Below are 56,779 nucleotides of genomic sequence, written 5' to 3' on the forward strand. Positions count from 1 at the left end.
TTAGCCGCCCCGCGCCATGGATGGCGCGTGGCGGCGGCCCACGGATTCAAGCCTGCGTTCGGGCACACCGAGCCTAGGCGAGGTGCCGAGTGTTGGGGCGAGAGCGCTTTGGTTACTTTGCCGCTTTTGCAAAGTGACCCGCTGTAAGAGCGGAACCCTAAGTGGCCGTTACCTAAATAACGGATATGTACACCGGCCCAAAAGCCTCAGCTCCCACATTCAATCGCATTTCAACTCAGGTTTTTTGGCGCTTGCAGGTGTGTGGTAGGGAACGCCCTGGCATACACCTGACAAACCCGCAAAACCGTGTCATCGGCAAACCGCGCGCCCACCACATGCAAGCCCACCGGCAAACCATTCGCTGCCAGCCCGCACGGCACCGAGGCCGCTGGCTGTTGGGTCAGGTTGAAGGGATAGGTAAACGGCGTCCACTCCGTCCATTCCTGCAAACCCGAGCCCGGTGGTACGTCGTGCCCAGCGGCGAACGCGGTAATCGGCATCATCGGCGACACCAGCACATCGTAATGCTCATGGAACGCCGCCATCCGCGCCACCAGTGCCGCCCGCGCTTCGAGGGCCGCGCTGAAATCGTCCAGGCTCAAGCGCTCGCCGCGTTGCGCAATGCGCAGCAGGCCGGGGTCCAGCAGTTGTTTTTGCGCGTCGCTCATCGGCCCGGTCAAGCGTGCGGCACCCGCGGCCCACAGGGTGCTGAACACCTCCAGCGGGTCGCTGAAACCGGGGTCGATCTGCTCGACATGGGCACCCAATTGCACCAAACCTTCCACCGCCTGGGCCACCACCTTGGCCACCTGCGGGTCCACATCCACATAACCAAACGTGGGGCTGTAGGCCACGCGCAAACCCTTTAAGTCCTTACCCGGCGTCAACCATGGCGTAGTTCGCGGCGCACCGCTCAGGCCATCGCGTGCGTCCGGTTGGGCGATGGTGTGCAGCATCAAGACGCTGTCTTCGACGGTGCGCGTCATTGGCCCCAGGTGCGACAGGATCGTCATGGAACTCGCCGGCCACTGCGGCACATAACCAAAGGTCGGCTTGATCCCGAACGTACCGGTAAATGCACAGGGGATACGAATCGAACCACCGGCGTCGCTGCCCTGGTGCAACACCCCGAGGTTCAATGCCGCCGCTGCGCCCGCGCCGCCGGACGAGCCGCCCGCTGTGGTGTGGGTGTCCCACGGGTTGCGCGTGATGCCGTACAGCGGGTTGTCGGTGACGCCTTTCCAGCCGAATTCCGGGGTGGTGGTCTTGCCCAGCAGCACCGCGCCGGCCTTGCGCATAAAGGCGGGGAAGGGCGCGTCTACGTCCCATGGCCCGTCGGCGGATGAGGTGCGCGAGCCCTTGCGGGTGGGCATGCCGATGGTCAGCGTAAGGTCTTTGATGGACGCCGGCACGCCGTCCAGGGCGCCGCAGGGCTGGCCTTTGAGCCAGCGCAGTTCCGAGGCCCGCGCAGCGTCCAGCGCACCTTGTGGGTCGACATGGCAGTAGGCGTTCACCACCGGGTTGTAGCGTTCGATGCGCAGCAAGGCGTCTTCGGTGACCTCCACCGGCGACAGGGTCTTGTCGCGAAAATGCTGCAGCAATTGCACCGCCGTCAGTTGCCCGATCTCACTCATGTCAGGTCCCCTTGCGCCGCATTGACCATGGCCCGCAGCAACACTGCGCAGCCCGCCGCCAGGTCATCCGGCGCAGCGTTTTCGATTTCGTTGTGGCTGATGCCGCCTTCGCACGGCACAAAGATCATCCCGGCCGGGCCGAGTTCGGCGACGAAAATCGCGTCATGCCCGGCACCGCTGACAATGTCCATATGGCTCAAGCCCAGGCTGCTTGCGCCATCACGCACGGCGTTGACGCAGGCCGGGGCAAAGTCCAGCGGCGGGAAGTCCGCCGTGGGCGTCAGCTCAAAACTCAGGCCGTGTCGCTCGGCAGTGGCTTCGATCACGCCGCGCACTTCATCGACCATGGCTTGCAGCTTGTCGGCATGCAGGTGGCGCAGATCGATGGTCATATGCACTTGGCCAGGAATCACATTGCGCGAACCCGGGTGCAGGCTCAGGCAACCCACCGTGCCGCAGGCGTGGGGTTGTTGTTGATGGGCGATGCGGTTGACCGCGCTGACCACCTCGGCAGCGCCCACCAGGGCATCCTTGCGCAGGTGCATCGGCGTCGGCCCGGCGTGGGCTTCGACGCCGGTGAAGGTCAGGTCGAACCACTTCTGGCCCAGGCAGCCCATGACCACGCCGATGGTGGTGGCGCGGTCTTCCAGCACCGGGCCTTGTTCGATATGGGCTTCGAAATACGCGCCCACCGGGTGGCCCAGCACCGCGCGGGAACCGGCATAGCCGATGCGCTGCAATTCGGCGCCCACCGACAGGCCCTGGTCGTCGACTTTGTCGAGGGTGTCCTGCAAGTCGAATTTCCCGGCAAACACCCCGGAACCCATCATGCACGGCGGAAAGCGCGAGCCTTCTTCGTTGGTCCACACCACCACTTCAATCGGCGCTTCGGTTTCGATGTTCAAATCGTTCAGGGTGCGGATCACTTCCAGGCCGGCCATCACGCCATAGCAGCCATCAAACTTGCCCCCCGTGGGTTGGGTGTCGATATGGCTGCCGGTCATCACCGGGGGCAGGGCCGGATTGCGCCCGGCGCGGCGCGCAAAGATATTGCCGATGGCATCCACGCTGACGCTGCACCCGGCTGCTTCGCACCACTGCACGAACAGGTCGCGGGCCTGGCGGTCGAGGTCGGTGAGGGCCAGGCGGCACACGCCGCCTTTGACGGTGGCGCCCAACTGGGCCAGGTCCATCAGCGATTGCCACAGGCGGTCGCGGTTGATCAGTTGGGCGTTGCTGTTGAGCGGTTGCGCAAAACTATTCATCTGCAGTCTCCGGTCAGGCACTCAGGGCCAAATAGCGGTTCTTGATCGTCGGGTCGGCGCGGAAGGCGGCGGCGCTGCCTTCGTAGACCACGCGGCCTTGTTCGAGCACGTAATGGCGGTCGGCGAGCTTGTCGCAGACCATCAGGTTCTGTTCCACCAGCAGCACCGGCAGGCCGTCGTCCTTGATCTTGCGCAGGATCTTCACCAGTTCGTCGACGATCACCGGCGCCAGGCCTTCGGTGGGTTCATCGAGGATCAGCAGCTTGGGGTCATTGAGCAGGGCGCGGGCGATGGCGAGCATTTGTTGTTCGCCGCCGGACAACGCATGGCCGGCGTTTTTGCGCCGCTCCTTGAGGCGCGGGAACATGCCGTACACATCCTCCAACTGCCAGCGGCTGGTCTTGCGCGCGGCAATGCGCAGGTTTTCCTCAACCGTGAGCAAGCGGAAAATGCCACGGTTCTCCGGCACCAATGCCAAACCCTGGCGCGCGATTTCAAAGATCTTCTGCCCCACCAATGCCTGGCCGTTGAAGTGGATCTGGCCCTGGCGCGGGCAGATGATCCCGAGGATGCTGCGCAGCGTGGTGGTCTTGCCCGCGCCGTTACGGCCCAGCAGCGTCACCAGTTCACCGGGGTTGACGGTCAGCGACACGCCTTCCAGCACGTGGCTCTTGTCGTAGTAGGAATGGATATTCTCGACGATCAGCATCAGGCAGCCTCCCCCAGATAAGCCGTGCGCACACGTTCATCGGCGCGCACGAATTCCGGCGTGCCTTCCACCAGGATCTGCCCGTGGCTCATCACTGTGATGCGTTGGCTGATGGACATGACGATGCTCATGTTGTGTTCGATCAGCAGCACCGTGTGGTCGCGGCCGAGGTCGCTGATCAGTTGGGTCATGATCGGGATGTCATCGATGCCCATGCCCGAGGTGGGCTCGTCGAGCATCAACAGTTTGGGCTTGGAGCAGATCGACATGCCCACCTCCAGCACCCGCTGCTGGCCGTGGGACAACTCGCCGGCCAGGGTGTCGGCGCGGGCGGTGAGTTGCAGGCGTTCCAGGACCTGGTCGGCCATCTCCAGGTGCTCGCGTTTGCTGTCGACGCGGCGCCAGAAGTTCAGCGCCCGTGCACCGTCACGGCCTTGGGCGGTCAGGCGCAGGTTTTCGCGCACGCTGAGGTTCTGGAACAGGCTGGTGAGCTGGAACGAACGCGCCATGCCCAGGCCGACGCGGCCGTGGGCCGGTTTGCGCATCAGGTTCCTGCCGTCGAAGTGGATCGCCCCTGCGGTGGCCTGGCGTTCGCCGGTCAGGCAGTGGAACAGGCTGGTCTTGCCCGCGCCGTTGGGGCCGATGATGGTGTGGATGGTGCCGGCTTCGACCTTGAGGTTGACGCCGTTCACCGCATGGAACGCGCCGTAGGCCAGTTCCAGGTCCTCTGTTTCCAGCAGGATGCTCATAGCACTTCCTCCTTGGCCACGACAGCCGGCTTGCGAGCGCCGCGCACTTTTTCAAACAGCGACGCCAGGCCGCCCCACAAACCGCCGCGCATAAAGATCACCACCAGGATCAGGATCACCCCCAGCAGCATCAGCCAGCGCGGCCACAGGTCCGAGAGGAAATCCCCCAGCAGCACGATGGAACCGGCGCCCAGCAACGAACCGAACAACGAGCCGGTGCCGCCGACGATGGTCATGATCAGGATGTTCTCGGACATCGCCAGGTCGATATTCGACAGCGGCACAAAGTGCAGCAGCATGGCGTACAGCGCCCCGGCAATCCCGGTGACGGCGCCGGACAGCACAAACACGAGGATCTTGAAGTGGCGTGTGTCGTAGCCGATGGCCGAGGCGCGGGTTTCGTTTTCGCGGATCGCCATCAGCGTGCTGCCGAACGGCGAGGCGATCACTCGACGGGCACCGATAAAGATCAGCAGGAACAGCACCGCGACGAAGCCGTAGAACACACGGGCGTCGGCCAGGGACAGCAGCACCGTCTCACCGAGGCGGATTTCCGGGCGCGGCACACTGAGCAAGCCGTTGTCGCCGCCGGTCCAATCGCTCAAGGTGTAGGCGACAAAGTAGGCCATCTGGCTGAACGCCAGGGTCAGCATCACGAAGTAGATGCCGGTGCGGCGGATCGCCAGGGCGCCCACCAGCAAGGCAAGGAAACCACCGGCGATGGCGGCGCCGAGCAGGGCGGTGAACAAGCCCATTTGCAGGTGCAGCATCAGCAGCGCCGCGCAATAGGCGCCGGCACCAAAGAAGATGCCTTGGCCGAACGACAGCAGCCCGGTGTAGCCCAGCAGCAGGTTGCAGGCGAGGGCCGCCATGGCAAAGATCAGGATCTCGGTGGCCAGGGTCGCCGAGGGCAAGATCAACGGCAGGCCGATCAGCACCGCCAGCACCCACAGCAACATTGCGCGTGATTGGGTCTTGGCAAACGGCAGGGGATTTTTCTCGCTCATGTCAGGCTCTCCCGAACAGGCCGTAAGGACGTACCAGAATCACCACGGCCATGGCGCCGTAGATCATCAGGCTCGCGCCCTGGGGCCAGAGTGTGGTCATCAGGCTTTGCACCACGCCCACCAATAAACCGCCGACCAGCGCACCGCTGAACGACCCCATGCCGCCGATCACCACCACCACGAAGGCCACGCCGAGAATCTCCGGGCCGACAAAGGGCTGCGCGCCGCGCAACGGCGCGAACAGCACACCGGCGACGCCGGCCAGGGCCACGCCGAGGGCGAAGGTCATGGAGAACAAGCGGAAAATATTCGTGCCCAGCAGCGATACGGTCTCGGTGCTTTCACTGCCGGCGCGCACCAGGGCGCCGAAGCGCGTGCGTTCCAGCAGCAGCCATAGCCCCAGGCCGATCAGTGCGGAAAAACCGATCAGGAACAGGCGGTAATGCGGGTACACAAAGTCACCGACCACCAGCACCCCGCGCAGCAGTTCCGGCACGGCGACGCTTTTGCCCACCGGGCCCCAGATCATCACGCTGGCTTCCTGGATGATCAGCGCGATACCCAGTGTCACGAGGATCTGGAACATGTGCGGCAAGTGATAGATCCGCTGGATCAACAGTCGCTCGATCACCCACGCCAGCGCGGCCACCACCAACGGCGCGATCAGCAGCGCCAGCCAGAAGTTGCCGGTGAGGCTCACGGCGGTGTAGCAGATGTACGCGCCCAGCAGAAAGAATGCGCCGTGGGCAAAGTTGACGAAGTTGAGCAGGCCGAAAATGATCGTCAGCCCGACGGCGATCAGGAAGTAGATCATCCCCAATCCAAGGCCGTTGAGTATCTGGAACAGGTAAAGATTAAGCATGCAGGAACCCTCGGCAGGACGCCGCTTGCGCGGCCCTGCTCGGCAATGTTCAGGGGATCAGGCGAGCGTGCAGCCGGTGGCTTCCACGGGCGGGAACGACTGGCCGGCGCTGAGCACCTCTGCCAGGTCATCCTTGTCGGCCATCTCGCTGGCGGCTTTGCCGATCAGCAGGTAGTAGTCCTTGATCACCTGGTGGTCGCCGGCGCGGATCGATTCCTTGCCGGTCGGGCCGTCGAAACTCAGGCCCTGCATGGCCTTGGCGACGGTTGGCCCGTCGAAACTGCCGGTGGCAATGATGGTGTCGAGCATGACCTTGGTGCTGATGTAGTCGGCGGCCAGCGGGTAGGTGGGGTTGATGCCGTATTTGGCCTGGGTCAGCTTGACCAGCTCGCGGTTGAGCGGGGTATCGACCTGGTGCCAATACTGCGCGCCGAGGTACACGCCTTCGAGGATGTCGCTGCCCAGTTCCTGGAACTGGTCGAGCCCGGCGGACCACACCAGCAGCACTTTCATGCGCTCCTTGATGCCGAAGTTCACCGCCTGGCGCAGGGTGTTGGACGACTGGCTGCCGAAGTTGAGCAGCACCAGCACATCGGGTTTGGCGGCGATGGCGTTGGTCAGGTAGCCGGAGAATTCCTGTTCCTGCAACGAGTGATAGCTGTTGCCGATGTGCTCCAGGCCGCTCTCTTTGAGCACGGTCTTCGCGCCTTCCAGCAGCGCTTCGCCGAACACGTATTGCGGGGTGATGGTGTACCAGCGCTTGGCGTCCGGCAGTAGCTTGATCAGCGGCAGCATGGTTTCGCGGATCGCGCCGTAGGTGGGCACCGACCAGCGGAACGTCGCGTGGTTGCAGTCCTTGCCGGTGACTTCATCGGCGCCCACTGGGGTCATGAACACGCCGCCGACCTTGTCCACTTCCTTGGCCACCGCCAGTGCCGACGACGACAGCGTGCAACCCTGGAAGAACCGCGCGCCGTCCTGCTGGATGGCTTCCTGCACCTTGCGCACGGCCTTGCCGGCGTTGCCTTCGGTGTCGATGACCTTGTAGTTCAGCGGGCGCCCGAGAAGCGCGGGGTGTTGCTCGACTGCCAGGCGCGAACCCATGTCGGCAAATTTGCCATAGCTGGCAAAGGCGCCAGACATGGACTTGAGGCCGTAAAAGGTAAAGGGCTCGGCGGCGAATGCGTGGCGCACGCTCAGCGGGAGGCTGAGGGCGGCGGCTGCGGTGAGACTGGCTTTCAATAACGTACGACGCTGCATGGGGTGACTCCCTGGTTTAGTTATTGGCAGGAGCGGCAAGGGCGATACGGTGGAGCTTGGGCCTGTGGGCAGGCTTGTTATTGGATAACTCGGGTGTTGATTGGAATGCGGTCAAAATGTGGGAGCGGGCTTGCTCGCGAATGCGGTGTATCAGTGAAAGATTCGGTGATTGACACACCGCATTCGCGAGCAAGCCCGCTCCCACATTGGAACTGTGTTGTCTTTAAGGGCGGTGATCGAACTCCAATAGAAAATGCGGGCTGACTTCACCTTCCAGCGCCGTCATATGGTGTTCGGCATCGCACATGTGTTCATGCATCAAGCTGCGCACCGCGCTTTCATCACCGGCGCGAAAGGCGATCAGCAGTTGCTTGTGATAATCGAGGTTGGCCGCGTCGAACTGCTTGCGCTTGGGCTTGTAGGCTTTTTTCAGCACCACCAGGTCGCGCAGCAGGTCGTTGAGAAACTGCGCCATAAAGCTCAGCAACGGGTTGGGGCAGGCCTTGGCCAGCAGGTTGTGGAACTCCAGTTCCGCCAGGCGCTGCTCGCGTTGGCCAGCCTCGCTGTCTTCCGGGGCGCTGCAGAATTCCACGTTGTCCTGCAAGGCCTGGTAGTCGTCTTCGCTGAGGCGCCCGAGCACCGAGACGGCCAATTCCACTTCGATCACCTTGCGCAACTGGTAGACCTGTTCACCGTCCAGATGCTGGAAGTGCAGGTAGTTGCGCAATGCGCGGCTGGCCGGCTCGGTGCCGGCCTGGTTCAAGTACGCGCCGCCACTGGGCCCGGTGCGCGTACTCACCAAACCCTCGACTTCCAGGGCCTTGAGCGCTTCGCGGGCCGAGCCTTTGGAGCACTGGAAGCTTTCCATCAGCTCGCGTTCGGTGGGCAAACGGTCGCCGGGCTTCAAGGCGTCGGTGACGATGGAGCGCTTGACCGACTCGACAATCACGTCGGACAGCTTCTGGCGTTTGCGTTTCAACGGGCGGCTTAGCATAAGTTCGATTTATCGTATTAATGCGGATTAATAGCACTTAATAACGATTGGGCCGGAGCGTCAACGCAGGGTGTCGTTTTCCGCGGGAAGAGGTCGCAAACGGATTGTTACTCCCAATCGCCCGGGTCGAGGCAGCGTGTGGACGGTGGCGGGTGTTTGCCATAGATCAGGAAGTCGCCGACCCATTGGTTGACGCAGCCGCTGGAACCGGGTGTGACGGGTTCCCTGAGGTGCAGTTGGTCAACCAGCGGCGCACTGGTTTCACCGGGTGCGGTGTTGACCAGCACCATGCGCGCGACACGCTCGGGAAACAACGCAGCGTAGCGGCTGCCCAGGCGTGTGGCGTCGGCGCTGCCCAGGTAATGCAGTTGGGGTTCGTCGAGTTGGGCGCGGACGAACTCCATGTCCCTTGCTGCGTGTTCGAGCCCATTCTCTTGTTTGAGGTCGCGGGGCGTGAGTTCGATGACGTCGTAGCGATTGAGCAACGTGCGATAGGCCTGGGTGGCATAGGCGCCCCAACTGCCGGCCAAGAGGATCGCGAAGGTGCCGCTGTGATTGGCCTGGGGGCTGTTGCCGGGTTGGGCGAAGACCACGCCTTCACGGCTCAGCGGGTCGCGGGCGCCGACGCGGGTCAGGTACAGGCGCAGGCTGCCTTGGCGGGGCGACGCGTAGTTGCGCGGTACGGTGACGATGGCGCACTGGGTGCGCTCCAGTACGTCGGGTTGCAGGTTTGCAAGAGCGGGGAGGTGGCAGTCCAGTTGCCAGTCGATGGCAGTGGGGCGGATCAACGGCACACCGTGGGCAAGGCTTGCAGCTAGCCACAGCGCTGCGCACATCAAGGTTTTTGCGACAGTCATCAATAGGTCCCGGGCAGCCGTGAGATAGCGGCTTTTTTACCAAGGACCCGGGGTTGATGAATGTAGGTTGAGCAGACGCCAGGTGTACGAAAGTTGACTTTTGTTTATCAGATATCAGTTTGCCAACCGCCACCCAATGCCTTGTACAAGGCGATGCTGGCTTGTAGCCGAGACAGCCGCAGTTGTACGTTCAAGTCCTGGGCCGCGTACAGGGTGCGCTGGGTTTCGAGGACCGTCAGCAAGTCTTCGGCGCCCGCCTGGTAGCGGCTTTCAGCGATGCTGAAGGCGGTCTGCGCCTGTTGCAGTTCCTCGGTTTGCCATTGGCGTTGCTGGTCGAGGTGAGTGATGCTGCTGAGGGCCTTTTCCACATCGGCAAAGCCATTGATGATCGCGCCGCGATAGGTTTGCAACAGCTCATCCTGGCGTGCGCGGGCCTTGTCACGCTCGGCGCTTAAACGGCCGTTGTTGAAGATCGGTGCGACCAGGCCGGAAGTCAGGGTGTAGAACGGGCTGCGCAGGATTTCGTTGGCCTTGTAGGCGCCGCTGCCGAGGGTGGCGCCCAAGGTCACGGTGGGCAGCATGGCGGCGCGGGCGACAGTCACGTCGGCGCTTGCTGCCGCGAGTTGCGCCTCGGCCTGGGCCAGGTCGGGGCGACGGCTGAGCAACTGGCTCGGCACGCCAGGGCCGATGCTCGGCCAGCTCAGCGTGTGGAACGTTTCGCTGCCCAGGTCCACGGCCTGCACCGGCTGGCCGAGCAGGGCGGCGAGGGTGATCTGCGACTCTTCGGCCAATTGCTGGATCAGCGGCAATTGCCGCTGTTGGCTGGCCACCAGGCTTTTCTGCTGGGCCAGTTCCAGGGCGGTGGCGGAGCCGGCGTTGTAGCGGGTCTGCACGAGGTCGAGCACGTTGCGCGCATTGGCCAGGTTGAGCTCGGCGATCTGCTGGCGCTGGCGCGCGGCGAGGGTTTGCGCGTAGCGGTCGGCGACGTTGCTGAGCAGGGTCAGCTCCACCGTGGCGCGGTCGAACTCGCTGGCGCGCAGGGTGTGCACGGCGCTGTCGCGGGCGGCGGCGCGGCCGCCCCAGAAGTCCAGCTCGTAGCTGGCGGTGAGGTTGGCGTCGAAGCTGTTGACGGTGTTGTTGCTTTCGGTGGCATTGAGGTCCGAATTGCCGCTGCCGCGCAGCAGCCTTTCACGCTTGGCGGTGAGGTTGAAATTCACCTCGGGCAGCATCGGCGCACCAGCGATGACCGCGCTGGCCTGGGCCTGGCGCACGCGGGCCATGGCGGCGGCCACGTCAAAACTGTCGCGCCGCGCCTGGTCGATCAGGCGGTTGAGCTGCGGGCTGGCGAATTGCGTCCACCAACGGCTGTTGGTGGCCTGCGCCGCATCCCGTTCGGCATATTGCCAAGCGGCGGGTGCGGCGATGCCGCTGTCGGTAACGGGCGGCTGACCGGCGCAGGCGCTGAGCAACAGGCACAGGCCGGGCAGGTAAAGGGAGGATTTATTCACTGGTCAACGCCTTAACCGGATCGAGCCGGGCAGCTTTACGGGCCGGCATAAAGCCGAAGATGACACCGGTGACCAGCGCACAGCCAAACGCGCCGAGCACCGCCACCAGGGAAAACTGCACCGCCACTTCGGCCAGCACCAGCACGCCGCCCACCAGCAAGGCGAGGGCGATGCCGAACAGGCCGCCGACCACCGACAGCATCACCGCTTCGGTGAGGAACTGGCGCAGGATGTCGCGCTGGCGCGCCCCGGTGGCCATGCGGATACCGATTTCACGGGTGCGTTCGCGCACGGTCATCAGCATGATATTCATCACACCAATGCCGCCCACCAGCAGGGAAATCGCGGCAATCGAGCCGAGCATCAGCGACAGCGTGTTCTGCGTGCGCGCCTCGGCCTGGATCATTGCCGCGTTGTTGGTCAACTGGTAATCGCGCTTGCCGTTGTGCAGCTTGAGCATCAACTGGTCGATGGCCTGTTCGGCCTCGTGGACCTTGCGCGCATCGGCGGCGGCAATCGCCACGTATTCCGGGTTGTAGGTGCCGAACAGGCGCACGCTGGCGGCGGTGTAGGGGATGGCGACGCGGTCGTCGCTGTCCTTGTTGCCGGAGCTGGAGCCTTTTTCCGCGAGCACGCCGATCACCTGGAACGGCACGTTTTCGATGAGGATGTATTGGCCGATGGGCGTTGGCACATCCTTGAACAGTTTCTCGCGGATACGATGGCCGATCACCGCGACAGTGGCGCCGGCGCGTTCATCCGCCTCGGTGAAGTAGCTGCCCTCGACCACCGGCCAGTTGAAGATGTCCGGGAAGTTGATGTCGTTGCCGCCCACATACGCCAGGTAGTCGAGGTTGCCGAAGCGAATCCCGGCATCGCTGCCGTTGACCGGCATGATGCGCTTGACCTGGGGCAACGCCGCCAGCGCCGCCACATCGTTGAGGGTGACGATGCCCAGCGGTGTGCGCGGGTTGGGCGAGGAACCGCTGAGGTAAATGATGTTGGAGCCAAACGCGCCCATCTGCGCCATGACCTGGCGCTTGCTGCCTTCGCCCACCGCCAGCATCACCACCACGGAGGCCACACCGATGATGATCCCCAGCAAGGTCAGGGCGGTGCGGAACTTGTTGATCCACATCACCCGCCAGGCGGCCTGTACCGCGTCCACCAGTTCGGCTTTCCAGGCACCGTTGTGCTCGGCACCGTCGGCCAGGCGCTGGCGCAGGTCCACGGCTTGCAGGGCGTCGCTGTTGGCGATAGCCGGCACGTAGCTCTGATCGTTGGCCGAATCGCTGATGATCAAGCCGTCGCGGATCTCGATGATACGGTTGGCCCGCGCCGCCACTTCGCGGTCGTGGGTGATCAGGATGACCACGTGGCCCTGGCTCGCCAGTTCGTCGAGCAGGATCATCACCTCGGCGCCGCTGTGGCTGTCGAGGGCGCCGGTGGGTTCGTCGGCGAGGATGATATGGCCGCCGTTCATCAGCGCCCGGGCAATCGACACCCGCTGCTGCTGGCCGCCGGAGAGCTGGTGCGGACGGTTGCCCGTGCGGTCGGCCAGGCCCAGGCGCGTGAGCAGGGCCTTGGCACGGGCGTGGCGCTCAGTGGCGCTGATGCCGGCATAGATGGCCGGCATCTCGACGTTTTCCTGGGCCGAACCCGACGGGATCAGGTGGTAGCCCTGGAACACGAACCCGAACGCTTCACGGCGCAGCCAGGCCAGCGCGTCGCCGTCCAGGTGGGCGACGTTTTCCCCGGCGAACAGGTAGTCGCCCGCGGTGGGGCGGTCGAGGCAGCCGAGGATATTCATCAGCGTGGACTTGCCGGAGCCGGACGCGCCGACAATCGCGACAAACTCGCCGGCGTGGATCGACAGGTCGATGCCGCGCAACACATCGACCTGCGGGCTGTCGCCGCCGCCGTAGGATTTGCGGATGTTGTTGAGTTCGATCAGGGGCGTGGTCAACTCAGGCCCCGTTGCCGTCAGCCGGGCCGATCAGCAGGTGATCGCCTTCGTTCAAGCCCTGCAGCACTTCGACCCGCAGGCGGTCGCTGATGCCCAGGCGCACTTCACGCTCTTCGATACGGCCGTTCTTGGCGACCACGCGGGCGATCTGCGTGTCGGCGTTGTGGCTGCCTTGCAGCGCGGCCACGGGGGCGGTGAGGGCGCCCTTGACCTGGCTGGCGACAAAAAACACCTGGGCAGTCATCTCGGCCATCAGCGTGTTGTCGGTGTTGTCCACGTCCAGCAGCACGGTGTACAGCACCACGCGGCCGGTACCGGTCTTGCCGGCGCTGCTCGGGCTGCCGCTGCCTTGGGTTTCGTTCAAGGGTTTGGGCGGGATCGGCAGGATCTGCCGCACCGTGCTGGTCCAGCGCCGGTTGCCGCCGCTGAGGGTGGTGAAATACGCGGTCATACCCGGTTTGACGTGGCCGATATCGGCTTCCGAAACTTCGGCCCACACGGTCATCGGCGACAGCTTGGCGATGCGCAGAATCAGCGGGGTCTGTTGCTGGTTGTTGAGGGTCTGGCCGACACGGGCGTCCACCGCGACCACGGTGCCGTCCATGGGCGCATAGATGCGCGTGTAGCCCAACTCGGCTTCGTCGCTGCGCAGGCGGGCCTGGGCTTCGAGGATCTGCGCCTGGAACATCGCGACCCGCGCCTGGGTGGCGCTCAGTTCGGCCTTGGCGGTTTGCACGTCTTCTTCGCGGGTCGCGTTGCCGGCTTCCAGGCGTTGCTGGCGCTGGTGCTTCTGCTGCGCCAGGGCGTGCAGGGCTTTTTGTTCCTGCAACTGGGCCTTGAGGTTTTCGATGGCGTAGCGGCTGGCGTCGAGCTTGGCTTTTTGCGTGGACGGGTCGATCTCCACCAGCAACTGGCCTTCCTTGACGTGGTCGCCGGCCTCGACGTGGATCTTCTGGATCTGCCCGGATGCCTGGGCGCCCACGTCCACATAGCGGCGCGGTTGCAGGGTGCCCAGGGCGGTGACGCTGTTTTCAATGTTGCCGCGGGTCACGGTGACGGTGGCCAGGGTGTCGCGACCCGGTGGCAACACCTGCCAGGCGGCAACACCAAGTACGGGAATCAGGCACGCGATCACCAGCAGCGCGCGTCGGGCAGGTCGAGAGCGTTTCATGCTTGGGTTCCAGCCGGGGAATATCGGAGCGCAGTTGCGCAGAGCTGACAGTTAAACGAGGAAATTGCACGGGGATTTAGGCGGTTACACAAACGGTTACGCCTCCATTGCGTAAAAAAATCGTCCATTGATACGAGACTGCTTTAAAAGTAGATGAGAATTACTATAAATTGCACGCACTCAAACTGCCATCATCGTTTGGGACTCTTTCTTACAGCGCACAAGGAACGGATCCTGCCTCTCCAGGCGGTCGGGAGTCATGTTGGAAAACTACTATCGCGAGCTGGTGTGTTTCCTCAACGCCAAGCTGGGCAACCGTCAGGTGGCCGAAGATGTGGTGCATGACGCTTATGTGCGGGTGCTGGAGCGCTCCAGCGACACGCCGATCGAACAACCCCGCGCGTTTTTGTACCGCACCGCGCTGAACCTGGTGATCGACGGGCACCGTCGCAACGCGGCGCGCCAGAACGAACCGCTGGAAGTGCTGGACGCCGAAGAGCGCTTCTCCAGCTATTCACCCCATGCCAGCCATGACCACAGCCAGCGCCTGGCCATGGTCGAGCGCGCCCTGGCGGAATTGCCGGCGGCCTGCCGCGACAGTTTCCTGCTGCGCAAGCTCGATGGTCTGTCCCACCCGCAAATCGCTGATCGCCTGGGTATTTCCCGCAGCCTCGTGGAAAAGCACATCGTCAACGCGATGAAGCACTGCCGGGTACGGATGCGCGAGTGGGAAGGGCACTGATCGGCAATCAGTTAAATTTTATTTCACTGTCCTCGTTTCCTATCAACACACGACCTGTTGTGCAGGTCTTGAAAGGTATTCCCGCCCCACCGCCAAGGGGCTTATCCAGAGGACACTGGAATGACACAGGCAATTGCTTCGCCCGCGGTTCACGACCTGATCGGTATCGGTTTCGGCCCTTCGAACCTGGCGCTGGCCATCGCCCTCCAGGAGCGCGAAAAAGCCCAGGGCAAACTGGACGTGCTGTTTCTCGACAAACAAGCCGACTACCGCTGGCACGGCAATACCCTGGTGACCCAGAGTGAACTGCAGATTTCGTTCCTCAAGGACCTGGTAACCCTGCGCAACCCCACCAGCCCGTATTCCTTCGTCAATTACCTGAAAACCCACGACCGCCTGGTGGATTTCATCAACCTGGGCACCTTTTATCCGTGCCGCATGGAGTACAACGACTACCTGCGTTGGGTCGCCGGGCAGTTCCAGGCCCAGGCGCATTACGGCGAGGAAGTGCTGGCCATCGAGCCGATCCTGCATCAACAGCAGGTTGAAGCGCTGCGCGTGATCTCCCGCGATGCGCTGGGCGAGCAGCATGTGCGCACCACCCGTTCGGTGGTGGTCAGCGCCGGTGGCACGCCGCGCATTCCCGAGGCGTTCAAGGCGCTCAAGGGCGATAGCCGCGTGTTCCACCACTCCCAATACCTGGAACGCATGGCCCAGCAGCCGTGCGTCGACGGCAAGGCGATGCGCATCGCGATCATCGGCGGTGGGCAGAGCGCGGCCGAGGCGTTTATCGACCTCAACGACAGCTTCCCGTCGGTGCAAGTCGACATGATCCTGCGCGGTTCGGCGCTCAAGCCTGCGGATGACAGCCCGTTCGTCAACGAAGTGTTCTCGCCGGCCTTTACCGACCTGGTGTTCCAGCAAGTCGGCGCCGAGCGTGAGCGCCTGGTGGCCGAATACCAGAACACCAACTATTCAGTGGTGGACCTGGATCTGATCGAACGCATCTACGGCATCTTCTATCGCCAGAAGGTCTCCGGTATCGCGCGCCAGGCATTCCGCACCATGACCGTGGTGGAGAAGGCTACGCCAGGCCCGCTGGGCATCGAACTGGTGCTGCGCAACAACGCCAACGGCGAAACCAGTGTCAGCCATTACGACGCGGTGATCCTCGCCACCGGCTACGAGCGCCAGACCCACCGCGCCCTGCTGGCACCGCTGGAAGCCTATATGGGCGACTTCGAAGTGGCGCGCGATTACCGCATCGTCACCGACGAGCGTTGCAAGGCTGGTATCTACATCCAGGGTTTCAGCCAGGCCAGCCATGGTTTGAGCGATACCTTGCTGTCGGTGCTGCCGATTCGCGCGGATGAGATTGCGGCGTCGCTGTATGAGCATGACCGCAGCCGTGGCAAGAGCCGTTCGGCGCAGGACCTGTTGCTCGCTACTGCGAGCTGACAAGCTGCACTTGTGACAGGGTGGGCTGGCTGATACTGTACAAAAAACCAGTATCGGTAGCCCTCCATGCAGTTGATCGAAAAACTCAGCATCCTTGCCGACGCCGCCAAGTACGACGCGTCCTGCGCCAGCAGCGGCGCGCCCAAGCGCAGCTCCGAGGGCAAGGCCGGGCTGGGCTCCACCGATGGCATGGGCATTTGCCACAGCTACACACCGGACGGGCGCTGCGTGTCGTTGCTCAAGGTGCTGCTCACCAACTTCTGTCTCTACGACTGCCAATACTGCGTCAACCGCCGCTCCAGCGACGTGCCCCGTGCACGCTTCAGCCCGGAGGAGGTGGTCAGCCTGACCCTGGATTTCTACCGGCGCAATTGCGTCAGCGGGCTGTTTCTCAGCTCCGGCATCATCCGCTCGTCCGACTACACCATGGAACAGTTGGTGCGCGTGGCCAAGCTGCTGCGTGAAGAGCATGACTTTCGCGGCTATATCCACCTCAAGACCATTCCCGATGCCGACCCGGCGCTGATTGCCGAGGCCGGGCGCTATGCCGATCGCCTGAGCGTGAACATCGAGTTGCCGACCGAGGCCAGCTTGCAGACCCTGGCCCCGGAAAAGAAGATCGTGTCGATCAAGCAGGCCATGCAGACCATCTACACCGGCGAGCAAACGGTGCGCAATGAGCCCCGTGCGCCGCGTTTCGCCCCGGCCGGGCAGAGTACGCAACTGATCGTGGGTGCCGACGACACCGATGACAGCACCATTCTCCACGGTGCCGAGGCGTTGTATGGCAGTTTCAAGCTGCGCCGCGTGTACTACTCGGCGTTCAGCCCCATTCCCAACAGCCCGAAAAGCGTGCCGCTCGCCGCGCCGCCGCTGATGCGCGAGCACCGCTTGTACCAGGCGGACTTCCTGTTGCGCAGCTATGGCTTCAGCGCCAATGAACTGTTCGCCGGCCCCGGTCACCTGGCGTTGGATATCGACCCCAAGCTGGCCTGGGCGCTGGAACACCGCGACGTATTCCCCCTGGACCTGAACCGCGCCGAACCGACCCTGATCGCCCGCATCCCCGGCATCGGCCTGCGCACCACCCAGCGCCTGGTAGACCTGCGCCGCGAACGCAAGATCCGCTTCGAAGACCTCGCACGCATGCGCTGCGTGCTGGCCAAGGCCAAGCCGTTTTTCATCACCAGCGACTACCACCCGCAGCAGGCAGAGCGCACCAGCGTGCTGTTGCGTGAGCAACTGCGTGACCGCCCGCAACCGCAGCAAATGGGGTTGTGGGGATGATCAGCCTGGAATGCGACAACCTTTTCAGCACCTGGCGCGAACAGGCCCGCTGGTTGCTCAGCCATCAGGTCGACCCCAGCCAGGTGAGCTGGGGCGAGGTCGAGGTGGCGGACCTGTTTGCTACCGATGTGTCGATCCCTGAAGGGCTGGGGCCGTTCCAGACGCGGGTGCCCAAGGCGCTGCTGGAATTACTGGAGTCGGCAGCCTGTTACCACGGCGAGCAGCGCTGGAGCCTGTTGTATGAAGTGCTGTGGCGCGTCAGTCATGGCGACCGTACGGCGATGTTGGCGGGGGACAAGTTGGGCAGCGAGTTGCAGCGGCGAATCAAGCAGGTACACCGCGAGGCGCACCATCTGCATGCGTTTGTGCGTTTTGTTGCGCTACCGGCTGAGGCCGGCCCTGAGCTGCCGGAGTATGTGGCTTGGCATGAGCCGGCCCACGATATCTTGAAGTCAGCCAGCCAGCATTTTGTCGGGCGCATGGGCCGCCATCGCTGGATGATCGCCACCCCGCTGGATGGGGTGTATTACGACGGTGAGCAGCTTGTTCATCAGCGCGAATGCCCTGAGGCATGGCGGCGGTTGGCGCAGAACGTCGAAGATCCCCACAGCGAGATGTGGTTGACCTACTACAGCCACATCTTCAACCCGGCGCGGTTGAATCCCAAGGTGATGGAAGGGCATTTGCCGAGCCGGTTCTGGAAGAACCTGCCGGAGGGCAAGTTGATCCCGGGGTTGATCAGCGAGGCGCGGACGGGGAAGCAGAAGGATGGGCAGGCGAAGTTGATTGGGGCCAAGCCCGGCAAAAGAATTGCGAACCCGATCAATGTGGGAGCTGGCTTGCCTGCTCCCACATGATCGTTCCCACGCTCTGCGTGGGAATGCCGCCCTGGACGCTCCGCGTCCGCTCTGAAAGGGTGACGCGGAGCGTCACTGGATGCATTCCCACGCGGAGCGTGGGAACGATCGCGTGGGAACGATCATCTACGCCAGCTCTGTGGCGGTGTTCTTGACGACCGCCAACTCCGGGTGCGCCACCAACTTATCAATATGCAACTCGTCATTGTTCAACCAGGTCTCCGTCAGCACCCGGTAATGCTCCATGTCCCGGCAACGCATGCGCAGGCTGTAGTCAAACGGCCCGCTGATCAGCTGGCATTCGAACACCTGCGGGCAGGCTTTGACGCAGGCTTCAAAGGCCTTTTGCGCCGAGCGCCCGCTTTGGTTGGACAAGGCCACCAGCACCAGCAGCGACAACCCCGGCGAGACCATCTGCACATCGATGATCGCCCCGTACCCACGAATCACCCCGCGTCGCTCCAGCTTGCGCACCCGCTCCAGGCAGGGCCTGGGGGTGAGGTGCACCAGCGACGAGAGCTTTTCGTAGGTGATACGCCCCTGGTGGCGCAACACTTCGATGATGGCTTCATCGATGCGATCCAGCGCAGGGGAGGAATGGGGTCCGTTGGCCTTGGTATCCATGGGTTTCACTTCAGACGGTTGGAAAGAAATTGCTGCAAGCGCTCGCTGTTGGGATGGTCAAGGATCTCGGCACCGCCTTGTTCCTCGACCCGGCCCTGATGCAAGAACAGCACTTGGCTGGACACCTGGCGGGCAAAGCCCATCTCGTGGGTGACCATCAGCATGGTACGACCTTCCTCGGCCAACGTCTGTATGACTTTGAGGACTTCTCCTACAAGTTCAGGGTCAAGGGCGGAGGTCGGTTCATCGAACAGGATGATCTCCGGTTCCATGGCCAGGGCGCGGGCAATGGCCACGCGTTGTTGTTGGCCACCGGACAGGAACGCGGGGTACTGATCGGCCACGCGGCCCGGCAGGCCGACCTTGTCCAGGTACAGGCGGGCGCGTTGTTCCGCCTCGGCGGCGCTGACGCCCAACACCCGGCGCGGGGCCATGGTGATGTTTTCCAGCACGGTCATGTGGCTCCACAGGTTGAAGTGCTGGAACACCATGGCCAGGCGTGTGCGCAGGTTTTGCAGTTGGGCCTGGTGCGGCGCGCGGGTGCCGGCGCGGCCGGGCTGCATTTCGATGCTGATGCCGTCGAGGGTGATGACCCCGGCGTCCGGTTGTTCGAGAAAATTGATGCAACGCAGCATCGTGCTTTTGCCCGAGCCGCTGGCGCCGATCAGGCTGATCACATCGCCATTGCGTGCATTCACGGACACGCCCTTGAGCACTTCGTGGTCGCCATAGCGTTTGTGGATGCCTTCGACTTGCAGCTTGACGGCGGCGGTGCTGGTTTTGGCAGCAGGTACATCAATGGGGTATGCGGCCAGGGCCTGCGCGGACTGATTCATGGGTTAGCCTCGGGTAGGAACAAGAAAACGCATCCAGCGACGTTCGGCCAGTCGGAACAGGCCCACCAGTGCAAAGGACAGCAGCATGTACAGCAGGGCGGCGATGCCAAACGCCTGGAACGTGAGGAACGTCTCGGCATTCGCGTCGCGGGCCACCTTGAGGATATCGGCGACGGTGGCGGTAAACGCCAGGGAGGTGGCGTGCAGCATCAGGATCATTTCATTGCTGTAGGCCGGCAATGCGCGGCGCAGGGCCGCTGGCACCACGACGAACAGGTTCAACCGCCAGCCGTGCAGGCCGTAGGCGCGGGCCGCTTCGATTTCGCCGTGGGGAATATTGCGGATCGCCCCGGCGAAGATCTCCACGGTGTAGGCGCAGGTGTTCAGCACAAAGGCCAGCAGGGTGCAGTTCAGCGCGTTGCGGAAAAACTGGTTGAGCAGGGCGTTGTCCTGCACCACCTCGAGGCTGTACAGCCCGGTGTAGCAAATCAGCAGTTGGATATACAGTGGCGTGCCACGGAACAGGTAGGTGTAGACCTCCACCGGCCAGCGCAACCAGAAGTGCTCGGACACCCGCGCCAGCGCCAACGGGATCGACAGGCAAAACCCAAGCACCACCGAAATGATGAACAGCCACAACGTCATGGCCACGCCGGACAAACCTGCGCCATCGCTGAACAGGTAGGCCAGGCCGTATTGCTGGAACAGTTCGATCATCGCGCCATCCCCTTGATGCCGAGGTTGTAGCGCCGTTCGAGGCGCTTGAAGATGCGGTTGGAGAGGGTGGTGATCACCAGGTACACCAGGCCCGCGAGGATCAGGAAATACAGCGGCTCGTTGGTGGTCTTGCCGGCGTTCTGCGCGGCCTTGACCAGGTCCGACAGGCCGATGATCGACACCAGCGCGGTGGACTTGAGCAGCACCAGCCAGTTATTGCCCAGGCCCGGCAAGGCAAAGCGCATCAGTTGCGGGAACAGCACCAGGTGGAAACGCTGCCAGCGGCTCAGGCCGTAGGCGGTGGCTGCCTCCAGTTGGCCGGCCGGTACGCTGAGGATCGCGCCACGGAAGTTCTCGGTGAAATACGCGCCGTAGATAAACCCCAGGGTCACCACCCCGGCGGTGAACGGGTCGATTTCAAAGTAGTCCCAGCCGGCCATTTCGCTGAGGTCGTTGAGCCACAGCTGCAGGCTGTAGAAAATCAGCAGGATCAGCACCAGGTCCGGCACGCTGCGGATCAGCGTGGTGTACAAGGTGGCCGGCACCCGCAGCCATTTCGCGCGGGAGAGCTTGGCACCGGCGGCGATCAGGCCCAGGACGAGGCTCAGGGCGAGAGCGAGGAACGACAGCTTGAGCGTCATCCACGCGCCTTGGGCGAGCATGGGGCCGTAGCCCTGCAAATTCAGGAATTCGTTCATGGGAGGGTTTCTCTTAAGAGCGCAGACATACCCCTGTGGGAGGGGGCTTGCTGTGGCGAGGGAGCTTGCTCCCGCTCGACAGCGCAGCTGGAGCCGGCTTTTTTGGGGGCGCTTCGCACCCCAGCGGGATCAAGCTCCCTCGCCACAAAAGCCCGCTCCCACAGGGTCGGTGTTGGCTTACTCGTTGTAGATGTCCTGATCGCCGAAGTATTTCTTCTGGATCTCGGCATACGTGCCATCCGCTTGCACGGCCGCGATACCTTTGTTGATCAGCGCACGCAGTTCCTGGTCGTTCTTGCGCAGGCCCATGGCGATGTCCAATGGCAAAGTCGGGTCCTTGAACGCCGGGCCGGTCTTGAAGTCGGCGCCTTCAGGTTTGGACAGGAAGTTGAGCTGTGCTTCGAGCTTGTCGGTCAGGGTCGCGTCGAGGCGGCCGTTTTGCAGGTCGGCGTAGTTCTGGTCCTGGGACTGGTACGCCTTGATCTGCGCGCCGAGCTTGGCCAGGTGTGCACGGGCGTAGGCTTCTTGCAGCGAACCTTGCAGCACGCCGACTTGCTTGCCTTTCAACGATTCCGGGGTGTCGCCGAAGTCGGCGCTCTTGCGGGTGATTACCGAGGTTGGGCTGAGGAACAGGCGGTCGGTAAAGTCGATGATCTTTTCGCGGGCCGGGGTTACGGCCATGGACGACATGATGGCGTCGAACTTGCGCGCGCGCAGGGCCGGGATCATGCCGTCGAATTCGTTGTGGACCCAGGTGCATTTGACTTCGAGCTTGGCGCAGATGGCGTTGCCCAGTTCGATGTCGAAACCTTGCAGGCTGCCGTCGGCGGCCACGGATTCGAAGGGCGGGTATTCGGGGAAGACGCCGAAGCGGATTTCTTTCCACTCCTGGGCGTGGGCCGCAGTGGCGCACAGTGGCAACAGCAACGCAGCGAAGAGTGATCGCAGTGGAGTCATGGTGTAGTCCCTATATTTTGTAATTGATGTCAGGGCAGTCAATGAGCTGTAACAAATCGTTCTTGTTGGCGGAGAGAATGCTTCAAGGTGGTGCGTTTTTTGTGTCGTTTACCCCTCGCATAAAGCGCAAATTGCGCTGTTAAATCGGGCAATGCAGCGGAATCGGCTGCAAGACCCGCTGAATCGGCTTTTCATCCCTGCAAACCTGGCCCACCGCCGACGCAAAGCGGCAGGCCAGAGCGGTCTCAGGCGCGCTTTTTCTGCTGTGCGACGGGCTGTGCCAGGCGCGCGAACAGGTCTTTCGGGTCGGCCAGGTCCGGCACCAGGTCCAGTGTGCTGCCGACGTCGAGGGCCTTGGCCACATCCAGTACGTAGCGCAGGGCCGAGTAGTCTTCGATGGCAAAACCCACCGAGTCGAACAGCGTGACCTGGCGCGCATTTTCGCGGCCGGGCCGTTGGCCGTTGATCACTTGCCACAGCTCGGTCACCGGCGAATCTTCCGGCATGTGCTGGATTTCACCTTCGATACGGCTTTGCGGCTCGTACTCGACGATCACGCGGGCACGCTCGACGATACGTCGGTCCAGCTCGGTCTTGCCGGGGCAGTCGCCGCCGACGGCGTTGAGGTGCATGCCCGGCTCGATCATCTCGTCGGTGAGGATGGTCGCGTAGGCCTTGTCGGCGGTGACGGTGGTGACGATGTCCGCGCCTTTCACTGCGTCAGCCACGCTGCTGGCCAAAATCACCTTGATCGCCGGGAACGCCTTGAGGTTGACCGCCAGCTTGGCGGTGGCCTTGGCGTCGATGTCGAACAGGCGGATTTCATTGATGCCGAGCATGGCGTGGAAGGCCAGGGCCTGGAATTCACTCTGCGAGCCGTTGCCGATCAGCGCCATGCTGCGGCTGTTGTCGCGGGCCAGGTAGCGCGCCACCAGCGCCGAAGTGGCGGCGGTGCGGATCGCGGTGGTCAGGGTCATTTCAGCCAGCAGCACAGGTTTGCCGGTGTCCACGTCGCCCAGCGCACCAAAGGCCATCACGGTGAGCATGCCGGCCTGGGTGTTTTTCGGGTGGCCGTTGACGTACTTGAAGGCGTACAGCGCGGCGTCGGACACCGGCATCAACTCGATTACACCGTCCGGTGAGTGGTTGGCCAGGCGCGCACATTTTTCGAAGTCCTGCCAGCGCAGGTAGTCGGCGCGGATGTACTCGGCCATCTCGCTGATGCAGGTTTGCAGGCCTTTTTGCGAGACCAGGTAGCTGAGGTCGTTGACGTCGATGTAACGGGTCATGGCAAGACTCCTTATTGAAATGAGGGACGGGCGGGCAGATGCACTTCTGCCAACATGCAGCGGGCACTGCCGCCGCCGATGCGTTCGATGTTGTCGATGTTCACCACCACCGGCCGCGTGTGGCGCTCTACATGGGCGCGTTGTGCCGGTTGCAAGGCGCCCCAGGCACTGGCCGACATCACCAGCAGCGGCTGGCCGTCGCGGTCGTGGACTTCAAGCATGTTGCCGGCGAAGGCTTCCAGCTGATCGAAGTCGAGGGCGAGGATGTCTTTGCCGGTATCGCGCAGGGAGCGCTCCAGGGTCAGGCGCTCGCCCTCGTCGGGCAGGGATTGCAGGCACACCACCGAGAGGTCGCGGCCGACGCTCATCATCACGTTGCTGTGGTAGATCGGCGCGTGATGGCGGTCCACGGCGTGGAACACACAGAGCTGGTAGTCGAGGCGCTCGGCGAACTGGCGCAGGGCGTCGTGGTGGGTGCGCCCGGAGTGGCAGGCGTAGCTGATGCGGTGTTGGCGGTCGAGCACCATGCTGCCGGTGCCTTCGAGGAAGATGTTCTGTTGTTCCAGGTGGCTGAGGTCGATGGTGCTGTGGATCGCGAAGCGTTGCTCCAGCACTTGCAGCACGCCTTTGTTGCGCTCCAGCCGGCGGTTCTGGCCTTCCATCGGGTACAGCACCAGGCTGCCGTCGGCGTGGCTGCTCCACCAGTTGTTGGGGAAGATCGAGTCGGGGGTATGGGGCGCCAGGGTGTCCTGTACCACCAGCACTTCCACGCCGTGCTGGCGCAGGGTCTCGACATAACCGTCGAACTCTTCCAGCGCTTTCTGCTGCGCGCTGAGCGGATCGAGGGGCTGGCGTTGGAAGCGGTTGTTGATGGCAGTGTCCGGGTTGAAGGCAAAGCGCGCCGGGCGAATCATCAAGACGGTGTTGGTGGTTTGCATGGGTGCACGAATCCATGAGGTTGAGCAGTGCGGCTATTTTGTGGGTTGTGCGGGGTGAATCCCGGCTGAAACGAGGGGGCGGCTCAGCCGGGAAAGCTGAAAAGTGCAGTGGCGCAGCCAAATCGGCTGCGGGAGTGAAATGCAATCCAATGTGGGAGCTGGCTTGCCTGCGATAGCGGTATATCAGCAACAGATGCTTTGCCTGACAGACCGCTATCGCAGGCAAGCCAGCTCCCACATTAGTATGGGGGTGGTTTTTGATCTCTGTTCTCAGCAAGGAGCCCTGCATGCCTACCGCCGTTCGTCTCGCCCAACCCGCCGATGCCGAAGGCATCAGCCAGGTCATCCTGGCTGCCCTGCACAGCAGCAACGCGAAGGATTACCCGGCAGACGTGATCGCCCGGGTTGCGGGCAACTTCACCCCCGATGCGGTACTGGCCCTGCTGACACGTCGGGTGGTACTGGTGGCGGTGCAGGACGACGTCATCGTCGCCACGGCAGCGCTGGATGCCAACGTGGTGCGCTCGGTGTTCGTCAACCCGGCGCTGCAAGGGCAGGGCATTGGCCGGCTGCTGATGATCGAGATTGAACTGCGTGCCCGCCAAGCCGGCGTGACGGTGTTGAGCGTGCCGTCTTCACTGACGGCCGAGCCGTTCTATACCGCGCTGGGGTTTCACACGGTGCGCGACGTCTACCACGGCAATGAACGGACCTTGGTGATGGAGAAGACGCTACTGTCCCGCCATCCCATCGGGTTGTACCGCGATCGTCAGCACCGGGCGCAAGTGGTGGGGTTGTGGCAACAGGCCTTTGGTTATGACACGGCGCATAACTCACCGGCCCTGGCGATTGATAAAAAGCTGGCGGTCAACGACGGGCTGTTTTTTGTCGCGACGGATAAAAAGACCGTGGTCGGCACGATTCTCGCGGGGTACGACGGGCATCGTGGCTGGCTGTATTCAGTCGCGGTACACGCCGACTATCGGCGCCATGGCTTGGGTTCTTCGCTGGTACGCCATGCGGAACAGGCGTTGACTGCGCTGGGTTGCATGAAGATCAACCTGCAGATCACCAGTGGCAATGATGCTGTGACGGGGTTTTACGAGGCGTTGGGGTATGGCGTGGAGCCGCGGATCAGTATGGGCAAGAAGATTGTGGAAAACATCCCCTGAAAACACCGGAGATCAAATGTGGGAGCGGGCTTGCTCGCGAATGCGGTGTGTCAGTATCAGCTGTATTGACTGACACACCGCATTCGCGAGCAAGCCCGCTCCCACATAAGCCCACTCCACATTCAGTTATGTGGTGTTGCGGTCAGACCTTGACGATCCAACCCTCTGGCGCTTCAACATCACCGGTCTGCACGCCGGTCAGCTCTTTATAGAGCTTCTGGGTAATCGGACCCACTTCGGTTTCGCTGTGGAACACATGCAGCTTGCCGTTGTACTGGATGCCGCCAATCGGCGAGATCACTGCCGCAGTACCGCAGGCGCCGGCTTCCTTGAACTGGTCCAGCTTGTCGATGAACACTTCGCCCTCGACCACGTCCAGGCCCAGTCGGGACTTGGCCAGTTCGATCAGCGACAGGCGGGTGATGCCTGGCAGTACCGAAGGCGATTTCGGCGTGATGAACTGGTTGTCGTGGGTGATACCGAAGAAGTTGGCCGAACCGACTTCTTCGATTTTCGAGTGGGTCATCGGGTCCAGGTAGATCGCATCGGCAAAACCGGCTTTCTTCGCTTCCGAACCTGGCATCAGGCTGGCGGCGTAGTTGCCACCGACCTTGGCGGCACCGGTGCCTTGTGGCGCGGCGCGGTCGAAGGTGGAGATCTGGAAGTTGTGTGGCACCAGGCCGCCCTTGAAGTAGGCACCAACCGGGATGCAGAACACCGAGAAGATGAACTCCGGCGCGGTACGCACGCCGATGTTGTCACCGGTGCCGATCACGAACGGGCGCAGGTACAGCGCGCCGCCGCTGCCGTACGGCGGGATGAACCGCTCGTTGGCCTTGACCACTTGCTTGCAGGCGTCGATGAACACGTCGGTCGGTACATGGGGCATCAGCAGGCGCGCGCAGCTGCGTTGCATGCGGGCGGCGTTCTGGTCCGGGCGGAACAGGTTGATCGAACCGTCCTTGCAACGGTAGGCCTTGAGGCCTTCGAAGCACTGCTGGCCATAGTGCAGGGCGGTGGAGCCCTCGCTGATGTGCAGCACGTTGTCGTCGGTCAGGGTGCCGTCTTGCCACTCGCCGTTTTTCCAGACCTGGAGAAACCGTTTGTCGGTTTTGATGTAGTCAAAACCCAGCTTGTCCCAATTGATGCTTTCGTTACCCATGACACCCTCTATCTTTGGTCAAGTCGGTTTTTTTCTGAATGGGCGCAACAATACTTCATTCTTGCTTTGTGTGGGAGCGGGCTTGCTCGCGAATGCGGTGTGTCAGTCGTCAGATTTATTGACTGATTCACCGCATTCGCGAGCAAGCCCGCTCCCACAGGGGGTTGCGGTCTTACAGGTGCAATGCGTGCCCCAAGGCTCTCAAAGCCGCTTCCTGCACGGCCTCGCCCAGGGTCGGATGGGCATGGATCGTCCCCGCCACATCCTCCAGGCGCGCGCCCATTTCCAGGCTCACACCAAAGGCAGTGGACAGTTCGGAAACCCCCACGCCCACCGCTTGCCAGCCGACGATCAGGTGATTGTCGCGCCGCGCCACCACCCGCACGAAGCCGGTTTTCGACTCCAGGGTCATTGCCCGGCCATTCGCCGCAAACGGGAAACTCGACACGATGCAGTCCAGCCCAGCAGCCTTGGCTTCATCCGGCGCCTTGCCGACGACGACCAGTTCCGGGTCGGTAAAGCACACGGCCGGGATCGCCGCCGGGTTGAATTCACGCTGTTGACCGCTGATCAGTTCGGCAACCATCTCGCCCTGGGCCATGGCCCGGTGCGCCAGCATCGGCTCGCCGCTCAGGTCGCCGATGGCCCACACATTGCGCATGCTGGTCTGGCAGCGGTTGTCGATCTTGATGGCCGCACCGTTCATGTCCAGGTTCAGGGCTTCGAGGTTCCAGCCCTGGGTGTTGGGTTTGCGCCCCACGGCCACCAGCACTTGGTCGGTGGCCAGTGACAGCGTGTCGCCATTTGGATCACGTACTTGCAACTTGCCATCGGCAAAGCCGGTGACGCTGTGCTTGAGGTACAGCTTCACGCCCAATTGCTTGAGGGATTCGTTCACCGGTTGCGTCAGCTCGGCGTCGTAGGCGGGCAGGATACGGTCCTGCGCCTCGACCACACTGACTTCGGCGCCGAGCTTGCGGTAGGCAATACCCAGTTCCAGGCCGATGTAACCACCACCCACCACGATCAGCCGTTTCGGCACGCGGGTCGGCGCCAGGGCTTCGGTGGACGAGATGATCGGCCCGCCAATCGGCAGCATCGGCAGGTTGACGCTGTTCGAACCGGTGGCCAGCAGCAAGTGTTCGCAGTGGATGCGCTGGTCGCCGACATCGACGGTCTTGCCGTCCACGACCTTGGCCCAGCCATGAATCACCTGCACCTTGTGCTTTTTCAGCAGCGCGGCGACGCCGGTGGTCAGGCGGTCAACAATGCCGTCTTTCCATTCCACGCTTTTGCGGATGTCCAGGGTCGGCACATCCACTTCGATGCCCAGTTGCGAACCCTGACTGTGGTGGATGGTTTGCTGGAACTGTTCGGCCACATGGATCAAGGCCTTGGACGGGATGCAGCCGATATTCAAGCAGGTGCCGCCCAGCGCCTGGCCTTCCACCAGAATGGTCGGAATGCCCAGTTGGCCGGCACGGATCGCCGCCACATAGCCGCCAGGGCCGCCGCCGATGATCAGCAGCGTGGTATTCAAAGTCTGCGACATGCCTTACTCCAGAAACAGGCTGGCGGGTTGTTCGAGCAGGCCGCGAATGGCCTGGATGAATTGCGCCGCGTCCATGCCATCGACCACGCGGTGATCGAACGAGCTGGAGAGGTTCATCATCTTTCGCACCACGATCTGGCCTTTGATCACCATCGGCCGTTCGACGATGCGGTTGACGCCGACGATGGCCACTTCCGGCAGGTTCAGCACCGGCGTGCTGACGATGCCGCCCAGGGCGCCGAGGCTGGTCAGGGTGATGGTCGAGCCCGACAGCTCGTCGCGGCTGGCCTTGCCATTGCGTGCGGCCGTGGCCAAACGCGTGATTTCTTCCGCGTTGCCCCACAGGCTGCGGGCCTCGGCGTGACGCACCACAGGCACCATCAGGCCAACGTCGCTTTGGGTGGCCACGCCCACATGCACGGCGCCGAGGCGGGTGATGACCTGGGCTTCGTCGTCGTAACGGGCGTTGATCTGTGGGAAGTCCTTAAGCGCCACCACCATGGCACGCACGATAAACGGCAGCAGGGTCAGCTTGCCGCGTGTGGCGCCGTGTTTCTCGTTGAGGTGCACGCGCAGCTCGTCGAGGGCGGTCACGTCGATTTCTTCCACGTAGCTGAAATGCGCGGCGCGGCGGGTAGCGTCCTGCATGCGCTGGGCGATCTTGCGGCGCATGCCGATCACCGGGATCTGTTCTTCGCTGTTGCGTTCGGCGTAGGGGTTGGCGGTGGAGGAAGCCTTCGCCGTGCCTTGTTGCAGGTACGCGTCGAGGTCTTCGTGGAGGATTCGACCCGCCGGGCCTGTGCCCTGGACCAGGCGCAATTGGATCCCGGCGTCCAGCGCATGCTTGCGCACGGCAGGGGAGGCCAGCGGGCGTTCGTCGGCATCACGGGCAACGGGTGCCGCTGCGGCTTTTACAACCACCGGTTTGCTTTCGACCACCGGAGCGGGCTTGGCTTCCACGACCGGTGCAGCCTTGGGCGCTTCCTTCACCACCGGCGCCTCCTTCGCATTGCCCGCACCTTCCACTTCAATGCTGATCAGAATACTGCCCACGGCCATGACTTCACCCGGCGCGCCGCCGAGGGAAATCACCTTGCCGTGCACCGGCGAGGGAATGTCCACCATCGCCTTGTCGGTCATCACATCCGCCAGCACCTGGTCTTCAACCACCAGGTCGCCGACCTTTACATGCCAGACCGACAGTTCAACTTCTGCGATGCCTTCGCCAATGTCCGGCATCTTGATAACGTGCGTGCCCATTCAGACCTCCATGACCCGTTTCAACGCCGCGCCCACACGGGACGGCCCTGGGAAATACGCCCACTCTTGCGCGTGCGGGTAGGGGGTATCCCAGCCGGTGACGCGTTCGATCGGCGCTTCCAGGTGGTGGAAGCAATGCTCTTGCACCAGCGATACCAGCTCGGCGCCAAAGCCGCAGGTACGGGTGGCTTCGTGCACCACCACGCAACGGCCGGTCTTTTTCACCGACTTGACGATGGTTTCCAGGTCCAGCGGCCACAGGCTGCGCAGGTCGATGACCTCGGCGTCGATGCCGGTTTCTTCGGCGGCGACTTGCGACACATACACGGTGGTGCCGTAGGTCAGCACGGTGACGGCCGAACCCGGGCGCACGATGGCGGCCACGTCCAGTGGCACGGTGTAGTAACCGTCCGGTACTTGCGCTTGCGGGTGTTTCGACCACGGGGTTACCGGACGGTCGTGGTGACCGTCGAACGGGCCGTTGTACAGGCGTTTTGGCTCGAGGAAGATCACCGGGTCATCGTTTTCGATGGAGGCGATCAGCAAACCTTTGGCGTCATAAGGGTTGGACGGCATCACCGTGCGCAGCCCGCAGACCTGGGTGAACACCGCTTCGATGCTCTGGCTGTGGGTCTGGCCGCCGTAGATGCCGCCGCCGCAGGGCATGCGCATGGTCAGTGGTGCGGTGAACTGCCCGGCCGAGCGATAACGCAGGCGCGCGGCTTCGGAGATGATCTGGTCGGTGGCGGGGTAGACGTAGTCGGCGAACTGGATCTCGGCCACCGGGCGCAGGCCATAGGCCCCCATGCCCACGGCCACGCCGATAATCCCGCTTTCGGAAATGGGCGCGTCAAACACCCGCGAGCTGCCGTACTTGGTCTGCAAGCCTTCGGTGCAACGGAACACGCCGCCGAAGTAACCGACGTCCTGGCCGAACACCACCACGTTGTCGTCACGTTCGAGCATCACATCCATGGCCGAGCGCAGGGCCTGGATCATGGTCATGGTGGTGGTGGTCATGGCGGTTTCCACTTCAATGCTGTTGTTGTGATCGTTCATGTCAGATCCCCAACTCTTGACGCTGGCGCTTCAAGTGCTCCGGCATCTCTTTGTAGACGTCTTCGAACATGGTCGCGGCGCTTGGAATCTGGCCGCCGGCAAGGGTGCCGTACTGTTCGGCTTCTTTTTGCGCCGCGATGACCTCGGCTTCAAGCTCGGCACTGACTGCCGCGTGTTCCTCTTCGGACCACTGGCCAATCTTGATCAGGTGCTGCTTGAGTCGGGTGATCGGGTCGCCGAGGGGGAAGTGGCTCCAGTCATCGGCGGGGCGGTATTTCGACGGATCATCAGACGTTGAGTGCGGGCCGGCACGATAGGTGACCCACTCGATCAGCGTTGGCCCCAGGTTGCGGCGTGCCCGTTCGGCGGCCCAGGCGGAGGCAGCGTACACCGCGATAAAGTCGTTGCCGTCCACACGCAGGGAGGCGATGCCGCAACCCACGCCGCGTCCGGCGAAGGTGGTGGCTTCACCGCCAGCGATGGCCTGGAAGGTGGAGATGGCCCACTGGTTGTTGACCACGTTGAGGATCACCGGCGCGCGGTACACGTGGGCGAAGGTGAGGGCGGTGTGGAAGTCGGATTCGGCGGTGGCGCCATCGCCGATCCAGGCGGATGCGATCTTGGTGTCACCCTTGATCGCCGAGGCCATGCCCCAGCCCACACCCTGTACGAATTGGGTGGCGAGGTTGCCGGAAATGGTGAAGAAACCCGCGTCCTTGACCGAATACATGATCGGCAACTGGCGGCCCTTGAGCGGGTCACGCTCGTTGGACAGCAACTGGCAGATCAGATCCACCAGCGGCACTTCGCGGGCCATCAGGATGCTTTGCTGGCGGTAGGTGGGGAAGCACATGTCGTCGATGTTCAAGGCCAGGGCCTGGGCGCTGCCGATGGCTTCTTCACCAAGGCTTTGCATGTAGAACGACATTTTTTTCTGACGCTGGGCGACCACCATGCGGTTGTCGAAGATGCGCGTCTTGAGCATCGCACGCATGCCTTTGCGCAGGATCTCTACCGGGACGCCTTCAGCCCATGGGCCGAGGGCCTGGCCCTGGTCGTCGAGCACGCGGATCAGGCCCTTGGCCAGGTCGGCGGTGTCGGCGGGTTCTACGTCGATGGCGGGTTTGCGCACCAGGCCGGCGTCGGTCAGGCGCAGGTAGGTAAAGTCGGTCTTGCAGCCTGGGCGTCCCGAGGGTTCAGGGACGTGCAGGCGCAGTGGTTCGTACTGCTGGGTCATGGCTTTCTACGCTCTATCTTGTGAATTTCTTGTAGTGGGCGCGCTAGCTGACAGTCAGACCCCGGGTAGGGGAAATCTTGTCCTACAACAATCATAGGCGGGGCGTAGAAGAATATTTATCTGTGTTTCGTTGCACTCACGACCATTTGCGGATAAAAAAACTGCATAAACATAATAAACAGGTGATTTTGTCTCATGCGCAAACTGGACCGTACCGATATTGGCATTCTCAACGCCTTGCAGGAGAACGCCCGCATTACCAACGCCGACCTGGCGCGTTCGGTGAACCTGTCGCCCACGCCGTGTTTCAACCGGGTGAAGGCGATGGAAGAGTTGGGCTTGATTCGCGAGCAAGTCACCCTGCTGGACGCGGATTTACTGGGGCTGCACGTCAACGTGTTCATCCACGTCAGCCTGGAAAAGCAGAATGAGCTGGCGTTGCAGCAGTTCGAAAGCGCGATTTCCGACCGCCCGGAAGTGATGGAGTGCTACCTGATGGCCGGTGACCCGGACTACCTGATCCGGGTGCTGGTGCCGACGATCCAGTCGCTGGAGCGCTTCATGATGGACTTTTTGACCAAGGTGCCGGGGGTGGCGAATATTCGGTCGAGTTTTGCTTTGAAGCAGGTGCGCTATAAAACCGCGTTGCCTTTACCCGCTAATGGCATAAACCTCGGTACCTGACCCAACACACCTCCCACTGTGAAATGCTGGCCCCTGTGGGAGCAGGCAAGCCAGCTCCCACAGGGTTATGCATTTCAAAGTTGGTTAAGGGGGATCTTCAGGTACACCACGCCATTGTCCTCCGGCGGCGGCATATTTCCTGCCCGCACATTCACCTGGATCGCCGGCAGCAACAGTGTCGGCATGCCCAGCCCGGCATCCCGAGTGGTGCGCATCGTGACAAACGCCGCCTCATCCACCCCGTCATGCACATGAATATTCCCCGCCCGCTGCTCCGCCACAGTCGTCAGGCATTTCGCCTCACGCCCCTCGGGCGGGTAGTCATGGCACACATACAACTCAGTCTCCGGCGGAAAACTCAGCAACTTGCGCATCGACGCATACAACTGCCGCGCATCCCCACCCGGGAAGTCACAGCGAGCCGTGCCCACGTCCGGCATGAACAGGGTGTCACCCACCAGGATCAGCCGGTCATCCACCAGATAGGCCATGTCCGCGGGCGTATGCCCCGGCACATGCAGGGCCTGGGCCTTGATGTTGCCGATGTAGAAAACCTCGTCCGGCGCAAACAAGTGGTCGAACTGCGAGCCATCCACGCGAAATTCCGGCTCCAGGTTGAACAGGTTCTTGAACACGTCCTGCACGGTGCTGATGGACTGGCCAATGGCGATCTTGCCGCCCAGGGTGCGGCGCAAATACGGTGCGGCGGACAAGTGGTCGGCGTGGGCATGGGTTTCCAGCAACCATTGCACCTGCAGGCGGTGTTCGCGCACGTAGGCGATCACCTGGTCGGCCTGGCGGGTGTCGGTGCGCCCGGAGGCCGGGTCGTAGTTGAGCACCGAATCGATAATGGCGCAGGGGCCGTCATCGGCTTCATGCAGGACATAGGTGTAGGTCGACGACGCCTCGTCCAGAAAGGCTTTGATCAACGCTGACATGACGGTGGTCCTTGGTATAGACGTGATTTCCACATAGGCTTGCGAGCTTAAGTGAAAAAAACGGTCCGAGGCAAAGGATCGCAATGCGGGATGTGACGCCACGCGGCAGCATCCGGCCTAAGGTGGATTGAATGTTGTTGGCAAGTGTTCTGGGGTTATTGATGGGGTTGGTGATGGGCCTGACCGGCGCGGGCGGTGGCATCCTTGGGGTGCCCGCGCTGGTGTTGGGGTTGGGCCTGAGCATGACCCAGGCCGCGCCGGTGTCGCTGCTGGCCGTTGGTGCGGCGGCTGCGGTGGGCGCGCTCGACGGCTTGCGCCATGGCCTGGTGCGTTACCGAGCCGCGTTGTTGATCGCCTTGTTGGGCGCGTTATGTTCGCCGGTGGGGGTGTTTTTCGCCCACCAATTACCGGAGGCCGTGCTGATGGGCCTGTTCAGCGCGCTGATGGTACTGGTGGCCTGGCGCATGTTGCAGCGTGAAAAACACCAGGCCGGGCCGAGTGACCATGGCACCGCGTCCTGGGGCCAGAAGAACTGCATGCTCGACCAGCAGACCGGGCGCCTGACCTGGACCGCCAAATGCAGCGCCACCCTGGCCGCCCTCGGCGCGGTCACTGGCGCGGTGTCCGGCCTGCTCGGCGTGGGCGGCGGCTTCCTGATCGTGCCGGCGTTCAAGCAACTCACCGACGTGCAGATGCGCGGCATCGTCGCCACCTCGCTGATGGTGGTCAGCCTGCTGTCGTTGATCGGCGTGGCCGGTGCGTTCCATGCCGGGGTCACCATCGAACCTGTGGGCTGGGTGTTTGTCGGTGCGAGCATCGTCGGCATGCTCGCCGGCCGGCGCTTGAGTTCGGTGATCCCCGCACGGTACTTGCAGGTCGGTTTTGCCAGCCTGTGTGTACTGGTGGCTGTCGGTATGTTGGCCAAGGCCGGTCTTACGCACTAAGTGCCGGGCCTGGCTTACACCGAACTTGGCGGGCACCCGTGGTCCGCCCAAAGCAGCCTGAAACCACGGCCAAGGCAGCGTATGCCGGGGCCTGGCGCCTTTTGATAATCGCCTCCGACATCAAGTCCCCGTTGCGGAGCGCGCCATGCATAAGAATAAGAATGTCCCCCTGCGTCTGTTGCCAGCCTTTATCGTCGGTCTCGGCATGAGCCCGTTCGCCGACGCCGAAATCATGCTGTACGACAAGGATGAAACCACCTTTTCCACCGACGGCTACATCAACGCCTTCTACGTCAACAGCGACGTGGACCGCGCCGGCGACCAGTACGACCGCCGCCAATCCCGCGTGAAGATGGGCTTCTTGCCCAACTACCTGGGCTTCAACATGACCAAGCAGGTCGACGACCTCAAGCTCGGCGCCCGTGCCTCGTTCTGGGTGACCATCAACGACAGCGAAACCAACGGCACCGACACCGCCATCGACGTGCGCCAGTTCTACGGCACCGTGGCCAATAAAGAATGGGGCGAAGTGCTGATCGGCAAGGACTTTGGCCTGTTCGCCCGCTCCAACATCCTGCTCGATGAACTGCTCGCCGGGTATGGCCAGGTCAGCGACAGCCTCGGCCTGGTGGATGGCGGCGGTGTGTCGTTCGGCAATATCGGCAGCGGCTACCCGTACCCGTTCCCCACGTCGCAGATCACCTACCGCACCCCGGTGATGGACGGCCTGCGCGTCGCCGTCGGCATCATGGACCCAGTGGACACCAACGACAGCAGCGCCCTGGGCAAGGCCTACCAGAAGAACCCGCGCACCGAGAGCGAGATCACCTACCAGTTCGACGTGGGCGGGGCGAAGATCTACAGCTGGCTCAACGGCAGCTACCAGACCTCGGACAACACCGATTCCAACGTCGCCAGCGTCACCTCCAAGGGCCTGGGCTACGGCGTACAGGCGAAGATGGGTGGCCTGTCGTTGACCGGCTCGGGTTTCCAGGCCAAGGGCATCAACCCGTTTTTCACCAACAACGCCGGCGAAGCCACCCTGCGCAATGTCGACAGCAACGGCTACCTGGTGCAAGGCTCGTACAAACTCGGCAAGAACCGCCTGGCGTTGTCCTACGGCAAGACCAAGGATGACGGCAACGGCGTGGTCGGCAGCGGCGCGGATTATGAAACCCGTGGGATTGCGCTGTTCCATGATGTGAACGACAACCTCAAACTGGTGGCGGAGTACAACCAGTTCCAGATCAAGGGGCATGACACCAGTGCGCAGAATGAAGACACGGATACCTTTGCCGTAGGTGCCGTCCTCACCTGGTAACTGATCGTTCCCACGCTCCGCGTGGGAATGAATCCTGTGACGCTCCGCGTCACTGCTTTCAAAGCGGACGCGGAGCGCCCAGGGCGGCATTCCCACGCGGAGCGTGGGAACGATCACCTCATCCCAACGCATCCCCCCACCCAGTACCCAAGTAGCATAGGGCCCACCCCTCGGCCTTCGTACACTGACGCCTTAGAGGGGGAACCAACGATGCACAACAGTGAAGGCGTAGTCAGCGCCATGTCCCAGGCCACCGATCCAGGGCAGGCCGCTGAAGAGTTGGCCCGCCAACTGCTGCATCCGTACCTGGGCTTTGTGCTGTTTTTCTGTTCCGCTGGCTACGACTTGCAGGCCCTCGGCCAGGCCTTGCAACAGTGCTTCGGCAATGTGCGCGTGGTCGGCTGCACCAGCGCCGGCGAGATCACGCCCCAAGGCTACGGGCGCAATTGCATCACCGCGATGGGCTTCAACCATGCGCACTTTTCCATCGCCACCGAATTGATCGACGAGGTCGAGCACTTCAGCCTGATCGGCGCCCAGGACATGGTCGAACGCCTGGTCGGCGGCTGTCGCAGCAACACCCTGGCGCCGATCAAGGGCAACACCTTTGCCCTGACCCTGCTCGACGGCTTGTCCAGCCGTGAAGAGATGGTGCTCGCCGCCCTCAGCGCCGCCCTTGGCGATATCCCGCACTTCGGCGGCTCGGCCGGGGACGACAATTTCCTCACCCACACCCACGTGTACTTCAACGGTGTGTTCCACAGCGGCGCGGCGGTGGTGGTACTGGTCAATACCTGGCTGGACTTCGAGGTGTTCACCACCCACCACATCCTGCCGCGCACGGAAAAACTGGTGGTGACCGGTGCCGACAGCCCGTCACGCCGGGTCTTTGAGCTCAATGCCGAACCCGCCGCCGAAGAGTACGCGCGGCACATCGGCGTGGCGGTGGCCGACCTTGACCATCGCACCTTCGCCGCCCACCCGCTGGCGGTGCGCATCCACGACCAGTACTACGTCCGCGCGATCCAGCAGGTGCATGACGACCTCAGCCTGAGTTTCTACTGCGCGGTGGAGAACGGCATTGTGCTGACCCTGATGCAACCGGGCCCGATCCTGCCCAACCTGCAAGACTTGTTCGACGGCCTGCACGCGCGCCTCGGCGACCTGTTGCTGACCATCGGCTGCGACTGCTTCCTGCGGCGCATGGAGCTGGAAGACAACGGCAATCTGGAACAGATCGGCAACTACCTGCAAGGCCAACGGGTGCTGGGTTTCAACACCTACGGAGAACAGTTCAATGGCATGCACATCAACCAGACATTCACCGGGGTCGCCATTGCCCGTGGCCGACGCTGAACTGCGTGCCCAGGTTGCCCAGTTGCAGCAGGCCAACCACAAGCTGGCGCGGATCAATGCGGCGCTGATCGAGCGCATCGAGTCCGGCATGACCCAGGGCAACAACCCGTACACCACCTTCCAGCATTCGGTGGTGCTGGCCGAGCAAGTGCGCGAACGCACCGACGCGCTGAACCAGGCGATGGCCGAACTCAAGGCCAGCAACCACCTGCTGATCAACGCGCGCCTACGCGCCGAAACCCTGCGCGGCGAACAGGCGGCCGCGCAAAAAGCCCAGGAAAGCGAACGCTGGATTCGCCTGATCACCGACAACGTGCCGGCGCTGATCGGCTACCTGAATGCCGAGCTGGTCTACGAATTCACTAACAAGGTCTACGAAGAATGGTACTGCTGGCCACGCGGCATGATGCTCGGCCAGAGCCTGCGCGAAGTGCACAGCGAGCAGCACTGCCAGCGCCTCGACGCCTACGTCGCCCGAGCGCTGGCCGGGGAGAGCGTGACCTTCGAATTTGCTGAAACCAACATCAACAACCAGGAGCGCTACATGTTGCGTTCCTATGTGCCGAACATGCTCGCCAGCGGCGAAGTGGTGGGCATCTTTGTGTTGATCCGCGACATCACCGAACGCCGCCGCACCGCCGAAGCCCTGCACCAGGCCTACCAGCACCTGGAGCAGCGCGTGGCCCAGCGCACCTCGGAACTGACCTCGCTCAACGATCAGCTGTTGCAGGAAATCGACGAGCGCCGACGCATGGAAACCCGCCTGCGCGAAGCCAAGCAGGAGGCGGAAAAAGCCAACCTGTCGAAAACCAAATTCCTTGCCGCCGTCAGCCACGACCTGCTGCAACCGCTGAACGCCGCGCGGTTGTTCACCAGCGCCCTGTTGGAGCGGCCCAACGAAACCCTGGTGCGCAACGTCAGCAACTCCCTCGACGACGTGGAAAACCTGCTGGGCACCCTGGTGGATATTTCCAAGCTGGACGCTGGCGTGATCAAGGCCGATATCGCGCCGTTTGCCCTTAGCGAACTGCTGGAAAACCTCGCCGCCGAATACACCGAACTGGCCCGCGCCGAAGGCCTGGAATTGCACTTCGTCGCCTGCTCGGCGCTGGTGCGCAGTGACATCCAGCTCTTGGCGCGCATTCTGCGCAACCTGCTCAGCAACGCCCTGCGCTACACCTACAAGGGTCGCGTGGTGCTGGGCTGCCGACGCCAGCAGCAGCGCTTGCTGATCCAGGTGTGGGACAGCGGCATGGGCATTGCCGAGGAGCGGCTGGAGGAGATTTTCCAGGAGTTCAAACGCGGCGATGTGCAGCGCCCGGACCAGGATCGCGGGCTGGGGTTGGGCCTGGCCATCGTCGAGAAAATCGCCGGGATTCTCGGTCATCGCATCAGTGTCAAATCCTGGCCGGGCAGGGGCTCGATGTTTTCCGTGGAGGTGCCCGTGAGCGCTACCGCGCCAAAGTCCCTGCCGCTGCCGTGCATGAGCGAAGCGCTGCTGGAGCGTTTACAGGGCGCACGGGTGTGGGTGCTGGATAACGACGCGGCGATCTGCGCGGGGATGCGCACGTTGCTGGAAGGTTGGGGTTGCCGGGTCACGACGGCGTTGTCGGAACAGGACCTGGCGCGGCAGGTGGACAACTACCATGCCGAGGCTGACCTGCTGATTGCCGACTACCACCTCGACGACGACCAGAACGGCGTCGACGCCGTGGCCCGTATCAATGCCCGGCGTGGCAGTGCGATTCCGGCGTTGATGATTACGGCCAACTACAGCAATGAGTTGAAGCAGCAGATTCGCGAGTTGGGGCATACGTTGATGCATAAGCCCGTGCGGCCGATGAAGCTCAAGACCGCCATGAGCCACCTGCTCGGAAAATGATCGTTCCCACGCTGATCGTTCCCACGCTCTGCGTGGGAATGCATCCCCTGACGCTCCGCGTCACAAAGCGGACGCAGAGCGTCCAGGGCGGCGTTCCCACGCGGAGCGTGGGAACGATCGAGGTCAGCGGCGCAGGTACGAGCCGAAGTCGATGTCGCCGGCACTGAGGATCGCCTGCACCCGGTTATGCACATTCAACTTGCGCAATATCGCCGACACATGGGCCTTCACCGTGGTCTCGGCAATCTCCAGCGTGTACGCAATCTGCTTGTTCGACTCGCCCTTGGTCATCCGCTCCAGCACCAGCAACTGCTTGCGCGTCAGGGCCTGCAACAGTTCCGGGGCGAAGCCTGGCGCGTCGTTCATGCGCCGTTGGTTGGGGTTTTTCTGGGTGCGGATGATGTCTGGCGGCAGGTACACGTTGCCGTTGAGGATCTGCTGGATCGCCTCGGTCATTTGCAGGCGCGGCGACGACTTGGTGATAAACCCCACGGCGCCGTAGGTGATGGCTTGCAGCACGATCTGCTTGTCCTGCTCGGCCGAGACGATCACCACCGGGATGGTCGGCGACTCGTTGCGCAGGTTGATCAGGCCATTGAGGCCGTGCATGCCGGGCATGTTCAAATCCAGCAGGATCAGGTCGAGGTCGTCGTGTTCCTGGGTCAGGGCGAGGGCGCTGTCGAGGTCGGCGGTTTCCATTACATCACTGCCGGGGAAACCGTCGCTGATCACGTTGTGGATCGCTTCGCGAAACAGCGGGTGATCGTCGGCGATCAGGATTTTGTACATGGCCGTTCACCTTCTTGTTGTGGTTTTTTATTGAAAAGGCTCGGGTGTCGCAGCCATCACTGGCAGTTTTGCCGCTTCCCATGCATCCAAGCCATCACGGTACCAATACACCGAGGTATAGCCCAGATTGGCGGCTCGTTTTACCGCGTTCCAACTCAACCAGCAATCGGAGCGGCAGTAGAAGACCAACGGGCGTGCGAGGTTGCCGCCGGTGAATTTGTACAGGTGGCGCACGAAGTAGCCTTGCCATTCCGGCGTGAGGTCGCCGTCGCCGGTATTCGCCAGCCAGTGGCTGCCGGGAAGGTTGGCGTGGGGCTGGTCTTCGATAAAGCGCCCTTGCAGCCATTGGCGCCGGTACACATCGATCAGCACCGGCGCGGGCGTCTGGTTGAGCAGGGTTTGCAGGGCCGGGGTGTCGACGATGGTCGCACCGGGCGCCTGGTCGGGCGTGGGGCTGCGGTACAGGCTGGTACGGTAGCCATCGGCGGAAAACAGTGGGGTGTCGGCCTGGGCGTTGGTCACGAGCAAGCAGAGCAACGCCAACAGGGGCAGTCGAGCGGGCAGCATGGCGGGTCAATCCTTATCGTTATGCCGCCATTACACGCCAGTCCCACTGCCTTGGGAATGCGACGATAGACAGGAAAACCAGTACCAAAGTAGTAGATCAGCCTTTTTTGCGCAGGGCCGCGTGCTGTGGATTGAAGGTCAGCACCGCCAACAGCGTGAACACCCCGGTCAGCCCCAGGCACACCAGCAGGGCCAGGCCGGCGAAGCGTTCGTACAGGGCAAAGCGCACCAGCTCCACTGCGTGGGTGAAGGGGTTGATTGCGCACAGCCAGTACAGCCACTCACTCGAATCGCGCATCTTCCACAGCGGGTAGAGCGCTGACGAGAGGAAGAACAGCGGGAAAATCACGAAATTCATCACCCCGGCAAAGTTCTCCAGTTGGCGGATCGCATTCGACAGCAGCAAGCCCAGCGCGCTGAGCATCAACGCCACCAGCAACAGCGCCGGCAACGCGACCAGCAATCCCATGGCCGGCGGTTGCACGCCATACACCCAGGCAATCGCCAGGAACCCGTACACCTGCAACAGCGAAATCAACGCGGTGGCCAACAACTTGCTGCACAGCAGGAACGTGCGCGGCAGCGGGCTGGTGAGCAGCACGCGCATGCTGCCCATCTCGCGGTCGTAGACCATCGACAGCGAGCCCTGCATGCCGTTGAACAGCAGGATCATGCAGGCCAGCCCCGGGATGATGTAGACCTCGTAGGGGATGTAGGTGTCGTAGGGTTCGATCACCGAGATGCCCAGCGCCGCGCGAAAACCGGCAGCGAACACCAGCAGCCACAGCAACGGCCGCACCAGGGCACTGAGAAACCGCGTGCGCTGCAACACAAAGCGCAGCCACTCACGCAGGACGATGCCGCTGAAACATTGCCAATAGGCGTTCATGCCGCCACCTCTGTGCGCGTCAGCTGTGCGAACAAACCGCCTAGGTCGCCGCCTCGTTCGTGGAGCAGTGTGTCGAGTTGCCCGCTGGCCACCAGGCGGCCTCGATGCAAAATCATCAAGGCATCGTCAGCCTGCACTTCATCGAGCAAGTGGGTGGTCCACAACACGCTGATGCGCTGTTCCCGACACAGCATGCGCACGTGTTGGTTCAGCGCCAGGCGGCTGGCGGGATCAAGGCCGACGCTGGCTTCATCGAGCAACAGCAGGCGCGGTTGATGCAGCAGGGCGCGGGCAATTTCCACGCGGCGGCGGTGGCCGCCATTGAGTTCGCGGACCTTTTCCCGGCGCCGCTCGCCCAGCGTCTGGCGCTCCAGTTCGGCCTCGACCCGCAGCCCGGTTTCACGGCGTGACAGCCCATGCAGCGCGGCGTGGTAACGCAGGTTCTGTTCGACGCTGAGGTCCAGGTCCAGGGTGCTTTGCTGGAACACCACGCCGAGCTGGCGCAGTGCTGCGCGGGGTGCCTCGCGCAAGGAATGGCCGCCGACGTGGATGTCACCGCCCTGTAAGTCATACAAACGCGTGAGCAACGCAATCAGCGTCGATTTGCCCGCGCCGTTAGGCCCCAGCAGCGCGGCAAACCGCCCGGGCGCCAGGCTGAAACTCACGTCACGCAGGGCCTGCCTCTCGCCATAGGCAAAACTGATGGCGCGGGCGTCCAGCGCGTTCATGGCGTGACCACCACGCCCCACGGGTAACGCCCGACCTTGACCGACTTGAGCACCTTGCGGCTGTCCACGTCGATCACCGACACGTCGCCGCTCACGCCATTGGTGGCCAGCAACTGTTTCTCATCCGGGGTGAACGCCAGCTGCCACACGCGGCGGCCCACCAGCAGGTAGTCGAGGATCTCGTAGGTCTTGGCGTCGATCACCGCCACATGGTTGGCCGGGCCGAGGGCGACAAAGCCGTACTTGCCGTCGGCACTCAGCTTGATGCCCACCGGTTGCACCTTGTCCGGGTGCACGCCCTTGATCTTGAAGGTCAGGGTCTTGAGGATCGCGCGGCTGGCGACATCGAGGATGGTCACGGTGCCGCCGATTTCCGCCGAGGCCCACAGCTGCGAGCCGTCGTGGTTGAACTCGACGAAGCGCGGGCGCTGGTCCACCAGGGTGCTGTCGGCCAGGGTCTGGGTGCTGGTGTCGATCCAGTGCAGCATGTTCGTGGTTTCGCTGGTGTTCACCGCCCACTTGCCGTCCGGGCTCACGGCCATGCCTTCCGGCTCCACGCCGACGTTGACCTGGGCGAGCACCTTGGAGGTTTCGGTGTCGATCACCGTGACCAGCGCATCGTCTTCGTTGGAGACGTACAGCCAGCGGTTATTGGGGTGCAGGGCAAACTGCTCGGGGTCTTTGCCGGAGGGCAGTTCCTTGATGATCTTGCGCGTGGCCACGTCCATCACCTGCACGCGGTCCGAGTCGCTGGCGCAGATGTACAACAGCTTGTTGTCGTGGGACAGCAGCAGGCCGCGCGGGCGCTGTCCCACCTTGAGGGTGTCGGTGACTTGCAGGGTCTGCAGGTCGATCAGGCTCAGGCTGTTGTCTTTCTCGTTGGAGACCCAGGCCGTGGCGGCCACGGCGTGCCCGGCGGCAAGCAGCAGGGCGCAGGAGAGCAGGGTGCGGCGCATGGCGTAATCCTTATTCTTGTTGTTGTGAAATGTCAGGGAAAGCGGCAGGTCACCTCGGGTTTGTCGTAGCCCAGGCTGTCCATCTCGTTGAAGGGGTGCAGGAAACCGTCCTGGGGCGAAGTGCTCACCAGCGCGCGCGGTTGCACGATGGGGATCGGCTGGCGCAGTTCGCCATTCCACGGGCGGTAGCTGAGCTTGCGGCCCTTGAAACCATCCAGCGGCAGTTGCTCGCTGATTTGCAGCTGGCGGATGCTCATCGGGTCGACCTGGCGCAGCTTGCTCACCGCACTGGCTACGCTGCGCACGGCCATCCAGGCGGCGAAGTCGCGGTCGTTCATCCAGCGCCCGGCGAGGGCTTCGAAGCGTTTTTGCAGTTGGGCGGCGCCGTAGGTTTCCACGGTCTTGTGCCAGCCGGTGGGCGTCAGGCCCTGGGTGCCGGCGACGGGGCGCGGGTACCAGGTCTGGTAGGGCACGTATTCGCCAAAGTCGCCGCGTTCGTCGGCCACCAGCACTACGTCGTATTCGGCGGTTTGGGTGAAGAGGGGCATGTCGGCCTGGGCGCTGCGGCGTTGGTCGTTGTCGAAGCGCCACTCTTTCTCGGCCACCAGTTGCACGCCGAAGCGCTTGGCGGCGCGGCGCAGGGCGGCGGCGTAGGCTTGATCGTCCTCGGTGGGGCCGACGATCAGCAGCGCCTTCTGCCATTTGCGCACCACCAGGAACTGCGCCAGCGCGTCGGCGAGCATGGCGCGGCTGGGCAGGGTGTGCAGCACGTTGCCCAGGCAGGCGCTGCTGCGCAGGCTGTCGTCGGGGCTGCCGGCGTTGAACAGCAGGCTGTCGGGCAGGGCGGCGCTGAGTTGGCGCAGGCTGGCGGCGGGGGCGTTGACCACGAACAGACGCAGGCCCTGGTCGTGCTGTTGTTGCGCGGCGGCGAGCAGCGCCTCGGGGTTGTCCACTGTGGCGTCGGTCAGGCTGTAACGCTGGTTGAGAAAGGCGCCGGTGCTGTTGCTGTCGATGATTGCCAGTTCGGCGCCGCGCAAGCCGGCGTCGGTCGGTTCGGGAATCACGTTGGACAGCAGCGGCCCCGGGTCCGGTCGATAGCCCAGGTAGCCGATCTGCACCTGCAACGGCGCCTCGGCGGCCTGGCCGGCGGTGGCCCAGGTGAGCGCCAGCAGGCAGATCACGGCGAAAGGGGCGAGCTGGCGCATAGGGCACTCCATGACAGGTGGCGCCAGCATATAAAGCCCCGCTACCCCTGCAAATATGCAGAAAGTAGCGCTGGGGCAGTACCAAGGTAGTAGCTCGCCGCGCGCGGCGGGGTCTTAGCATGGGGCTCCAGTGTCCGGTGCGGGGGTTGAACGATCATGCGAATTTTCAAGGCGTTGCTCCTGCCGTTCCTGCTGATCGTCAGCCTGATCGGGGTCGATCGCCCCCATGCCCCACGTTCGGCCACGTTGGCGCCGACGGCGCTGGCGCGCTAGGCATGTCGGCGCTCTGGCGGATCAACCTGTGGGTGTGCGGCTTCTTCGCCCTGGTCACCTGTGCCTGCACTGCGCTGCTGATGCACCAGGCCTTGGCGGATGTGGAGCGCGAACTGCAATCGGCCGAAGCCGTGGTGCATTACCTGAGCGAAACCGCCGCGCGCGACCCCGCCAGCCTGCAACCACGGCTCACCGCCAGCCTGCGCCATGTGCGTGTGCATTGGCTGGGGCCTGACGAAACCCTGCCAGCGCCGGAGCAAGATGGGCTGGACGCCTGGCTCGGGCGCCTGCTGTTCGCCCAGGCGCGCCACAGTGCCCAGGTGCTGGATCTGGCCGATGGCCGGCGCGTGGCCATCGCCGTCGACCCGCGTGATGAAATCGACGAAGTCTGGGATTCCTTGCAGCAACTGCTGGGCCTGTGTGCGCTGGCATTGGCCCTCAGCCTGCTGACCATCCGCTGGGCCGTGCGCCGTGGCATGGGCGTGCTGGATGAGCTGCTGCTGGCCCTGCAACACGTGTGCAGCGGCCGCCTCAACGTGCGCCTGCGCACTGCCGGGGTGCCCGAAGCGCAACAACTGGCGCAGCACTTCAACCGCATGACCGACGCCCTCGAACAGGCGCGCACCGACAACACCCGTCTCACCCAAACCCTGCTGGCGGTGCAGGAACAAGAGCGCACGCGCCTGGCCCAGACCCTGCACGATGACCTCGGCCAGTACCTGGCGGGGATTCGTGCCCAGGTGTGCCTGTTGCCGCTGATCGCCCATCAGCCGGAAACGCTGGCGCGCACCGTGCACCTGCTGGAAGAACACTGCGAACACTTGCAGCAGGGCTTTCGCGAGCTGGTCCACGATCTTTACCCAGTGGCCCTGCAACACCTGCCGATGGCCGAGGCGTTTGCCATGCTGGTGACGCAATGGCGCGCCAGCCATGGCATCGACTGCCAACTGCACGTCAGCCAGGCGCTGCCGCCATTATCCCCGGGCCACAAGACCCACCTTTATCGCTTGCTCCAGGAAGCCTTGACCAACATCGTGCGCCACGCCGACGCCAGCCAGGTGCACGTACGCCTGCAACATCGCGGCGCACGCCTGCGTCTGTGGGTGCGCGACAACGGCCAGGGTGCGCAACACCCCCAGCGCCCCGGCGTCGGCCTGCACTCGATGTACGAACGCGCCCGCTGCCTGGGCGGTGAATTGAAGATCGTCAGCCACCCCGGCAAAGGCTGGGCGTTGGCGCTGGACATGCCTGCGGAGGCGCTATGAATATTCTGTTGGTGGATGACCACGCCGTGGTGCGCCAGGGCTACGCCAGCCTGCTGCGCGCGTTGCTACCGGCGATTGAAGTGCGCGAGGCGGCCAGTGGCGAAGAGGCCCTGGCACGGGTGCACGAAGCGGTGCCGAACCTGGTGATCATGGACTTTGGCCTGCCCGGCATCAGCGGCCTGGAAACCACCCGGCGCCTGCGTCAGCGCTTGCCGCAACTGCGTGTGCTGTTTTTCAGCATGCACGATGAACTGCCCTTGGTACGCCAGGCGCTGGACGCCGGCGCGGCGGGCTACCTGACCAAAAGCTCGGCGCCCCAAGTGTTGATCGAAGCGGTGCGGCGTATCCTCGACGGCCACGCCTACATCGAACAGCCCCTGGCCACCCAGCTTGCCTGTCAGGCTGCCGACCCGCGCCTGCACAGCATGACCCCGCGCGAGCTGGAGATTTTCCTGATGCTCGCCAAAGGCACCCCGGCACGGCAGATTGCCGAGCAGTTGAGTATCAGCAGCAAGACCGTGTCCAACCACCTGACGTTGCTCAAGAGCAAGTTGCAGGTGAGTTCCCATGCCGAATTGGTGCATGTGGGGATTGATTTGGGGGTGGTGAGAGTCGCCGGCTAATTTTGCCTGATGTACACCGAACCCTGTGGGAGCTGGCTTGCCTGCGATGGCATCACTGCGGTCTAACTGACAGGCCGAGTTGCCTGCATCGCAGGCAAGCCAGCTCCCACAGTGGACCGGGTTTACAGATCAAAATGGTGCTCTAGCGGTCCCAGGTCGTTGGGCAGTCCTTGCAGCCTTCCATATTGGCATCCTGGAAATTCGCGTAGTGCTGGCGGCTACCGCTCAAGGTGGCCTTCTCCAGATTACTTTCCCCAAACTTGGCTTCTTGCAGATTCGCATCGCTGAGGTCTGCACCTTGCAGGTCGGCCTTGCTCAACCAGGTCATTTCCAGGTCCGCCGCACGCAGGTTGGCCTTGTGCAGCTTCGCGCCCGACAGCCGCGCAAATTGCAGGTAGGCGCCGCTGAGGTTGGCGTTTTCAAATTGCGCGCCCTGGGCAAACATTCCCCAGCCTTGCACGGCCATCAGGGTGGCGCCGGTAAAGTCGGCCAGGCGCAGGTTGGCTTGTTGCAGGCTGGCGCGGGTGAGGTTGGCGCCTTGCAGTTGGGCTTTTTCCAGGTTGGCCAGGTCGAGGTTGGCGTGGCGCAGGTCCGCGTCGCGCAGGTCGGCGCCGGCCAGGTTCATGCCGCTGAGGTTCTGGTTGCGCAGGTTGGCGCCCTTGAGGTTGGCGCCGGGGCATTGGCTGTGTTCGGCGAGGGTGCAGCCGTTGATGATCAAGGGGGCGTCGTCATCGGCGTGGGCGAGGGGCAGGGACAGCAGGACGATTAGCGGTAGAAATTTCATCACAAAACCTCTGTGGCGAGGGAGCTTGCTCCCGCTCGACTGCGCAGCAGTCGCAAAACCTGGCTGCACAGTGTTGCTGGAGGAAAAGCGGGGCCGCTTCGCAGCCCAGCGGGAGCAAGCTCCCTCGCCACAACAGCGGGCCCCGCATTAACTAAAGGTTATTTTTGGGCAGTCTTCTGATCCCAGCTCGGGATCTTGAACACCCAGAATGACCCACCCTGTGCCACCGGCTTGGTCAACTCAGCCATGTCGCCACCCCACAGCGGTACCGCGCCGCCATAACCGACGGTGACGCCGATGTACTGCTCGCCATCCTGTTCCCAGGTGATCGGCGGGGAGACGATGCCGCTGCCGGTCTGGAACTTCCACAGCTCCTTGCCGGTTTTCGCGTCGAAGGCCTTGAAGAAACCATCGCCGGTGCCGGTGAACACCAGGTTGCCCTTGGTCGCCAGCACGCCGGCCCACAGTGGCAGGTGTTCCTTGTGCTCCCACACCACCTTGCCGGTGGTCGGGTTCATCGCGCGCAGGGTGCCGACGTGGTCGTCGTACATGCGCTTGATGCGGAAGCCCATGCCCAGGTAGGCCGAGCCTTTCTTGTAGTTGACCTCTTCGGTCCAGTATTCCTCTTTCCACTGGTTGCCGGGGATGTAGAACAGGCCCGTGTCCTGACTGTAGGCCATGGGGTTCCAGTTCTTGCCACCGAGGAACGGCGGCGACACTTCCACCGGCTTGCCCTTGGTTTCACCCGGCAGCGGCTTGGCCGGACGCTGGCCTTCGTTTTCCACGGGGCGCCCGGTCTTCAGGTCGATATGGCTGGCCCAGGTGATGTTGTCGACGAACGGGAAGGCGTTTTGCAGCTTGCCGTTGTTGCGGTCCACCACATAGAAGAAACCGTTGCGGTCGGCGTGGCCGGTGGCCTTGGTGACCTTGCCGTCCTTGTCCTTGTAGTCGAACAGCACCAGTTCGTTGTTGCCGGAGAAGTCCCAGGCATCGTTCGGCGTGTGCTGGTAGAACCACTTCACTTCGCCGGTGCTTGGGTCGACGCCGACCTGGCCCGAGGTGTAGAGGCTGTCGAAGTCGTGGGGGTTGCCGTCCTTGGAGGTGCGCGCCCAGGTGTTCCACGGGCCAGGGTTGCCGGCGCCGACGATGATGGTGTTGGTCTCGGCATCGAAGCTTGCGCTCTGCCACGGGGCGCCGCCGCCGTGGCTCCAGGCCTCGACCTTGCCGGTTTCGGTGGTCGGATCATCCGGCCACGACGGCGCCTTGACGTCGCCGGTGGGGGTGCTGTCCTTGCCGTTGAGGCGGCCCATGTGGCCTTCCACGAACGGGCGCATCCACACTTCTTCGCCGGTGTCCGGGTCGCGGGCATACAGCTGGCCGACCACGCCGAATTCATCGCCGGAGCTGCCGTGGATCAGCAGCACTTTGCCGGTGACCTTGTCTTTGATCAGCACCGGTGCGCCGGTCATGGTGTAGCCGGCGGCGTGGTCGCCGAATTTCTTGTTCCACACCACTTTGCCGGTGTTTTTGTCGAGGGCGATCAGGCGCGCATCGAGGGTGCCGAAGTAGATCTTGTCGCCGAAGATCGCCGCGCCACGGTTGACCACGTCACAGCACGGGCGAATGTTGTCGGGCAGGCGGTGGTTGTAGGTCCACAGGCGTTTGCCGGTCTTCGCGTCGAGGGCGAACACGCGGGAATACGAGCCGGTGACGTAGACCACGCCGTCGCTGACGATGGCCTGGGATTCCTGGCCGCGTTGTTTCTCGTCGCCAAAGGAATACGACCAGGCGGGCGTGAGCTTGAACACGTTCTTGTCATTGACCTGGGCCAGCTGGCTCCAGCGCTGGGCGTTGGTGCCCATGCCGTATTGCAGCACGTCCTTGGTGGTCAGGTGGTCGTTGGCAATGTCTTCCCAGGTGACGTTGCGGGTTTGCTTGGCGACAGCAGGTTCGGCGGCGGCAAAGCTTGCCGCACTGAAGGACAGGCTGCCCACCAGCAAAAAGGCTTGCACGGCAAGGCTCAAAGGTGAACGGGCGGGTAGCGATCTTATTGTCATGGTTGCAGTTCCCAGTGGAGGTTTTGGCCTGCACAGGGTGGTGCGCCGGGGCGGTGGCTGGATACGGAAAAATTCCCGCTGTTGCCGGGAAGACTTCCCGAACCGCCGCTGATTTGGGTGTGCCCCACAAGCCCTACTACCAAGGGATTAGAGCGCGGCCACCAAAGCAGCATACGGTGCACGGCGGCGGGTTCCTAAGATGGTTGCCATAGCCTCTGCAATGGGGTTTGCGTGCAATCTGAGAGGACAAAAATAATGACAACAAAACGCAACGCCTTGCTCGTGGCCGGCCTGCTGGTGGGTGTAATCAACGTGGGCGCAGTATGGGCCCATGGCAACGTGGTGCCGCAAGCGGTGGAAACCAAAGGCCTGACGCCGATCAAGGACGCGGGCGTGCCGCTCGACGGCGATGGTTGGGCGGCCAATAACCCGTATCGCAAGTCCCCTGAGCACGACAAGGCTGTCGAAATCGGTTCCTCCGCCTACAACCAGAACTGTGCCGCGTGCCACGGGCTGGAAGCCAAGTCCGGGGGTATCGCGCCGGACCTGCGCATGCTTGATGAAGGCGACGCCGGGGATGAGTGGTTTGTCGAACGGGTGCGCCACGGCGCCGTGCGCGACGGCCGCGTGTACATGCCGAAAATGGCCGACTACCTGAGCCAGGAAGCCCTGTGGGCCGTGCGTACTTACCTGGATTCCGTGCGCGTCGAGGAGTAAGCCATGCGCCTGATCAGCCTGGTGTTGAGCCTGGCCTTGCTGTGCTGCCAGGCGGCACAGGCGCAGGTGCGCAGCTATGACCAGATGATCGCCGCCGGCGAGTTGAAAGTGGCGGTGTACAAGGATTTTGCGCCCTACAGCTTCGACGACGGCGGCACCCCGCGCGGCGTCGACGTGGAACTCGCCCAGGCCCTGGCCAAGGCCTTGGGCGTGCAGCTGCGCCTGATCTGGGCGCCGGCCGGCGAGAAACTCGACGACGACCTGCGCGACTACATCTGGCGCGGCAGCCAGTTGCATAACCAGCAACTGGCCGACCTGATGATGCGCGCGCCCTACGACCATGAGTACACGCAAAAGCGCAACGATCAGGGCGAGCTGGAAAACGGCCATGTGGTGATGTTCGGGCCGTACCAGAACGAACAATGGCAGGTGGCCTATGACCGCCGTCGCCTGGACAGCGTGGCCAGCGTGGCGGTGTTCCAGCAACACCCCATTGGCGTGGAAGTGGACAGCGTGCCCTCGTTCTATCTGACCTCGGTGTTCAACGGCATGCTGGCAGGCAAGACCCGCCACTATGCCAACGTGCCCCTGGCTTTTGCGGCGATGAAAGCCGGGGACGTCGACGCGGTGATGGCGATGCGTGGCGAGATTGACTGGCAGGTACACCAGGCCCGCGACCCGCAGCTGGCCCTGGCGGAAAACGCTTACCCGAACATGGGCCGACAACGTTGGGAGATCGGCATGGCGGTGCATGAAAGCAACCGGCAACTGGCGTATGCGGTGGAAGAGGCGCTGGAAGGCCTGATCCGCGACGGCAGCCTGCAAGCCATCTACAGCCATTACGGCCTGCGCTACGAAGTGCCCGAGATGTACCAATGAACCGACGCCTGATCTGCTTGCTGGCGTGCCTGTTGCCGTGGGCGGCGCAGGCCACCGAGGTGGACCCGGTGCCGTCGGTGATGTGGGCGTTCTATCACAAGCAATTCCTCGACAACGCGCCGTTTGTCTTCGATGAGCGGGTCAAGCTGCTGGCGCCGCCGTTCGCCGAGGATGCGCGCCAGGTGCCGTTGGAGATTGATGCGCGGGCGTTCAAGGGCAGGGTGGTGCGCATCTTCGCCTGGGCCGAGTTGAACCCGTTGCCGAAGATCGTCGACTTCCAGCCCAAGGCCGGGGTGTTGCCGTGGTTGTCGTTGCGCATTCGCATCGAGCAGGCCACGCCGTTGCGCGCCGCCGTGCTCACCGATGACGGCGTGTGGCATGTCGGCTCGACCTTGATCGACGCCGCCGGGGGTGGCTGCACCGCGCCAAGCGTGGTGCGCACCCAGCCGGGGTGGGAAGAGCATATCGGCGAGGTGCTCGGCGGGCGTTATCCCCGTGGCGAGTACAGCCGCGTGCGTGTGCAGGTGGCGCACCCGATGGACAACGGCATGGTCAGCGGCATCCCCGAGTTCTACCTCAACCACGCGCAATTGCTCGGCGACCAGGGCCAGGTCATGGCCGAGCTGGAGCTGTTCCCGGCGGTCAGCGAAAACCCCAACCTGGCCTTTGACATCGAAGGCGCCGGGCAGACGCGCCTGGTATTACGCGACAACAGCGGCAACGAATTCGACGCGGCCATCCCCTGACCAGAAGGAGCGCGGCATGCGCTGGATACTGTTGTTCTGCCTGGGCCTGGGCCTGCCCGCCCTGGCCGACATGGACTACGCCCTCAAACCCCGGCAGATCGCCGAAGGCACCTGGCTGCTGGAAGGCAGTACCGACAATTTCGCCAAGGCCAACGGCGGCAATATCGTCAATGTGGCGTTTATCGTCACCGATGCAGGCGTGGTGGTGATCGACACCGGGCCGTCCAGGCGTTACGGCGAAGCGCTGCGTCAGGCCATCGCCAGCGTCACCGCGAAGCCGGTGATCCAGGTGTTGCTCACCCATCATCACCCCGACCATGCGTTGGGTAATCAAGCATTCAAGGATGTGCCCATCGGCGCCCTGGCCGACACCACAAAGCTGCTGCACGAACAGGGCGACAGCATGGCGGAAAACCTCTACCGCATGGTCGGCGACTGGATGCGCGGCACCGAAGTGGTGTTGCCCACCGAGGTGCTGCAACCCGGCGTGCGCAGCTTCGGCAACCACGATTTGCGCCTACTGGCGCTGACCGGCCACACCGGCGCCGACCTGGCGATTCTTGACCAGAGCACCGGCGTGTTGTTCGCCGGCGACCTGGTGTTTTACCAGCGCGCCCTGACCACCCCCAATAGCCCCGGCCTCGCCGCCTGGCTGGCCGACATCACCACCCTGCAAGGTCTGCCCTGGACCCTGGTGGTGCCCGGTCACGGCCCGATTGCCACGGATGCGCAGCCCTTCGAACAGATGCGCGACTACCTGACGTGGCTCGATCAACTGCTGCGCGACGGCGCCGCCAACGGCAGCGACATGACCGAGATGATCCGCAGCCCCATCCCCGAGCGCTTTGCCGCGATCAGCCTGAGCCGCTATGAGCTGATCCGCAGCGTCAGCCACCTGTACCCGCGCTACGAGCGCGCGCAGATGCACCCGCTACTAAGGAACTAGCAAACTCGATACTGCGGTCAATTGTGACAAGGGCCCCTGCGTCCAAGAATCTGCACCAGACCGGGAAAATTTCCCGGGTATAACAAAAAACCGCAGAGGTAGCCGTCATGACCCAACCCGCACGTCGCCAACCCTTCGCCTTGAGTGTGTTGCTCGGTGCCATCCTGTTATCCGGCCAGGCCCTGGCCGCTGTCACCGACCAGGACATTCTCCAGGACCCGAAAACCCCCGACCAGATCGTCACCAACGGCCTCGGCGTGCAGGGCCAGCGCTACAGCCCGCTGGACACGCTGAACGTCGACAACGTGAAGGAACTGCGCCCGGTCTGGGCGTTTTCCTTTGGTGGCGAGAAACAGCGCGGCCAGCAGGCCCAGCCGATGGTCAAGGACGGGGTGATGTACCTCACCGGTTCCTACTCGCGGGTGTTTGCGGTGGATGCGCGCACCGGCAAGAAACTCTGGCAGTACGACGCACGCCTGCCCGACGACATCCGCCCCTGCTGTGACGTGATCAACCGTGGCGTGGCGCTGTACGGCGACCTGGTGTTCTTCGGCACCCTCGACGCCAAGCTGGTGGCCCTGAACAAAGACACCGGCAAAGTGGTATGGAGCAAGAAAGTCGCCGATCACAAGGAAGGCTACTCCATCAGCGCCGCGCCCCTGGTCATCAACGGCAAGCTGATCACCGGCGTGGCCGGTGGCGAGTTCGGCGTGGTCGGCAAGATCGAAGCCTACGACCCGAAAAACGGCGACTTGCTGTGGAGCCGCCCGACCGTCGAAGGTCATATGGGCTACGTGTACAAGGACGGCAAGGCGGTGGAGAACGGTATCTCCGGCGGCGAGGCGGGCAAGACCTGGCCCGGCGACCTGTGGAAGACCGGCGGCGCCGCGCCGTGGCTGGGCGGTTACTACGACCCGGAAACCAACCTGCTGCTGTTCGGCACCGGCAACCCGGCGCCGTGGAACTCCCACCTGCGTCCGGGCGACAACCTTTATTCGTCGTCGCGCCTGGCGCTGAACCCGGACGACGGCACCATCAAGTGGCACTTCCAGAGCACGCCCCACGATGGCTGGGACTATGACGGCGTGAACGAACTGATCTCGTTCAACTACAGCGAAGGCGGCAAGGAAATCAAAGCTGCCGCCACCGCCGACCGCAACGGTTTCTTCTACGTGCTGGACCGCACCAACGGCAAGTTCATCCGCGGCTTCCCGTTCGTGGACAAGATCACCTGGGCCACCGGCCTGGATAAAAATGGCCGGCCGATCTACAACGACGCCAGCCGTCCTGGCGCGCCGGGCAGTGAAACCAAAGGCACTTCGGTGTTTGTCGCACCGGCGTTCCTCGGCGCGAAAAACTGGATGCCGATGGCCTACAACCGCGACACCGGGCTGTTCTACGTGCCGTCCAACGAGTGGGGCATGGACATCTGGAACGAAGGCATCGCCTACAAGAAAGGCGCAGCGTTCCTCGGTGCGGGCTTCACCATCAAGCCGTTGAACGAGGACTACATCGGCGTGCTGCGCGCCATCGACCCGAAGACCGGCAAGGAAGTGTGGCGCCACAAGAACTTCGCGCCGCTGTGGGGCGGGGTGCTGACCACCAAGGGCAACCTGGTGTTTACCGGTACGCCGGAAGGCTTCCTGCAGGCGTTCAACGCCAAGACCGGCGAGAAAGTCTGGGAATTCCAGACCGGTTCCGGCGTGCTCGGCTCGCCTGTGACCTGGGACATGGACGGCGAGCAGTACGTCTCGGTGGTCTCCGGCTGGGGCGGCGCGGTGCCGCTGTGGGGCGGTGAAGTGGCCAAGCGCGTCAAGGACTTCAACCAGGGCGGCATGCTCTGGACCTTCAAGTTGCCCAAGGAACTGGTGGCCAAGCACTAGTTCTACGACCAAATGACCATAGCCCCCCTGCCAACGGCGCATACGCCCGGCGGCGGGGGCTCTTTACTATCGGCTCATCGCCTGTTGACCGACAGGCCCGGACCCCGACAGAGGCCTCACCATGATCTACGCACAACCCGGCACCCCTGGCGCCATCGTCAGCTTCAAGGCGCGCTACGGCAATTACATCGGCGGTGAATTTGTCGCACCGATCGATGGCAACTACTTCACCAACACCTCGCCGGTCACCGGCGAAGCCATCGCCGAGTTCCCGCGCTCCAGCGCCGCCGACATTGAAAAAGCCCTCGACGCCGCCCACGCCGCCGCCGATGCCTGGGGCAAGACCAGCGCCCAGGACCGCTCCCTGGTGCTGCTGAAAATCGCCGACCGCATCGAACAAAACCTGGAAGTGCTGGCCGTCGCCGAAACCTGGGACAACGGCAAGGCCGTGCGTGAAACCCTCAACGCCGACGTGCCCCTGGCCGCTGACCATTTCCGCTACTTCGCCGGCTGCATCCGCGCCCAGGAAGGCGGCGCGGCCGAGATCAACGAACTGACTGCTGCCTATCACTTCCATGAGCCGCTGGGCGTGGTCGGGCAGATCATCCCGTGGAACTTCCCGCTGCTGATGGCCGCGTGGAAACTCGCCCCTGCGCTGGCCGCCGGTAACTGCATCGTGCTCAAGCCGGCCGAGCAGACGCCGCTGTCTATCATGGTGTTTGCCGAGCTGATCAATGATTTGCTGCCACCCGGCGTGCTGAACATCGTGCAAGGTTTTGGTCGCGAAGCGGGGGAGGCCTTGGCCACCAGCAAGCGCATCGCCAAGATCGCCTTTACCGGTTCTACCCCGGTGGGCGCGCACATCATGCATGCGGCGGCTGAGAACATCATTCCGTCCACTGTGGAACTGGGCGGCAAGTCGCCGAACATCTTCTTCGAAGACATCATGCAGGCCGAGCCTGCGTTTATCGAAAAGGCTGCTGAAGGTTTGGTGCTGGCGTTCTTCAACCAGGGCGAAGTGTGCACCTGCCCATCGCGGGCTCTGGTGCAGGAGTCGATCTACGACGCGTTCATGGCTGAGGTGATGAAGAAGATCGTCAAGATCAAGCGCGGCAACCCGCTGGACACGGAAACCATGGTTGGGGCGCAGGCGTCGGAGCAGCAGTTCGACAAGATTCTCTCGTACCTGAAAATCGCCCAGGAAGAAGGTGCGGTGTTGCTCACTGGCGGCGCGGCTGAGCGTTTGGAGGGTGATTTGTCCAGCGGTTATTACATCCAGCCGACGTTGCTCAAGGGGCACAACAAGATGCGTGTGTTCCAGGAGGAGATCTTCGGGCCGGTGGTAGGGGTGACCACGTTCAAGGACGAGGCTGAAGCGCTGGCGATTGCCAACGACAGCGAGTTTGGCCTGGGTGCTGGGTTGTGGACCCGTGATATCAACCGGGCGTATCGGATGGGGCGGGCGATCAAGGCGGGGCGTGTTTGGACTAACTGCTATCACCTGTATCCGGCGCATGCGGCGTTTGGGGGGTATAAGAAGTCGGGGGTGGGGCGTGAGAACCATAAGATGATGTTGGATCATTATCAGCAGACGAAGAATTTGTTGGTGAGTTATGACGTTAATCCGTTGGGGTTCTTTTAGTCGCTTTGTGTACATATCCGTTATTTAGGTAACGGCCACCTATGGTTCCGCTCTTACAGCGGGTCACTTTGGAAAAGCCCCAAAGTAACCAAAGGGCTCTTGCCCCAACACTCGGCACCTCGCCTAGGCTCGGTGTTCCCTCACTCCGGCTTGAATCCGTGGGCCGCCGCCACGCGCCATCCATGGCGCGGGGCGGCTAACCCGGCGTCCTGCCGGGTTACCCACGGATTCAAGCCTGCGTTCGGCCAGCGTGTTTGACGGGGCAAGTAAGATCAAAAGCCAGAGCGCGGCGGCCTTAAAGCCGACCGGTATGTTCGGGGGGAACTGGGTCAAAACTGTGGGAGCGGGCTTGCTCGCGAATGCGGTGGGTCAGTCAATGAATGAGTTGATTGATCCACCGCATTCGCGAGCAAGCCCGCTCCCACATTTTGATCTCCATGTATCAGGTGGGACTGTGGTTTGCTCTGGCTCTGGCTCTGGCTCTGGCTCTGGCTCTGGCTCTGGCTCTGGCTCTGGCTCTGGCTCTGGCTCTGGCTCTGGCTCTGGCTCTGGCTCTGGCTCTTGATCTTGATCTTGATCTTGATCTTGATCTTGATCTTGATCTTGATCTTGCTTTTGATCTTAGGCGCCCCATTAAACACGCTGGCCGGAATTCGGCATGGATTTGGGGGGTAAACCGGCAGGGATGCCGGTTTAGCCGCCCCGCGCCATGGATGGCGCGTGGCGGCGGCCCCCCAAATCCATGTCGGATTACGGGCATGCCGAGCCTAGGCGAGGCACCGAGTGTTGGGGCAAGAGCCCTTTGCTTACTTTGGGGCTTTTCCAAAGTGAGCCGCCGTAAGGGCGGAACCAATATCAGCCGTTACCCAAATAACGGA

At 63.0% G+C, this 56,779-nt stretch carries 51 protein-coding genes; 18 read left to right on the forward strand and 33 right to left on the reverse strand.

Features of this window, described 5'->3' with window-relative positions; all coding sequences use genetic code 11:
• Positions 1-230: 230 nt before the first annotated feature.
• From ACZRMO_RS18175 to ACZRMO_RS18230, 12 genes are all read right to left on the reverse strand, one after another.
• Positions 231-1,634 (reverse strand): amidase, encoded by a 1,404-nt coding sequence (locus tag ACZRMO_RS18175; RefSeq protein ID WP_463973734.1) that lies wholly within the window; start codon positions 1,632-1,634, stop codon positions 231-233.
• Entirely contained in the window at positions 1,631-2,899 is a 1,269-nt protein-coding gene (locus tag ACZRMO_RS18180) for a Zn-dependent hydrolase (RefSeq protein ID WP_463973735.1), read from the reverse strand. Before ACZRMO_RS18180 ends, ACZRMO_RS18175 begins: the two co-directional genes overlap by 4 nt.
• 13 nt (positions 2,900-2,912) lie before the next feature.
• Positions 2,913-3,608, reverse strand: a complete 696-nt coding sequence (locus tag ACZRMO_RS18185; protein ID WP_448183886.1) for an ABC transporter ATP-binding protein — start codon at positions 3,606-3,608, stop codon at positions 2,913-2,915.
• Positions 3,608-4,357 (reverse strand): ABC transporter ATP-binding protein, encoded by a 750-nt coding sequence (locus ACZRMO_RS18190; RefSeq protein WP_463973736.1) that lies wholly within the window; start codon positions 4,355-4,357, stop codon positions 3,608-3,610. The genes ACZRMO_RS18185 and ACZRMO_RS18190 overlap by 1 nt, the downstream gene beginning before the upstream one ends.
• Complete coding sequence (locus ACZRMO_RS18195) at positions 4,354-5,364, reverse strand: branched-chain amino acid ABC transporter permease (protein WP_463973737.1); 1,011 nt, start codon at positions 5,362-5,364, stop codon at positions 4,354-4,356. The genes ACZRMO_RS18190 and ACZRMO_RS18195 overlap by 4 nt, the downstream gene beginning before the upstream one ends.
• A 1-nt stretch (position 5,365) precedes the next feature.
• Positions 5,366-6,226, reverse strand: coding sequence for a branched-chain amino acid ABC transporter permease (locus ACZRMO_RS18200; protein ID WP_124529663.1), 861 nt, complete (start codon positions 6,224-6,226; stop codon positions 5,366-5,368).
• Between the two features lie 57 nt (positions 6,227-6,283).
• On the reverse strand, positions 6,284-7,486 hold the full coding sequence (locus ACZRMO_RS18205; RefSeq protein ID WP_463973738.1) for an ABC transporter substrate-binding protein: 1,203 nt from the start codon (positions 7,484-7,486) through the stop codon (positions 6,284-6,286).
• A 223-nt stretch (positions 7,487-7,709) separates the two neighbouring features.
• Positions 7,710-8,480 carry a FadR/GntR family transcriptional regulator gene (locus ACZRMO_RS18210; protein ID WP_207042701.1) on the reverse strand — a complete coding sequence of 257 codons (771 nt, stop codon included), beginning with the start codon at positions 8,478-8,480 and terminating at the stop codon, positions 7,710-7,712.
• Between the two features lie 107 nt (positions 8,481-8,587).
• Positions 8,588-9,337, reverse strand: coding sequence for an alpha/beta fold hydrolase (locus ACZRMO_RS18215; RefSeq protein WP_463973739.1), 750 nt, complete (start codon positions 9,335-9,337; stop codon positions 8,588-8,590).
• 107 nt (positions 9,338-9,444) lie between these two features.
• On the reverse strand, positions 9,445-10,845 hold the full coding sequence (locus tag ACZRMO_RS18220; RefSeq protein ID WP_463973740.1) for an efflux transporter outer membrane subunit: 1,401 nt from the start codon (positions 10,843-10,845) through the stop codon (positions 9,445-9,447).
• Positions 10,838-12,811 (reverse strand): MacB family efflux pump subunit, encoded by a 1,974-nt coding sequence (locus ACZRMO_RS18225; protein WP_463973741.1) that lies wholly within the window; start codon positions 12,809-12,811, stop codon positions 10,838-10,840. Before ACZRMO_RS18225 ends, ACZRMO_RS18220 begins: the two co-directional genes overlap by 8 nt.
• Before the next feature lies 1 nt (position 12,812).
• On the reverse strand, positions 12,813-13,982 hold the full coding sequence (locus ACZRMO_RS18230) for an efflux RND transporter periplasmic adaptor subunit (protein WP_463973742.1): 1,170 nt from the start codon (positions 13,980-13,982) through the stop codon (positions 12,813-12,815).
• Between the two features lie 193 nt (positions 13,983-14,175).
• Between ACZRMO_RS18230 and ACZRMO_RS18235 the strand changes: the two genes are divergently transcribed.
• From ACZRMO_RS18235 to ACZRMO_RS18250, 4 genes are all read left to right on the forward strand, one after another.
• The gene (locus ACZRMO_RS18235; protein WP_463973849.1) at positions 14,176-14,724 is read left to right on the forward strand and encodes a sigma-70 family RNA polymerase sigma factor; all 549 of its coding nucleotides are present in this window, start codon (positions 14,176-14,178) and stop codon (positions 14,722-14,724) included.
• A gap of 120 nt (positions 14,725-14,844) precedes the next feature.
• The gene (locus tag ACZRMO_RS18240; protein WP_463973743.1) at positions 14,845-16,182 is read left to right on the forward strand and encodes a lysine N(6)-hydroxylase/L-ornithine N(5)-oxygenase family protein; all 1,338 of its coding nucleotides are present in this window, start codon (positions 14,845-14,847) and stop codon (positions 16,180-16,182) included.
• A 66-nt stretch (positions 16,183-16,248) separates the two neighbouring features.
• A complete protein-coding gene (locus ACZRMO_RS18245) occupies positions 16,249-17,469 on the forward strand; it encodes a putative DNA modification/repair radical SAM protein (protein WP_257782113.1) in 1,221 nt (406 codons plus the stop codon).
• Positions 17,466-18,326 carry a TIGR03915 family putative DNA repair protein gene (locus tag ACZRMO_RS18250; protein ID WP_463973744.1) on the forward strand — a complete coding sequence of 287 codons (861 nt, stop codon included), beginning with the start codon at positions 17,466-17,468 and terminating at the stop codon, positions 18,324-18,326. Before ACZRMO_RS18245 ends, ACZRMO_RS18250 begins: the two co-directional genes overlap by 4 nt.
• Before the next feature lie 126 nt (positions 18,327-18,452).
• Here ACZRMO_RS18250 and ACZRMO_RS18255 read toward each other — a convergent pair whose 3' ends face one another.
• The 7 genes from ACZRMO_RS18255 to ctlX form a co-directional block, all read right to left on the reverse strand.
• Entirely contained in the window at positions 18,453-18,950 is a 498-nt protein-coding gene (locus tag ACZRMO_RS18255) for an Lrp/AsnC family transcriptional regulator (RefSeq protein WP_016974875.1), read from the reverse strand.
• A 5-nt stretch (positions 18,951-18,955) separates the two neighbouring features.
• Positions 18,956-19,786 carry an ABC transporter ATP-binding protein gene (locus ACZRMO_RS18260; RefSeq protein WP_463973745.1) on the reverse strand — a complete coding sequence of 277 codons (831 nt, stop codon included), beginning with the start codon at positions 19,784-19,786 and terminating at the stop codon, positions 18,956-18,958.
• A gap of 3 nt (positions 19,787-19,789) precedes the next feature.
• Entirely contained in the window at positions 19,790-20,503 is a 714-nt protein-coding gene (locus ACZRMO_RS18265) for an ABC transporter permease (RefSeq protein ID WP_124529641.1), read from the reverse strand.
• Positions 20,500-21,201: an ABC transporter permease gene (locus ACZRMO_RS18270; protein ID WP_305430454.1), complete on the reverse strand. Its 702-nt coding sequence runs from the start codon at positions 21,199-21,201 to the stop codon at positions 20,500-20,502. The genes ACZRMO_RS18265 and ACZRMO_RS18270 overlap by 4 nt, the downstream gene beginning before the upstream one ends.
• 177 nt (positions 21,202-21,378) lie before the next feature.
• Positions 21,379-22,158, reverse strand: coding sequence for an ABC transporter substrate-binding protein (locus tag ACZRMO_RS18275; protein ID WP_026136619.1), 780 nt, complete (start codon positions 22,156-22,158; stop codon positions 21,379-21,381).
• 245 nt (positions 22,159-22,403) lie between these two features.
• A complete protein-coding gene (locus tag ACZRMO_RS18280) occupies positions 22,404-23,447 on the reverse strand; it encodes an ornithine cyclodeaminase (protein WP_463973746.1) in 1,044 nt (347 codons plus the stop codon).
• A gap of 11 nt (positions 23,448-23,458) precedes the next feature.
• Positions 23,459-24,385 carry a citrulline utilization hydrolase CtlX gene (ctlX, locus tag ACZRMO_RS18285; RefSeq protein ID WP_463973747.1) on the reverse strand — a complete coding sequence of 309 codons (927 nt, stop codon included), beginning with the start codon at positions 24,383-24,385 and terminating at the stop codon, positions 23,459-23,461.
• Between the two features lie 287 nt (positions 24,386-24,672).
• Between ctlX and ACZRMO_RS18290 the strand changes: the two genes are divergently transcribed.
• Positions 24,673-25,557 carry a GNAT family acetyltransferase gene (locus tag ACZRMO_RS18290; RefSeq protein WP_463973748.1) on the forward strand — a complete coding sequence of 295 codons (885 nt, stop codon included), beginning with the start codon at positions 24,673-24,675 and terminating at the stop codon, positions 25,555-25,557.
• Between the two features lie 142 nt (positions 25,558-25,699).
• On the opposite strand, the gene ACZRMO_RS18295 is transcribed toward ACZRMO_RS18290, so the two are convergent.
• The 5 genes from ACZRMO_RS18295 to ACZRMO_RS18315 all read right to left on the reverse strand — a co-directional run bounded on the left by ACZRMO_RS18295 (position 25,700) and on the right by ACZRMO_RS18315 (position 31,827).
• The gene (locus ACZRMO_RS18295; protein ID WP_463973749.1) at positions 25,700-26,719 is read right to left on the reverse strand and encodes a branched-chain amino acid aminotransferase; all 1,020 of its coding nucleotides are present in this window, start codon (positions 26,717-26,719) and stop codon (positions 25,700-25,702) included.
• A 172-nt stretch (positions 26,720-26,891) separates the two neighbouring features.
• Positions 26,892-28,271 carry a dihydrolipoyl dehydrogenase gene (gene lpdA / locus ACZRMO_RS18300; RefSeq protein ID WP_463973750.1) on the reverse strand — a complete coding sequence of 460 codons (1,380 nt, stop codon included), beginning with the start codon at positions 28,269-28,271 and terminating at the stop codon, positions 26,892-26,894.
• Between the two features lie 3 nt (positions 28,272-28,274).
• The gene (locus ACZRMO_RS18305) at positions 28,275-29,531 is read right to left on the reverse strand and encodes a dihydrolipoamide acetyltransferase family protein (protein ID WP_463973751.1); all 1,257 of its coding nucleotides are present in this window, start codon (positions 29,529-29,531) and stop codon (positions 28,275-28,277) included.
• Entirely contained in the window at positions 29,532-30,590 is a 1,059-nt protein-coding gene (locus ACZRMO_RS18310; protein ID WP_016978112.1) for an alpha-ketoacid dehydrogenase subunit beta, read from the reverse strand.
• Between the two features lies 1 nt (position 30,591).
• Positions 30,592-31,827 (reverse strand): 3-methyl-2-oxobutanoate dehydrogenase (2-methylpropanoyl-transferring) subunit alpha, encoded by a 1,236-nt coding sequence (locus tag ACZRMO_RS18315; RefSeq protein WP_124529070.1) that lies wholly within the window; start codon positions 31,825-31,827, stop codon positions 30,592-30,594.
• 195 nt (positions 31,828-32,022) lie between these two features.
• Between ACZRMO_RS18315 and bkdR the strand changes: the two genes are divergently transcribed.
• Entirely contained in the window at positions 32,023-32,511 is a 489-nt protein-coding gene (bkdR, locus tag ACZRMO_RS18320; protein WP_017735434.1) for a Bkd operon transcriptional regulator BkdR, read from the forward strand.
• Positions 32,512-32,585: 74 nt separating this feature from the next.
• On the opposite strand, the gene ACZRMO_RS18325 is transcribed toward bkdR, so the two are convergent.
• Positions 32,586-33,449 carry an MBL fold metallo-hydrolase gene (locus ACZRMO_RS18325; protein WP_463973752.1) on the reverse strand — a complete coding sequence of 288 codons (864 nt, stop codon included), beginning with the start codon at positions 33,447-33,449 and terminating at the stop codon, positions 32,586-32,588.
• 131 nt (positions 33,450-33,580) lie between these two features.
• On the opposite strand from ACZRMO_RS18325, the gene ACZRMO_RS18330 reads away from it, so the two are divergent.
• From ACZRMO_RS18330 to ACZRMO_RS18345, 4 genes are all read left to right on the forward strand, one after another.
• Positions 33,581-34,393, forward strand: a complete 813-nt coding sequence (locus tag ACZRMO_RS18330) for a sulfite exporter TauE/SafE family protein (RefSeq protein WP_463973753.1) — start codon at positions 33,581-33,583, stop codon at positions 34,391-34,393.
• Positions 34,394-34,538: 145 nt separating this feature from the next.
• On the forward strand, positions 34,539-35,714 hold the full coding sequence (locus ACZRMO_RS18335) for a porin (protein ID WP_463973754.1): 1,176 nt from the start codon (positions 34,539-34,541) through the stop codon (positions 35,712-35,714).
• Positions 35,715-35,924: 210 nt separating this feature from the next.
• A complete protein-coding gene (gene nosP / locus ACZRMO_RS18340) occupies positions 35,925-37,070 on the forward strand; it encodes a nitric oxide-sensing protein NosP (protein WP_463973755.1) in 1,146 nt (381 codons plus the stop codon).
• A complete protein-coding gene (locus ACZRMO_RS18345; RefSeq protein WP_463973756.1) occupies positions 37,012-38,952 on the forward strand; it encodes a PAS domain-containing hybrid sensor histidine kinase/response regulator in 1,941 nt (646 codons plus the stop codon). The genes nosP and ACZRMO_RS18345 overlap by 59 nt, the downstream gene beginning before the upstream one ends.
• A 123-nt stretch (positions 38,953-39,075) precedes the next feature.
• Here the strand turns inward: ACZRMO_RS18345 and ACZRMO_RS18350 are convergent, their stop codons facing one another.
• The 6 genes from ACZRMO_RS18350 to ACZRMO_RS18375 form a co-directional block, all read right to left on the reverse strand.
• Complete coding sequence (locus ACZRMO_RS18350) at positions 39,076-39,741, reverse strand: response regulator transcription factor (RefSeq protein ID WP_207042744.1); 666 nt, start codon at positions 39,739-39,741, stop codon at positions 39,076-39,078.
• A gap of 27 nt (positions 39,742-39,768) precedes the next feature.
• Positions 39,769-40,308, reverse strand: a complete 540-nt coding sequence (locus ACZRMO_RS18355; protein ID WP_124529056.1) for a PQQ-dependent catabolism-associated CXXCW motif protein — start codon at positions 40,306-40,308, stop codon at positions 39,769-39,771.
• A 97-nt stretch (positions 40,309-40,405) separates the two neighbouring features.
• The gene (locus ACZRMO_RS18360; protein ID WP_463973757.1) at positions 40,406-41,197 is read right to left on the reverse strand and encodes an ABC transporter permease; all 792 of its coding nucleotides are present in this window, start codon (positions 41,195-41,197) and stop codon (positions 40,406-40,408) included.
• The gene (locus ACZRMO_RS18365) at positions 41,194-41,925 is read right to left on the reverse strand and encodes an ABC transporter ATP-binding protein (RefSeq protein WP_463973758.1); all 732 of its coding nucleotides are present in this window, start codon (positions 41,923-41,925) and stop codon (positions 41,194-41,196) included. The genes ACZRMO_RS18360 and ACZRMO_RS18365 overlap by 4 nt, the downstream gene beginning before the upstream one ends.
• Entirely contained in the window at positions 41,922-42,881 is a 960-nt protein-coding gene (locus ACZRMO_RS18370) for a YVTN family beta-propeller repeat protein (protein ID WP_463973759.1), read from the reverse strand. Before ACZRMO_RS18370 ends, ACZRMO_RS18365 begins: the two co-directional genes overlap by 4 nt.
• Before the next feature lie 32 nt (positions 42,882-42,913).
• Positions 42,914-44,086, reverse strand: coding sequence for an ABC transporter substrate-binding protein (locus ACZRMO_RS18375; RefSeq protein ID WP_463973760.1), 1,173 nt, complete (start codon positions 44,084-44,086; stop codon positions 42,914-42,916).
• Between the two features lie 275 nt (positions 44,087-44,361).
• Here ACZRMO_RS18375 and ACZRMO_RS18380 point away from each other — a divergent pair, with 275 nt between their 5' ends.
• Together ACZRMO_RS18380 and ACZRMO_RS18385 are read left to right on the forward strand one after the other, a co-directional pair.
• The gene (locus ACZRMO_RS18380; protein WP_463973761.1) at positions 44,362-45,624 is read left to right on the forward strand and encodes a sensor histidine kinase; all 1,263 of its coding nucleotides are present in this window, start codon (positions 44,362-44,364) and stop codon (positions 45,622-45,624) included.
• A complete protein-coding gene (locus ACZRMO_RS18385; protein WP_207042754.1) occupies positions 45,621-46,247 on the forward strand; it encodes a response regulator in 627 nt (208 codons plus the stop codon). The genes ACZRMO_RS18380 and ACZRMO_RS18385 overlap by 4 nt, the downstream gene beginning before the upstream one ends.
• A gap of 142 nt (positions 46,248-46,389) precedes the next feature.
• Here ACZRMO_RS18385 and ACZRMO_RS18390 read toward each other — a convergent pair whose 3' ends face one another.
• Positions 46,390-47,031 (reverse strand): pentapeptide repeat-containing protein, encoded by a 642-nt coding sequence (locus ACZRMO_RS18390; protein ID WP_463973762.1) that lies wholly within the window; start codon positions 47,029-47,031, stop codon positions 46,390-46,392.
• 158 nt (positions 47,032-47,189) lie between these two features.
• Positions 47,190-49,088, reverse strand: coding sequence for a quinoprotein ethanol dehydrogenase (gene exaA / locus ACZRMO_RS18395; RefSeq protein ID WP_463973763.1), 1,899 nt, complete (start codon positions 49,086-49,088; stop codon positions 47,190-47,192).
• A gap of 255 nt (positions 49,089-49,343) precedes the next feature.
• Between exaA and pedF the strand changes: the two genes are divergently transcribed.
• From pedF to exaC, 6 genes are all read left to right on the forward strand, one after another.
• Positions 49,344-49,805 carry a cytochrome c-550 PedF gene (gene pedF, locus ACZRMO_RS18400; protein ID WP_017735450.1) on the forward strand — a complete coding sequence of 154 codons (462 nt, stop codon included), beginning with the start codon at positions 49,344-49,346 and terminating at the stop codon, positions 49,803-49,805.
• 3 nt (positions 49,806-49,808) lie between these two features.
• On the forward strand, positions 49,809-50,684 hold the full coding sequence (locus tag ACZRMO_RS18405; RefSeq protein WP_463973764.1) for a substrate-binding periplasmic protein: 876 nt from the start codon (positions 49,809-49,811) through the stop codon (positions 50,682-50,684).
• Complete coding sequence (locus ACZRMO_RS18410) at positions 50,681-51,430, forward strand: quinoprotein dehydrogenase-associated SoxYZ-like carrier (RefSeq protein ID WP_463973765.1); 750 nt, start codon at positions 50,681-50,683, stop codon at positions 51,428-51,430. Before ACZRMO_RS18405 ends, ACZRMO_RS18410 begins: the two co-directional genes overlap by 4 nt.
• Positions 51,431-51,446: 16 nt before the next feature.
• On the forward strand, positions 51,447-52,376 hold the full coding sequence (locus ACZRMO_RS18415; RefSeq protein WP_463973766.1) for a quinoprotein relay system zinc metallohydrolase 1: 930 nt from the start codon (positions 51,447-51,449) through the stop codon (positions 52,374-52,376).
• A 107-nt stretch (positions 52,377-52,483) separates the two neighbouring features.
• A complete protein-coding gene (locus tag ACZRMO_RS18420) occupies positions 52,484-54,259 on the forward strand; it encodes a PQQ-dependent methanol/ethanol family dehydrogenase (protein ID WP_463973767.1) in 1,776 nt (591 codons plus the stop codon).
• 121 nt (positions 54,260-54,380) lie between these two features.
• A complete protein-coding gene (exaC, locus tag ACZRMO_RS18425; RefSeq protein WP_463973768.1) occupies positions 54,381-55,901 on the forward strand; it encodes an acetaldehyde dehydrogenase ExaC in 1,521 nt (506 codons plus the stop codon).
• Positions 55,902-56,779 lie beyond the last annotated feature (878 nt).

It is taken from the genome of Pseudomonas sp. B611, from assembly GCF_055407965.1.

Coding starts and splice junctions, on each gene's coding strand:
- ACZRMO_RS18175 (WP_463973734.1), bottom strand. CDS start 1,634: ATGAGTGAGATCGGGCAACTGACGGCGGTGCAATTGCTGCAGCATTTT.
- ACZRMO_RS18180 (WP_463973735.1), bottom strand. CDS start 2,899: ATGAATAGTTTTGCGCAACCGCTCAACAGCAACGCCCAACTGATCAAC.
- ACZRMO_RS18185 (WP_448183886.1), bottom strand. CDS start 3,608: ATGCTGATCGTCGAGAATATCCATTCCTACTACGACAAGAGCCACGTG.
- ACZRMO_RS18190 (WP_463973736.1), bottom strand. CDS start 4,357: ATGAGCATCCTGCTGGAAACAGAGGACCTGGAACTGGCCTACGGCGCG.
- ACZRMO_RS18195 (WP_463973737.1), bottom strand. CDS start 5,364: ATGAGCGAGAAAAATCCCCTGCCGTTTGCCAAGACCCAATCACGCGCA.
- ACZRMO_RS18200 (WP_124529663.1), bottom strand. CDS start 6,226: ATGCTTAATCTTTACCTGTTCCAGATACTCAACGGCCTTGGATTGGGG.
- ACZRMO_RS18205 (WP_463973738.1), bottom strand. CDS start 7,486: ATGCAGCGTCGTACGTTATTGAAAGCCAGTCTCACCGCAGCCGCCGCC.
- ACZRMO_RS18210 (WP_207042701.1), bottom strand. CDS start 8,480: ATGCTAAGCCGCCCGTTGAAACGCAAACGCCAGAAGCTGTCCGACGTG.
- ACZRMO_RS18215 (WP_463973739.1), bottom strand. CDS start 9,337: ATGACTGTCGCAAAAACCTTGATGTGCGCAGCGCTGTGGCTAGCTGCA.
- ACZRMO_RS18230 (WP_463973742.1), bottom strand. CDS start 13,982: ATGAAACGCTCTCGACCTGCCCGACGCGCGCTGCTGGTGATCGCGTGC.
- ACZRMO_RS18240 (WP_463973743.1), top strand. CDS start 14,845: ATGACACAGGCAATTGCTTCGCCCGCGGTTCACGACCTGATCGGTATC.
- ACZRMO_RS18245 (WP_257782113.1), top strand. CDS start 16,249: ATGCAGTTGATCGAAAAACTCAGCATCCTTGCCGACGCCGCCAAGTAC.
- ACZRMO_RS18250 (WP_463973744.1), top strand. CDS start 17,466: ATGATCAGCCTGGAATGCGACAACCTTTTCAGCACCTGGCGCGAACAG.
- ACZRMO_RS18255 (WP_016974875.1), bottom strand. CDS start 18,950: ATGGATACCAAGGCCAACGGACCCCATTCCTCCCCTGCGCTGGATCGC.
- ACZRMO_RS18260 (WP_463973745.1), bottom strand. CDS start 19,786: ATGAATCAGTCCGCGCAGGCCCTGGCCGCATACCCCATTGATGTACCT.
- ACZRMO_RS18265 (WP_124529641.1), bottom strand. CDS start 20,503: ATGATCGAACTGTTCCAGCAATACGGCCTGGCCTACCTGTTCAGCGAT.
- ACZRMO_RS18270 (WP_305430454.1), bottom strand. CDS start 21,201: ATGAACGAATTCCTGAATTTGCAGGGCTACGGCCCCATGCTCGCCCAA.
- ACZRMO_RS18275 (WP_026136619.1), bottom strand. CDS start 22,158: ATGACTCCACTGCGATCACTCTTCGCTGCGTTGCTGTTGCCACTGTGC.
- ACZRMO_RS18280 (WP_463973746.1), bottom strand. CDS start 23,447: ATGACCCGTTACATCGACGTCAACGACCTCAGCTACCTGGTCTCGCAA.
- ctlX (WP_463973747.1), bottom strand. CDS start 24,385: ATGCAAACCACCAACACCGTCTTGATGATTCGCCCGGCGCGCTTTGCC.
- ACZRMO_RS18290 (WP_463973748.1), top strand. CDS start 24,673: ATGCCTACCGCCGTTCGTCTCGCCCAACCCGCCGATGCCGAAGGCATC.
- ACZRMO_RS18295 (WP_463973749.1), bottom strand. CDS start 26,719: ATGGGTAACGAAAGCATCAATTGGGACAAGCTGGGTTTTGACTACATC.
- lpdA (WP_463973750.1), bottom strand. CDS start 28,271: ATGTCGCAGACTTTGAATACCACGCTGCTGATCATCGGCGGCGGCCCT.
- ACZRMO_RS18305 (WP_463973751.1), bottom strand. CDS start 29,531: ATGGGCACGCACGTTATCAAGATGCCGGACATTGGCGAAGGCATCGCA.
- ACZRMO_RS18310 (WP_016978112.1), bottom strand. CDS start 30,590: ATGAACGATCACAACAACAGCATTGAAGTGGAAACCGCCATGACCACC.
- ACZRMO_RS18315 (WP_124529070.1), bottom strand. CDS start 31,827: ATGACCCAGCAGTACGAACCACTGCGCCTGCACGTCCCTGAACCCTCG.
- bkdR (WP_017735434.1), top strand. CDS start 32,023: ATGCGCAAACTGGACCGTACCGATATTGGCATTCTCAACGCCTTGCAG.
- ACZRMO_RS18325 (WP_463973752.1), bottom strand. CDS start 33,449: ATGTCAGCGTTGATCAAAGCCTTTCTGGACGAGGCGTCGTCGACCTAC.
- ACZRMO_RS18330 (WP_463973753.1), top strand. CDS start 33,581: ATGTTGTTGGCAAGTGTTCTGGGGTTATTGATGGGGTTGGTGATGGGC.
- ACZRMO_RS18335 (WP_463973754.1), top strand. CDS start 34,539: ATGCATAAGAATAAGAATGTCCCCCTGCGTCTGTTGCCAGCCTTTATC.
- nosP (WP_463973755.1), top strand. CDS start 35,925: ATGCACAACAGTGAAGGCGTAGTCAGCGCCATGTCCCAGGCCACCGAT.
- ACZRMO_RS18345 (WP_463973756.1), top strand. CDS start 37,012: ATGGCATGCACATCAACCAGACATTCACCGGGGTCGCCATTGCCCGTG.
- ACZRMO_RS18350 (WP_207042744.1), bottom strand. CDS start 39,741: ATGTACAAAATCCTGATCGCCGACGATCACCCGCTGTTTCGCGAAGCG.
- ACZRMO_RS18355 (WP_124529056.1), bottom strand. CDS start 40,308: ATGCTGCCCGCTCGACTGCCCCTGTTGGCGTTGCTCTGCTTGCTCGTG.
- ACZRMO_RS18360 (WP_463973757.1), bottom strand. CDS start 41,197: ATGAACGCCTATTGGCAATGTTTCAGCGGCATCGTCCTGCGTGAGTGG.
- ACZRMO_RS18365 (WP_463973758.1), bottom strand. CDS start 41,925: ATGAACGCGCTGGACGCCCGCGCCATCAGTTTTGCCTATGGCGAGAGG.
- ACZRMO_RS18370 (WP_463973759.1), bottom strand. CDS start 42,881: ATGCGCCGCACCCTGCTCTCCTGCGCCCTGCTGCTTGCCGCCGGGCAC.
- ACZRMO_RS18375 (WP_463973760.1), bottom strand. CDS start 44,086: ATGCGCCAGCTCGCCCCTTTCGCCGTGATCTGCCTGCTGGCGCTCACC.
- ACZRMO_RS18380 (WP_463973761.1), top strand. CDS start 44,362: ATGTCGGCGCTCTGGCGGATCAACCTGTGGGTGTGCGGCTTCTTCGCC.
- ACZRMO_RS18385 (WP_207042754.1), top strand. CDS start 45,621: ATGAATATTCTGTTGGTGGATGACCACGCCGTGGTGCGCCAGGGCTAC.
- ACZRMO_RS18390 (WP_463973762.1), bottom strand. CDS start 47,031: ATGAAATTTCTACCGCTAATCGTCCTGCTGTCCCTGCCCCTCGCCCAC.
- exaA (WP_463973763.1), bottom strand. CDS start 49,088: ATGACAATAAGATCGCTACCCGCCCGTTCACCTTTGAGCCTTGCCGTG.
- pedF (WP_017735450.1), top strand. CDS start 49,344: ATGACAACAAAACGCAACGCCTTGCTCGTGGCCGGCCTGCTGGTGGGT.
- ACZRMO_RS18405 (WP_463973764.1), top strand. CDS start 49,809: ATGCGCCTGATCAGCCTGGTGTTGAGCCTGGCCTTGCTGTGCTGCCAG.
- ACZRMO_RS18410 (WP_463973765.1), top strand. CDS start 50,681: ATGAACCGACGCCTGATCTGCTTGCTGGCGTGCCTGTTGCCGTGGGCG.
- ACZRMO_RS18415 (WP_463973766.1), top strand. CDS start 51,447: ATGCGCTGGATACTGTTGTTCTGCCTGGGCCTGGGCCTGCCCGCCCTG.
- ACZRMO_RS18420 (WP_463973767.1), top strand. CDS start 52,484: ATGACCCAACCCGCACGTCGCCAACCCTTCGCCTTGAGTGTGTTGCTC.
- exaC (WP_463973768.1), top strand. CDS start 54,381: ATGATCTACGCACAACCCGGCACCCCTGGCGCCATCGTCAGCTTCAAG.